60 protein-coding genes and 3 tRNA genes (1 of these 63 cut by a window edge) are annotated in these 54,691 nt (G+C 64.7%); 33 read left to right on the forward strand and 30 right to left on the reverse strand.

Going from position 1 to position 54,691, the window contains the following annotated elements:
* Window positions 1-860: the 3' portion of a methyl-accepting chemotaxis protein gene (locus SG26_RS06650; RefSeq protein ID WP_050037160.1), read on the forward strand. It extends 1,528 nt beyond the left edge of the window; the window shows 860 of its 2,388 coding nt (coding positions 1,529-2,388); the start codon falls outside the window, past its left edge; it ends in the stop codon at window positions 858-860.
* A 26-nt stretch (window positions 861-886) separates the two neighbouring features.
* Here the strand turns inward: SG26_RS06650 and SG26_RS06655 are convergent, their stop codons facing one another.
* The 7 genes from SG26_RS06655 to SG26_RS06685 form a co-directional block, all read right to left on the reverse strand.
* Window positions 887-1,231 carry a hypothetical protein gene (locus tag SG26_RS06655; RefSeq protein WP_008307511.1) on the reverse strand — a complete coding sequence of 115 codons (345 nt, stop codon included), beginning with the start codon at window positions 1,229-1,231 and terminating at the stop codon, window positions 887-889.
* 98 nt (window positions 1,232-1,329) lie between these two features.
* On the reverse strand, window positions 1,330-1,755 hold the full coding sequence (locus SG26_RS06660; RefSeq protein WP_004515442.1) for a NusA-like transcription termination signal-binding factor: 426 nt from the start codon (window positions 1,753-1,755) through the stop codon (window positions 1,330-1,332).
* Window positions 1,755-2,942: a DNA-directed RNA polymerase subunit A'' gene (gene rpoA2, locus SG26_RS06665; protein WP_014041492.1), complete on the reverse strand. Its 1,188-nt coding sequence runs from the start codon at window positions 2,940-2,942 to the stop codon at window positions 1,755-1,757. Before rpoA2 ends, SG26_RS06660 begins: the two co-directional genes overlap by 1 nt.
* 2 nt (window positions 2,943-2,944) lie before the next feature.
* Window positions 2,945-5,854 carry a DNA-directed RNA polymerase subunit A' gene (locus SG26_RS06670; RefSeq protein WP_014041493.1) on the reverse strand — a complete coding sequence of 970 codons (2,910 nt, stop codon included), beginning with the start codon at window positions 5,852-5,854 and terminating at the stop codon, window positions 2,945-2,947.
* A complete protein-coding gene (rpoB, locus tag SG26_RS06675) occupies window positions 5,851-7,677 on the reverse strand; it encodes a DNA-directed RNA polymerase subunit B (protein WP_050037161.1) in 1,827 nt (608 codons plus the stop codon). The genes SG26_RS06670 and rpoB overlap by 4 nt, the downstream gene beginning before the upstream one ends.
* Window position 7,678: 1 nt before the next feature.
* Window positions 7,679-9,244: a DNA-directed RNA polymerase subunit B'' gene (locus SG26_RS06680; RefSeq protein WP_050037162.1), complete on the reverse strand. Its 1,566-nt coding sequence runs from the start codon at window positions 9,242-9,244 to the stop codon at window positions 7,679-7,681.
* Window positions 9,244-9,471 carry a DNA-directed RNA polymerase subunit H gene (locus SG26_RS06685; protein ID WP_004959115.1) on the reverse strand — a complete coding sequence of 76 codons (228 nt, stop codon included), beginning with the start codon at window positions 9,469-9,471 and terminating at the stop codon, window positions 9,244-9,246. Before SG26_RS06685 ends, SG26_RS06680 begins: the two co-directional genes overlap by 1 nt.
* 276 nt (window positions 9,472-9,747) lie before the next feature.
* Between SG26_RS06685 and SG26_RS06690 the strand changes: the two genes are divergently transcribed.
* The 7 genes from SG26_RS06690 to SG26_RS06720 all read left to right on the forward strand — a co-directional run bounded on the left by SG26_RS06690 (window position 9,748) and on the right by SG26_RS06720 (window position 13,976).
* Window positions 9,748-9,820, forward strand: a tRNA-Asp gene (locus SG26_RS06690).
* Between the two features lie 51 nt (window positions 9,821-9,871).
* Window positions 9,872-9,944 (forward strand) — tRNA-Asp (locus tag SG26_RS06695).
* Between the two features lie 557 nt (window positions 9,945-10,501).
* Complete coding sequence (locus tag SG26_RS06700; RefSeq protein WP_005537126.1) at window positions 10,502-11,155, forward strand: hypothetical protein; 654 nt, start codon at window positions 10,502-10,504, stop codon at window positions 11,153-11,155.
* 117 nt (window positions 11,156-11,272) lie between these two features.
* Complete coding sequence (locus SG26_RS06705; RefSeq protein WP_170832126.1) at window positions 11,273-11,569, forward strand: winged helix-turn-helix transcriptional regulator; 297 nt, start codon at window positions 11,273-11,275, stop codon at window positions 11,567-11,569.
* A 74-nt stretch (window positions 11,570-11,643) separates the two neighbouring features.
* Entirely contained in the window at window positions 11,644-12,132 is a 489-nt protein-coding gene (locus tag SG26_RS06710) for a metallophosphoesterase family protein (protein WP_014041495.1), read from the forward strand.
* A 106-nt stretch (window positions 12,133-12,238) separates the two neighbouring features.
* Complete coding sequence (locus tag SG26_RS06715; RefSeq protein ID WP_014041496.1) at window positions 12,239-13,012, forward strand: coenzyme F420-0:L-glutamate ligase; 774 nt, start codon at window positions 12,239-12,241, stop codon at window positions 13,010-13,012.
* Window positions 12,999-13,976 carry a 5,10-methylenetetrahydromethanopterin reductase gene (locus SG26_RS06720; protein WP_050037163.1) on the forward strand — a complete coding sequence of 326 codons (978 nt, stop codon included), beginning with the start codon at window positions 12,999-13,001 and terminating at the stop codon, window positions 13,974-13,976. Before SG26_RS06715 ends, SG26_RS06720 begins: the two co-directional genes overlap by 14 nt.
* Here the strand turns inward: SG26_RS06720 and SG26_RS06725 are convergent.
* Together SG26_RS06725 and SG26_RS06730 are read right to left on the reverse strand one after the other, a co-directional pair.
* A complete protein-coding gene (locus SG26_RS06725; protein ID WP_014041498.1) occupies window positions 13,933-14,151 on the reverse strand; it encodes a hypothetical protein in 219 nt (72 codons plus the stop codon). The two genes, SG26_RS06720 and SG26_RS06725, sit on opposite strands and share 44 nt — an antisense overlap.
* A gap of 98 nt (window positions 14,152-14,249) precedes the next feature.
* Window positions 14,250-15,593 carry a tryptophanase gene (locus tag SG26_RS06730; protein WP_050037164.1) on the reverse strand — a complete coding sequence of 448 codons (1,344 nt, stop codon included), beginning with the start codon at window positions 15,591-15,593 and terminating at the stop codon, window positions 14,250-14,252.
* Between the two features lie 162 nt (window positions 15,594-15,755).
* On the opposite strand from SG26_RS06730, the gene SG26_RS06735 reads away from it, so the two are divergent.
* From SG26_RS06735 to SG26_RS06770, 8 genes are all read left to right on the forward strand, one after another.
* On the forward strand, window positions 15,756-16,439 hold the full coding sequence (locus tag SG26_RS06735) for a class I SAM-dependent methyltransferase (protein WP_014041500.1): 684 nt from the start codon (window positions 15,756-15,758) through the stop codon (window positions 16,437-16,439).
* 73 nt (window positions 16,440-16,512) lie between these two features.
* Complete coding sequence (locus SG26_RS06740) at window positions 16,513-16,782, forward strand: hypothetical protein (protein WP_050037165.1); 270 nt, start codon at window positions 16,513-16,515, stop codon at window positions 16,780-16,782.
* Window positions 16,783-16,975: 193 nt separating this feature from the next.
* Window positions 16,976-17,935 (forward strand): MoxR family ATPase, encoded by a 960-nt coding sequence (locus SG26_RS06745; protein WP_050037166.1) that lies wholly within the window; start codon window positions 16,976-16,978, stop codon window positions 17,933-17,935.
* A complete protein-coding gene (locus SG26_RS06750; RefSeq protein ID WP_050037167.1) occupies window positions 17,932-18,906 on the forward strand; it encodes a DUF58 domain-containing protein in 975 nt (324 codons plus the stop codon). Before SG26_RS06745 ends, SG26_RS06750 begins: the two co-directional genes overlap by 4 nt.
* Window positions 18,903-21,137: a DUF3488 and DUF4129 domain-containing transglutaminase family protein gene (locus tag SG26_RS06755; protein WP_050037168.1), complete on the forward strand. Its 2,235-nt coding sequence runs from the start codon at window positions 18,903-18,905 to the stop codon at window positions 21,135-21,137. The genes SG26_RS06750 and SG26_RS06755 overlap by 4 nt, the downstream gene beginning before the upstream one ends.
* 44 nt (window positions 21,138-21,181) lie before the next feature.
* On the forward strand, window positions 21,182-21,475 hold the full coding sequence (yciH, locus tag SG26_RS06760) for a stress response translation initiation inhibitor YciH (protein WP_004516073.1): 294 nt from the start codon (window positions 21,182-21,184) through the stop codon (window positions 21,473-21,475).
* Window positions 21,476-21,724: 249 nt separating this feature from the next.
* Complete coding sequence (locus tag SG26_RS06765; protein ID WP_050037169.1) at window positions 21,725-24,031, forward strand: CARDB domain-containing protein; 2,307 nt, start codon at window positions 21,725-21,727, stop codon at window positions 24,029-24,031.
* Between the two features lie 40 nt (window positions 24,032-24,071).
* Window positions 24,072-24,953 carry a DMT family transporter gene (locus tag SG26_RS06770; protein WP_044952050.1) on the forward strand — a complete coding sequence of 294 codons (882 nt, stop codon included), beginning with the start codon at window positions 24,072-24,074 and terminating at the stop codon, window positions 24,951-24,953.
* Between the two features lie 5 nt (window positions 24,954-24,958).
* On the opposite strand, the gene SG26_RS21530 is transcribed toward SG26_RS06770, so the two are convergent.
* Window positions 24,959-25,123, reverse strand: a complete 165-nt coding sequence (locus SG26_RS21530; protein WP_004590650.1) for a hypothetical protein — start codon at window positions 25,121-25,123, stop codon at window positions 24,959-24,961.
* Window positions 25,124-25,245: 122 nt separating this feature from the next.
* On the opposite strand from SG26_RS21530, the gene thiD reads away from it, so the two are divergent.
* A complete protein-coding gene (gene thiD / locus SG26_RS06775) occupies window positions 25,246-26,622 on the forward strand; it encodes a bifunctional hydroxymethylpyrimidine kinase/phosphomethylpyrimidine kinase (protein WP_079980809.1) in 1,377 nt (458 codons plus the stop codon).
* A gap of 75 nt (window positions 26,623-26,697) precedes the next feature.
* Window positions 26,698-27,333 (forward strand): DsbA family protein, encoded by a 636-nt coding sequence (locus tag SG26_RS06780; protein WP_050037171.1) that lies wholly within the window; start codon window positions 26,698-26,700, stop codon window positions 27,331-27,333.
* 42 nt (window positions 27,334-27,375) lie between these two features.
* On the opposite strand, the gene ddh is transcribed toward SG26_RS06780, so the two are convergent.
* Both ddh and SG26_RS21095 read right to left on the reverse strand, forming a co-directional pair.
* Entirely contained in the window at window positions 27,376-28,302 is a 927-nt protein-coding gene (gene ddh / locus SG26_RS06785; protein ID WP_050037172.1) for a D-2-hydroxyacid dehydrogenase, read from the reverse strand.
* Window positions 28,303-28,364: 62 nt separating this feature from the next.
* Window positions 28,365-28,541 (reverse strand): hypothetical protein, encoded by a 177-nt coding sequence (locus SG26_RS21095; protein ID WP_014041510.1) that lies wholly within the window; start codon window positions 28,539-28,541, stop codon window positions 28,365-28,367.
* A gap of 165 nt (window positions 28,542-28,706) precedes the next feature.
* Between SG26_RS21095 and SG26_RS06790 the strand changes: the two genes are divergently transcribed.
* Together SG26_RS06790 and SG26_RS06795 are read left to right on the forward strand one after the other, a co-directional pair.
* Window positions 28,707-29,801, forward strand: coding sequence for a sulfite exporter TauE/SafE family protein (locus SG26_RS06790; protein ID WP_014041511.1), 1,095 nt, complete (start codon window positions 28,707-28,709; stop codon window positions 29,799-29,801).
* Window positions 29,802-29,805: 4 nt separating this feature from the next.
* The gene (locus tag SG26_RS06795; RefSeq protein ID WP_050007490.1) at window positions 29,806-30,243 is read left to right on the forward strand and encodes a universal stress protein; all 438 of its coding nucleotides are present in this window, start codon (window positions 29,806-29,808) and stop codon (window positions 30,241-30,243) included.
* A 27-nt stretch (window positions 30,244-30,270) separates the two neighbouring features.
* Here SG26_RS06795 and SG26_RS06800 read toward each other — a convergent pair whose 3' ends face one another.
* The 4 genes from SG26_RS06800 to SG26_RS06815 form a co-directional block, all read right to left on the reverse strand.
* Window positions 30,271-30,789 (reverse strand): HPP family protein, encoded by a 519-nt coding sequence (locus tag SG26_RS06800; protein ID WP_050037173.1) that lies wholly within the window; start codon window positions 30,787-30,789, stop codon window positions 30,271-30,273.
* A 94-nt stretch (window positions 30,790-30,883) separates the two neighbouring features.
* Window positions 30,884-31,651: a glycerophosphoryl diester phosphodiesterase membrane domain-containing protein gene (locus SG26_RS06805; protein WP_050037174.1), complete on the reverse strand. Its 768-nt coding sequence runs from the start codon at window positions 31,649-31,651 to the stop codon at window positions 30,884-30,886.
* A 62-nt stretch (window positions 31,652-31,713) separates the two neighbouring features.
* Window positions 31,714-32,061 (reverse strand): thioredoxin family protein, encoded by a 348-nt coding sequence (locus SG26_RS06810; protein ID WP_044952312.1) that lies wholly within the window; start codon window positions 32,059-32,061, stop codon window positions 31,714-31,716.
* Window positions 32,062-32,158: 97 nt separating this feature from the next.
* Complete coding sequence (locus SG26_RS06815) at window positions 32,159-32,719, reverse strand: sugar O-acetyltransferase (protein ID WP_050037175.1); 561 nt, start codon at window positions 32,717-32,719, stop codon at window positions 32,159-32,161.
* Between the two features lie 243 nt (window positions 32,720-32,962).
* Between SG26_RS06815 and SG26_RS06820 the strand changes: the two genes are divergently transcribed.
* Both SG26_RS06820 and SG26_RS06825 read left to right on the forward strand, forming a co-directional pair.
* Entirely contained in the window at window positions 32,963-34,939 is a 1,977-nt protein-coding gene (locus SG26_RS06820) for a DUF460 domain-containing protein (RefSeq protein WP_050037176.1), read from the forward strand.
* A gap of 115 nt (window positions 34,940-35,054) precedes the next feature.
* Window positions 35,055-36,101 carry a HAMP domain-containing sensor histidine kinase gene (locus SG26_RS06825; protein ID WP_050037177.1) on the forward strand — a complete coding sequence of 349 codons (1,047 nt, stop codon included), beginning with the start codon at window positions 35,055-35,057 and terminating at the stop codon, window positions 36,099-36,101.
* Window positions 36,102-36,112: 11 nt separating this feature from the next.
* Here the strand turns inward: SG26_RS06825 and SG26_RS06830 are convergent, their stop codons facing one another.
* The 7 genes from SG26_RS06830 to SG26_RS06860 form a co-directional block, all read right to left on the reverse strand.
* Window positions 36,113-36,358, reverse strand: a complete 246-nt coding sequence (locus tag SG26_RS06830) for a hypothetical protein (RefSeq protein WP_004590621.1) — start codon at window positions 36,356-36,358, stop codon at window positions 36,113-36,115.
* A 38-nt stretch (window positions 36,359-36,396) separates the two neighbouring features.
* Entirely contained in the window at window positions 36,397-36,807 is a 411-nt protein-coding gene (locus SG26_RS06835) for an SCP2 sterol-binding domain-containing protein (RefSeq protein ID WP_014041519.1), read from the reverse strand.
* A 117-nt stretch (window positions 36,808-36,924) separates the two neighbouring features.
* The gene (locus SG26_RS06840) at window positions 36,925-37,647 is read right to left on the reverse strand and encodes an ABC transporter ATP-binding protein (RefSeq protein WP_011224244.1); all 723 of its coding nucleotides are present in this window, start codon (window positions 37,645-37,647) and stop codon (window positions 36,925-36,927) included.
* A complete protein-coding gene (locus SG26_RS06845; RefSeq protein ID WP_023843442.1) occupies window positions 37,644-38,456 on the reverse strand; it encodes an ABC transporter ATP-binding protein in 813 nt (270 codons plus the stop codon). Before SG26_RS06845 ends, SG26_RS06840 begins: the two co-directional genes overlap by 4 nt.
* Window positions 38,449-39,558: a branched-chain amino acid ABC transporter permease gene (locus SG26_RS06850; protein ID WP_050007487.1), complete on the reverse strand. Its 1,110-nt coding sequence runs from the start codon at window positions 39,556-39,558 to the stop codon at window positions 38,449-38,451. Before SG26_RS06850 ends, SG26_RS06845 begins: the two co-directional genes overlap by 8 nt.
* Window positions 39,555-40,472 (reverse strand): branched-chain amino acid ABC transporter permease, encoded by a 918-nt coding sequence (locus SG26_RS06855; protein WP_014041522.1) that lies wholly within the window; start codon window positions 40,470-40,472, stop codon window positions 39,555-39,557. Before SG26_RS06855 ends, SG26_RS06850 begins: the two co-directional genes overlap by 4 nt.
* A gap of 30 nt (window positions 40,473-40,502) precedes the next feature.
* A complete protein-coding gene (locus SG26_RS06860; RefSeq protein WP_050037178.1) occupies window positions 40,503-41,801 on the reverse strand; it encodes an ABC transporter substrate-binding protein in 1,299 nt (432 codons plus the stop codon).
* A 140-nt stretch (window positions 41,802-41,941) separates the two neighbouring features.
* On the opposite strand from SG26_RS06860, the gene SG26_RS06865 reads away from it, so the two are divergent.
* Both SG26_RS06865 and SG26_RS06870 read left to right on the forward strand, forming a co-directional pair.
* The gene (locus tag SG26_RS06865; RefSeq protein ID WP_050037179.1) at window positions 41,942-42,913 is read left to right on the forward strand and encodes a proline racemase family protein; all 972 of its coding nucleotides are present in this window, start codon (window positions 41,942-41,944) and stop codon (window positions 42,911-42,913) included.
* A gap of 71 nt (window positions 42,914-42,984) precedes the next feature.
* Entirely contained in the window at window positions 42,985-43,821 is an 837-nt protein-coding gene (locus SG26_RS06870; protein ID WP_050037180.1) for a proline dehydrogenase family protein, read from the forward strand.
* Between the two features lies 1 nt (window position 43,822).
* Here SG26_RS06870 and SG26_RS06875 read toward each other — a convergent pair whose 3' ends face one another.
* Complete coding sequence (locus tag SG26_RS06875; RefSeq protein ID WP_014041526.1) at window positions 43,823-44,539, reverse strand: helix-turn-helix domain-containing protein; 717 nt, start codon at window positions 44,537-44,539, stop codon at window positions 43,823-43,825.
* A 189-nt stretch (window positions 44,540-44,728) separates the two neighbouring features.
* Here SG26_RS06875 and SG26_RS06880 point away from each other — a divergent pair, with 189 nt between their 5' ends.
* The 7 genes from SG26_RS06880 (at window position 44,729) to SG26_RS06905 (ending at window position 50,295) form a co-directional block, all read left to right on the forward strand.
* Window positions 44,729-46,252, forward strand: a complete 1,524-nt coding sequence (locus SG26_RS06880) for an aldehyde dehydrogenase family protein (protein WP_050037181.1) — start codon at window positions 44,729-44,731, stop codon at window positions 46,250-46,252.
* On the forward strand, window positions 46,245-46,373 hold the full coding sequence (locus SG26_RS21920) for a hypothetical protein (RefSeq protein WP_023843444.1): 129 nt from the start codon (window positions 46,245-46,247) through the stop codon (window positions 46,371-46,373). The genes SG26_RS06880 and SG26_RS21920 overlap by 8 nt, the downstream gene beginning before the upstream one ends.
* Window positions 46,374-46,493: 120 nt before the next feature.
* Entirely contained in the window at window positions 46,494-46,781 is a 288-nt protein-coding gene (eif1A, locus tag SG26_RS06885) for a translation initiation factor eIF-1A (RefSeq protein ID WP_004516096.1), read from the forward strand.
* A gap of 41 nt (window positions 46,782-46,822) precedes the next feature.
* Window positions 46,823-47,758 carry a serine/threonine-protein kinase Rio1 gene (rio1, locus tag SG26_RS06890; protein ID WP_050037182.1) on the forward strand — a complete coding sequence of 312 codons (936 nt, stop codon included), beginning with the start codon at window positions 46,823-46,825 and terminating at the stop codon, window positions 47,756-47,758.
* Between the two features lie 275 nt (window positions 47,759-48,033).
* Window positions 48,034-49,083, forward strand: a complete 1,050-nt coding sequence (locus SG26_RS06895) for a nitrogen regulation protein NR(II) (protein ID WP_050038254.1) — start codon at window positions 48,034-48,036, stop codon at window positions 49,081-49,083.
* A 95-nt stretch (window positions 49,084-49,178) separates the two neighbouring features.
* Complete coding sequence (locus tag SG26_RS06900; RefSeq protein WP_004590591.1) at window positions 49,179-49,727, forward strand: KH domain-containing protein; 549 nt, start codon at window positions 49,179-49,181, stop codon at window positions 49,725-49,727.
* A gap of 127 nt (window positions 49,728-49,854) precedes the next feature.
* A complete protein-coding gene (locus SG26_RS06905; RefSeq protein ID WP_014041531.1) occupies window positions 49,855-50,295 on the forward strand; it encodes an acyl-CoA thioesterase in 441 nt (146 codons plus the stop codon).
* A 57-nt stretch (window positions 50,296-50,352) separates the two neighbouring features.
* On the opposite strand, the gene SG26_RS06910 is transcribed toward SG26_RS06905, so the two are convergent.
* The 5 genes from SG26_RS06910 to SG26_RS06930 form a co-directional block, all read right to left on the reverse strand.
* On the reverse strand, window positions 50,353-50,628 hold the full coding sequence (locus SG26_RS06910) for a hypothetical protein (RefSeq protein WP_014041532.1): 276 nt from the start codon (window positions 50,626-50,628) through the stop codon (window positions 50,353-50,355).
* On the reverse strand, window positions 50,625-50,864 hold the full coding sequence (locus SG26_RS06915) for a hypothetical protein (protein WP_023843445.1): 240 nt from the start codon (window positions 50,862-50,864) through the stop codon (window positions 50,625-50,627). The genes SG26_RS06910 and SG26_RS06915 overlap by 4 nt, the downstream gene beginning before the upstream one ends.
* 74 nt (window positions 50,865-50,938) lie before the next feature.
* A complete protein-coding gene (locus SG26_RS06920; protein ID WP_225308072.1) occupies window positions 50,939-51,178 on the reverse strand; it encodes a hypothetical protein in 240 nt (79 codons plus the stop codon).
* A 304-nt stretch (window positions 51,179-51,482) separates the two neighbouring features.
* Window positions 51,483-51,554 (reverse strand) — tRNA-Thr (locus tag SG26_RS06925).
* Between the two features lie 67 nt (window positions 51,555-51,621).
* Window positions 51,622-52,278, reverse strand: a complete 657-nt coding sequence (locus tag SG26_RS06930; protein ID WP_014041535.1) for a hypothetical protein — start codon at window positions 52,276-52,278, stop codon at window positions 51,622-51,624.
* A 60-nt stretch (window positions 52,279-52,338) separates the two neighbouring features.
* Between SG26_RS06930 and SG26_RS06935 the strand changes: the two genes are divergently transcribed.
* Together SG26_RS06935 and SG26_RS06940 are read left to right on the forward strand one after the other, a co-directional pair.
* The gene (locus SG26_RS06935) at window positions 52,339-53,013 is read left to right on the forward strand and encodes an enoyl-CoA hydratase/isomerase family protein (protein WP_050037183.1); all 675 of its coding nucleotides are present in this window, start codon (window positions 52,339-52,341) and stop codon (window positions 53,011-53,013) included.
* A 38-nt stretch (window positions 53,014-53,051) separates the two neighbouring features.
* Window positions 53,052-53,822, forward strand: a complete 771-nt coding sequence (locus SG26_RS06940) for a DUF3105 domain-containing protein (RefSeq protein ID WP_050037184.1) — start codon at window positions 53,052-53,054, stop codon at window positions 53,820-53,822.
* A 23-nt stretch (window positions 53,823-53,845) separates the two neighbouring features.
* Here the strand turns inward: SG26_RS06940 and SG26_RS06945 are convergent, their stop codons facing one another.
* Window positions 53,846-54,679: an NAD+ synthase gene (locus tag SG26_RS06945; RefSeq protein ID WP_050037185.1), complete on the reverse strand. Its 834-nt coding sequence runs from the start codon at window positions 54,677-54,679 to the stop codon at window positions 53,846-53,848.
* Window positions 54,680-54,691 lie beyond the last annotated feature (12 nt).

Raw genomic sequence — 54,691 nt, forward strand, 5'->3', positions numbered from 1 at the left:
AGTACGAGAACATCGAGGAGACGGTCGACGAGATGTCCGGCCTCTCCGCGACGGTCGAAGAGGTCGCGGCACAGGCCGACGAAGTCGCGACCACGTCGAACGAGGCCGCAGAGATCGGTGAAACCGGCAGCGAGCGCGCATCGGAGGCTATCGAGGTCATGAACGACATCGAGACGCGAGCCGACGAGACTATCGACCGCGTCGAGTCACTCGACGAGGAGATGGAACAGATCGGCGACATCGTCGACCTCATCGACGACATCGCCGAGCAGACCAACATGCTCGCCCTGAACGCCTCCATCGAGGCCGCACGAGCCGGTGAGGCGGGTGAAGGGTTCGCCGTCGTCGCCGACGAGATCAAAGGCCTCGCACAGGAGACGACCGAAGCCACCGAGGAGGTCTCGACGGTTATCGAGGAAGTGCAGGACACCACCGGTGACGCCGTGACCGACATCAGGCAGATGGGCGACTCCGTCACGGACGGTATCGACACTGTCGACGACGCGATCAAATCCCTCGAACAGATCGTCGACCGCGTCGAAGAGGTCAACGACGGTATCCAGTCCATCAGCGACGCCACCGACGAGCAGGCCGCGACGACGGAGGAAGCAGTGGCGATGACCGACGAGGTCGGGACAATCAGCGAGGAAACCGCTTCCCGCGCCGAGAACGTCGCCGCCGCCGCGGAGGAACAGACCGCGACGATCAACGAAGTCACCGGCGGCATCGAGTCCCTCTCGGATCAGGCCGGCGACCTCAGCGAACTCCTGCAGACGTTCGATGTCGACAGCGGCACCACGCACAGCGATACCGACGTGTACGAACACGGCGCGGACGACCCGGCCACTGGCGACGACTGAGCGTCGCCTCCTGTTTCATCTGCCACTTACAGTTTCGGTTCGGCGCTCGACGTGACCAATTGGTAGAGGCCATAGCTACCGAAAAGAACCCCGGCACAAACGCCGAGCGCGGAGCCGATATCCTGTCGCTGGCTGAACCGGACGAGATAAAAGACCGCGGTTAGTCCGCCACCGACGAGCGGGTACGCCGGTGACGCGAGCAGTCCCTCGACGAGACTCGTGGCACCCACCAACACGAACAGCGCGAGCATAAACGCGCCTTCGAGTCCGGACGGGGGGTTCCCCAGAACGTGTGCGTGATACAGGTAAATGCCGACGATAGTCAGCGGAGCCAGCAGGTCGCCGCCGTCTGGACGCCGGAGTGCAGGCATAGCAGTCGGTTCACGACCAATCAAAAAAGCGGTTTCTGTCAGTCTCCACATCGACTGCCCGAGCAGGCGGGTCCGTGGACCCGCTCGAATCGCCTCGCTCAGGTCAGTTCGATGCCGTCGATTTCGAAGTGTCGCTTCGCCAGTTGCCGGGCGGCGTCGATGTTTCGGCCTTCGCGGCCGATAGCAGCCCCGCGGTCTTCCTGTGCAACTTCCACGTAAGCGACGGTGTCGTCGTTCTCCGAGACGGTGACGTTGTACACCGCGGCCGGCGCGAGCGCGTTGGCCACGAAGTCCTCGGCCGTCTCGGCGGCTTCGACGAGTTTGACCTCGCGGCCGAGGCGCTCCTCGACGCGCTCGACCGTCTGACCGCCCGGGCCGATAGCGTCGGCCATCTCCCCGCGCTTGACCAGATACACCACCTGGTCGTGGTCCTCGTCGACGACGCAATCCCGGACGGTGACGGCTGCCTCGTCCTCGAAGAGGGCGACCAGTCGACGCGCTTCGTCCGAGAGTTCGACCCGCATCAGTCCTGGGTCGTGCCCATCCGGAGGTTGACGTCGCCGGTGCCGAGCTTGATCGGCTTCCCGACGATGACGTTCTCCGTGACGCCGTCGAGTTCGTCGACCTCGCCGTGGATGGCGGCGTCGAGCAAGTGATTGACCGTCACCTCGAACGCTGCACGGGCAAGCACGGAGTCTTTCGACCCCGAGATGCCGTGGCGGCCGATGGACTCGATGGTCCCCTCGTTGGTCATGATGTCGGCCACGAGCATCAGGTGCCGGACGTTCACGTCGTCGAGCCCCTGCTCTTCGAGCGTGTTCATCGTCTCGTTGATGAGCGTCTCGCGGGCCGCTTCGACGCCGAGTTCCCGGTAGATCTCGTGGATGTTGTTACACGTCGTCCGGGAGGCGTCGACGCCCTCGATGTCGAGCACTTCGCCGAAGTCCGACCCCTCGGTGTAGAGGACGAACTCCTCGCCGTTGTCAGTCTCCTCCTTGCGGATGACGACGCGGGTGATCTCCTCGATCCCCTTGAAGACGATCTCCCGCAACTCCTCGACCAGTTGTAGGAGGTCGCGGTAGCTGGGTTCCTCCGGGCCGAACTCGATGACCGTGCCGGCCTGCCGGGTCGAGACGCCGAGATTCGATTCGATGGTCTCGGCGATCTCCTCGGCGATGGCGTCCGTGTCGTTGACCGTCGGCCACCGCTCCAGCAGCGTGTCCTCGTTGAGGTCGATCTCAACGAGCATATCCGCGACGTTCGTCGAGATGTCACCCAGCGCGAGGATGCGCGTCGCCTCGATCTTCCAGACGACCTCGTGTGCGCGTTCGCGGTCATCCGCGTACTCCTCGTCGAGGTGAACCGTCATCATCGGCGTGTCCGGCGTCTTCCGGGCGTCCACCAGCTCGATGAGCCGTGGCAGGCCCTGGGTCACGTCGATCTCGGCGACCCCCGCGTAGTGGAACGTGTTCATCGTCATCTGCGTTCCCGGTTCGCCGATGGACTGGGCCGAGACGGTCCCGACCGGGTCCAGCGGGTCGACACGCGTGTCGAGGTAGCGGGACTCGACGGCCTTGGCGATGCGGTCGGCGTCGTCGACGCCGACGCCCCGTTCATCGATGGTGCTGTACACTTCGTCTTTCAGCCGTCGCGGCAGCTCAGTGTCCTCGACGACGGCTTCGATGTCTGCTGATACGTCGTGTGCTGTCATTGTTAGTCGTCACCCTCGGCCATCCACCAGTCGTCCGCATGCTCCGAGAGGTTGGTCCGCTCGGTCCGCGTGCCGAGGAAGCTCTCTTTCTGTTTCTCGCTCTCGAACTCCTCGTCGAGGACGCTGTCGGCGATCTGCTCGACGTCGACGATGTCACCCTCCTGGTTCGAGGACACGTCGACCGGCGACGTGCCGTCCTCGCCGAACTCGAACTGGACGATGGTGTCCGAGGTGTCCCGGACGGTCCCGTCGTACTGCGTTTCGAGTTCTGACAGGGCGTTGATGAGCCGGCGCTGCAGGTACCCGGACTTCGATGTCCGGACAGCCGTATCGACCAGTCCCTCGCGGCCACCCATCGCGTGGAAGAAGAACTCCTTCGGGCCGAGCCCGGAGCGGTAGGACGCCTCCACGAAGCCGTGGGCGTCCGCCGAGAGGTCGTTCTCCTCAAAGTGGCTAAGCGTGCGGTTCTCGTAGCCGCGGTTGATCCGCTCGCCACGGACTGCCTGCTGGCCGACACAGCCGGCCATCTGGGTCAGGTTCAGCATCGACCCACGCGCGCCGGACTCGGCCATGATGACGGCCGGGTTGTCCTCGCCGAAGTGGTCCTCGGCGATGTCACCGGCGGAGTCACGCGCCTTGCCCAGCGTCTGCATGATCTTCATCTCCAGCGTCTCGTCGACGGTCCGACCGGGCAGCGATTCGAGTTCGCCGCGGTCGTAGGTCTCGATGAGTTCCTCGACGCGGTCGTAGGCGCTGTCGATGGCGTCGTTGATTTGCTCTTCGGCCTCCCGCGGGATGGACTCGTCGTCGATGCTGATGGAGAACCCGAAGTGCATGATCGACCGCATCGCCAGCGCCGAGACCTCGTTGACCAGAATCCGGGCGCGGGTCCGCGAGTAGTCCTTGGCGATGGTGTCGACGATTTCGCCGCCGAATGCGCCGACGGCGTCCTCGTCGATGGTGCCGCCGGTCATCTGGCCGTCCTCGACGACGACCGTGTCGCCGGCGGAGGACGTGAACTCCAGGTTCAGGTCGTCCGGCAGCAGTTCGGAGAACAGGGAGCGGCCGGTCCAGTACTCCTCGCCGTCCTCATCGACGCCGTCGGCTTCGGGCAGTTCGTCGATACGCGTCGCCCGGAGCAGGTCAAGCGCCTGCGTCTCGTTGAACTTCGGATTGGTGTGGGTCAGCAGGTAGGTCCCGCTGATGTGGTCCTGAATCGCGCCGATGATGTTCTCGCCGAAGCGCGGGGAGAGCATCTGTTCCTGCACGCGCATGAGGACGCGGGCTTCGGCCCGGGCCTCCTCGTTTTGCAGGGCGTGCATGTTCATCTCGTCCCCGTCGAAGTCAGCGTTGTACGGCGGACAGACCGTCGTGTTCAGCCGGAACGTCTTGTACGGCATCACGACGACCTCGTGGGCCATGATAGACATCCGGTGCAGCGACGGCTGGCGGTTGAAGATGATGATGTCGCCGTCGACCAGGTGGCGGGACACTTCCCACTCCGCTTCGACCTTCTCCGCGAGTTCCTCGCAGTTTTTCTCGGTCACCTTCAGCCGGCGGCCGTCCGGCCGCTTGACGTAGTTCGCGCCGGGGTGGGCTTCAGGCCCGTTGGAGACGTAGCGCCGCGCTTTCTCCAGGTTTCGCTCGGTGACGTTCATCGTCTGGGTCATCTCCTTGGCGACCCGGTCCGGCACGCCGACCTCGTTCAGCGAGAGCGTCGGGTCCGGCGAGATGACGGTACGAGCGGAGAAGTTGACACGCTTCCCGGACAGCGAGCCACGGAAGCGGCCCTCCTTGCCTTTCAGGCGCTGAGAGAGGGTCTTCAGCGGACGGCCGGAGCGGTGTCGCGCCGGCGGCGTGCCCGAAATCTCGTTGTCCATGAACGTGGTGACGTGGTACTGCAGCAGTTCCCAGAGGTCCTCGATAATCAGCTGTGGCGCACCCGCCTCGCGGTTCTCCATGAACCGCTGGTTGATGCGGATGATGTCCACAAGCTTGTGGGTGAGGTCGTCCTCGGAGCGCTGGCCGTTGTCCAGCGTAATCGAGGGGCGAGCGGTGACCGGCGGCACCGGCAGCACCGTCAGAATCATCCACTCCGGTCGGGAGCGGGCCGGTTTCATCCCCAGCACTTCGATGTCCTCGTCCGGGATGTCCTCGAACCAGTCCCGGATGTCGCTGGGCATCAGCTTGTTCATGTCCTCCTCGGTCAGGTCAACCGACAACGCCTTTTCCAGAGCGCGGCGGTCCTCCTGCCGGGGTCGGAACTCGCCGCTGAGAATCTCCTGCACACGGCTGCTGTCGATGCCGGTTTCTTCGGAGAGGTCGATCGGCGAGATCGGATCCTCGGACTCCTCCATCGCGGCGGCGATCCGCTCGGGGTAGTCTGAGGCCAGCACGTCCTGCACCTCGTAGTACGTGGTCGGCTTCTCGTGTTTGATGTCGTACTGCTTCTCGCCGCAGAACGGACAGCGGTCCTTCTTGCGGGCCTGCCGGATGGCGGCCTTGGTCACGTCGTTGAGGTCGCGACCGAGGTCCTGGGTCCGTGTCAGTCGGTCAGCGAACTCGTCGCGCTCGTGCTCGTCGAGACAGAGCCGGGAGCACTCCCGGCAGGTCCCGCGCAGGAGTCGGCGGATGAGCTTCGCGAACCCGACGTGGATGACGGGCGCAGCGAGTTCGATGTGGCCGAAGTGGCCGTTACAGGAGCCGCTGTGTTTCCCGCAGGTCTTGCACTCCAGTCCGGGGTCGATGACCCCAAGCCGCGGGTCCATCAGCCCCATGTCGATGGGGAAGCCGTCGTCGTCGTACGTGTCGGCCGTGATCACTTTCGTGGCCGACATCTCGCGGTACTCCTCTGGGTCCATCAGCCCGAAGCTGAGCTGACCGATTTCCTGGGGTGTCTGTTGTGAGCTCATACTGCGTCCTCCAGTTCGATCCGCGGGGCGATTCCGAGCGCCTTCATCTCGTCGAGCAGGAGCTTGAACGCGTAGGACATCTCGACCTCGTGGATGTCCGTCTCCTCCTCGCAGTTCGGACAGTAGATGCGCCGTTGCTCGACGTTCTCGACGGCGGTCATCCCGCACTGCCCGCAGACGTTGATCCACTCGCGGTCGGACTCGTCGAGCAGACGCTCCTTGAGCGCCATCGCCGCGCCGTGCCCGATGAGCACGTCCCGCTCCATCTCACCCACGCGCAGGCCACCTTCGCGGGCGCGTCCCTCGGTGGGCTGGCGGGTGAGCACCTGCACCGGCCCGCGCGAGCGGGCGTGCAGCTTGTTCGAGACCATGTGGTACAGCTTCTGGTAGAAAATGTCGCCGACGAAGATCTCCGCATCGATCTTCTCGCCGGTAACGCCGGAGTACATCGTCTCCTTGCCGCTAGAGTCGAAGCCGTGGTCTTCGAGCGAGCCACGGAGCTCCTCCTCGTCCTCGCCGGTGAAGGCGGTGCCGTCGACGCGGCGGCCTTCGAGTGCGCCGACCTTCCCGCCGATCATCTCGAGGATGTGGCCGACGGTCATCCGCGACGGCAGTGCGTGCGGATTGATGATGAGGTCCGGAACGACGCCCTCCTCGGTGAAGGGCATGTCCTCCTGGGGGGCGATGTGGCCGACGACGCCCTTCTGTCCGTGGCGTGACGCGAACTTGTCCCCGAGTTCGGGGATGCGCTCGTCACGCACAGAGACCTTCGAGAGCTTCGAGCCGTCCTCGCCTTCCATCAGCGTGACCGTATCCACGACGCCGGATTCGCCCGAGCGCATCGTCACGCTCGTCTCCCGGCGCTTCTGGGGCGAGAGGCCGCCCATGTCGTCCGGCTCTTCGAGGAACCGGGGCGGGCTCGTCTTGCCGAGCAGGACGGCGTTCTCGCCGACCTTCGTCTCGGGGTTGACGAGGCCATCGTCGTCGAGGTGCGTGTACGCTTCCTCGCCGCGTGCGCCACGAACCTCGTCGTCAGGAATCTCGAAGCGGTCCTCCTGACCACCGGGGTAGCGCCGTTCCTCACCCTCGTACGTGCGGAAGAAGTGCGAGCGGGCGAGCGCGCGGTCGACCGACCCCTGGTTCATCACGAGTGCGTCCTCGATGTTGAAGCCTTCATAACTCATGACGGCGACGACGAAGTTCTGCGCCGCGGGGCGGTCGTCGTAGCCAATCTGCTCGGTGGTCTGGGTCTTGACCATCGAGAGCTGCGGGTAGTGCAGCAAGTGCTGGCGCGTGTCCGGGCGAATGCGGTAGTTCGCCGACGGCAGGCCCAGCGACTGTTTAATCATCCCCGACCCCATCGTAATCCGGGGCGAGGCGTTGTGTTCGGGGTAGGGAATCATCCCGGCACCGATACCGAACATCAGCTGCGGGTCGACTTCCAGGTGCGTGTGCTTCTCCGTGAGTTCGTCCTCGTCGACGCCGACGAGGATGTCCTCTTCCTCCTCAGCGTCGATGAACTCGACGAGGCCACGCTCGACGAGTTCCTCGAATTCGAGCTCGCCGCTTTTGACCTGCTCGACCTCCTCGTCGGTCATCAGCGGCTCGCCGTCCTCGACGACCAGCAGCGGGCGGCGAGCACGGCCGGCGTCGGCGTTGATGATGACTTCGCCGGTCCGGTTCTTCACCGAGACGTTGACCATCTGGGAGACGTCCCCCCGTCGTCGCGCCTGTCGTACCTGTTCTGCGAGCTGTTCCGGGTCGGGGTGTGTCCCGACCAGACTACCGTTTACGTATACTTTGGCTTCGCGTCCCTGACTCATATTAATCGTCCGCGGGCTGCTGTTCTATCGACTCGATACCGGGGATGCCCTGGACCCCCATCTCTGCGAGTTCCTGTTTGAGACCCTGCGGGTCCGACACGTCCTGTGACAGCTCCATCGCCTGGGCGAAGTTCTTCACCAGCCCACAGTTGGGGCCTTCAGGCGTCTCGGAGGGACAGATACGACCCCACTGGGTCGCGTGCAGGTCCCGCGCTTCGAAGTGCGGCTGGGAACGACTGAGCGGCGAGCGCAGTCGCCGGAGGTGTGACAGCACCCCCATGAAGTCGGTCCGGTCGACCAGCTGGCTCACGCCGGAGCGGCCGCCGACCCAGTTCCCCGTCGCAATCGGGTGTTCGAGCCGCTCGGTCAGCACGTCCGAGCGAACGACTGTCGACACCGACAGCTGGCGGTTCCGCATGTTGGCCCGTTCGAGCTGGTACTTCACGTCCCGGGCGAGCTTGTTCAGCGCCGTCCGGAACAGGTCGGTCATCAGGTCGCCGCTGACCTTCAGCCGCTTGTTGGCGTAGTGGTCCTTGTCGTCGGATTCGCGACGGCCCAGTGCCAGTTCGAAACACGCCTCGGCCATCCGGCAGAGGTAGAAGGCCTTGTTGATACGGACTTCCTCTTCCTCGACGCCTTCCTCGTGCAGGTGCGGGAGGAGATAGCGGTCGATGACGTAGTTGGCCCGCTTGAGCTGGTAGTTCTTGCCCTGCCCGGAGGCGACACGCTTGCCCAGCGTCTCGATGGCTTCCTCGGTCGTCTGGACCTCGGCCTCCTCCAAGTTCTCCAGCATGAACTTCACGATTTCCGGGTCCTCGCTGACGCGGTGGACGATCTCCTCGTCCGACTCCAGCCCCAGCGCGCGGACCAGCGTGACGAAGTCGATACTGCCCGAAACGGACGGGAACGAGACTTCCAGCAGCCCGTCCCGGGTCCGTTCACACAGCACCAGCGCGCGGTAGCCACGGCGCTGGGAGAACGTCTTGGCGACCTGCACCTCGTCGCCGTACTTGGTGTCGTACTCGGCCAGAATCTTGTTCGGGGCGAGGTCCTCACTGGTCATCAGCACCCGCTCGGAGCCGTTGACACAGAAGTAGCCACCGGGGTCTGCAGGGTCCTCGCCGATGTCGATGAGCTCCTCGTCGGTGAAGCCCGCGATGTTGCACTTGTTCGACCCGACCATGATGGGCATCCGCCCGATTTTGGTCTCGGTCCGGTCGACGACTTCCTCCGGTTCCTCCTCGCCACCGCGGACGATGGCCATCTCCATGAACACCGGCGCGGAGTAGGTGATGTTGCGGAGGCGGGCCTCCTGCGGGTACAGCAGTTCCTCGCTGCCGTCGGCCTCGCGAACCCGTGGGGTGACGACGCGGACGTCGCCCAGTTCGACCCACACCGGTTCCTGCCCTTCCTTGTCACCGATGTCGGTCTCGATGGTCTCTTTCTCGTCGACGACCTGCTGCATCCCTCGGTCGAGGAAGGCGTTGAACGAGCGGAAGTGGTGTTCGGCGAGTCGTTCCTTGGCGAAATATTCACGCGATATAGCGCGGCGATCTTGTGTGTTCATTATTCTACCACCAGTCGATACACGACGGCTTCATCCGTCGTTCTGGAGTCGCGGACGATCCGAACCACGTCACCGACTTCGGCGTCATCGGGCAGCGCCTTGTCGGTGCGCTTGATCTTCGGAAGGTCCGTCTTCTTGATTTCATACTCCGTGAGTACTGCTTCGAGGTCGTCCTCGTCGACGACACTGTGGTCTGGGACGAGGTCGTGTTGACTTACATCTACCATGTGTGTGCGTGTGCGTTTGGCCTGCTGCTGGAGAAGGTGGCTGTCACGAGATACTACAGGGCCGTACTGTCGGGGTGCATATAACACTTACCAAGTCGCTCTGCCGTGGCTATCGGACCCGCCCACCCTCGCGGACTGCGGGCGTGGTTGCTCCTACCAATCACATGAAGCAGACCGGACATAGAACTTTGGGTCCCGTCATGTGCACTCATCACGGGGCGGATTTCTTTGGAAAGTCTTAATACCGACACCAAGGTACGAAGAAATGCAACGAAGGCCCGGATGGTGTAGTGGCCCATCATACGACCCTGTCACGGTCGTGACGCGGGTTCAAATCCCGCTCCGGGCGTTCCTATTGCGACCTAACTGACGAGCACCGTGCAGTATGTGCTCGTAGGCTGCCCGGATGGTGTAGTGGCCCATCATACGACCCTGTCACGGTCGTGACGCGGGTTCAAATCCCGCTCCGGGCGTTTCTATTTCGAACGATTCCGACGAGCACCGCTTAGCGTGTACTCGCCATCGTGAGCGATGAAACGCACAACAGGGATTTGAACCCTGGAAGTCGCAGCGCCGAACGGAGTGAGGCGACCGTCTTCCGTCGGTTCAAATCCCGCTCCGGGCGTTTCTCTGAATTTGACTCGGTGAGCGACGCGTTTCATCGCGTCGTGATCGCTCACTCCGTTCCGGGCCCCGTTTCAGTGGCTGTCCAGCAAGCAGTAAACACCGCTTACTGGTCGATAAAACGGCATATACTGATATTACACGCCCGGCACAATAGCAGACGTCCGGGGAAGTGCCCCCCTTGGCCTGTCATAGTGTCCGTCCACCGGGGTCGGACGTGCTATCACTTCACGCGGGATGGCATATGTTTTGTGTTGGTTGTAATACTGTCGGCTGTAACTATTTCAAGATATTCGTCACCTCAGGGTGGCGAAATTCTTCACAGACGTACAGCCGACAGTATAAGCCGTGCGGATTAGCGGCTGCCAGCGACAAACTGTTTACGAGGCCCCGCAAAAGAGGGGCCATGGAGGACGTGGATGGCGAGGAAATGCCCGGCGCGATCGTCGAGGCGTTCCTCGAACGCGAGGAGGGCGTCCGGGCGCTGCTTGAGGAACTGGAGAAGCTCACTATCGAGGGCCGTCACGAGGAGGTCCGCGACCGCGTTCGCAATCTGGCCGACAGCGACGAGTCAGTGTTTTACACCGTAGCGTTTAGCCTCACCAACTCCCGGCAGTTCTTTGGCGACGTGGAGGCACAACTGGACGTGACCGCCGCGGACCGGCTTCGGGACCTCGCCGACACGTTTCCCGCGCTGGCCGAGCCGTTCAACATCGTCCGAACGGAGCGGGCGGACGACCGCCTCAATCCGGTGACGGACACGAGCTACGCCGTGAGCTACCACCGCGGGGTCGAGTCGCCGATGGTGACATACAGCCCGCTGTCGGGCGAACAGGAGCTGTACGAGTCCCGCGGAACGCCAAGCGAGGTGTTGCGGGTGGCGTCTGACCTCACGAGCGCGACGACCGACGCGCTGGACGTGGCGATGGATAACGACTACTCGGTCAACACGGAGGAGCTGAGCGCGCTCATCGACCGCCGTGAAGAACTGGAGACGGAGCTGAGCAAGCTCCGGGACCAGCTCGACGAGCTTCGCCGGACGCCGGTCTCGGACGAGTAGCGACTGATGGTTCACATAGGTAGAGAGCGGTACAGAGGGACAACCCGCGTCGCAGTGCCGCAACTGAGGCGTTTATGTGTCACGACCCTAAATGCACAGATACGATTTGCTATGGGAATGGACCGACTGGAAGATCAGGTCGAGAAGGAGGGGCGGGACCTGTCGATCCTCGAAGCCGTCATCGAGAACGGGCCGATCGGTATCGTTCGGCTCGCCGAGGAGACAGGGGTCCCGAAACACAAGGTGCGGTACTCGCTGCGGATGCTGGAAGACGACGAACTCATCGAGCCGACGCCGCAGGGAGCGATTCCGGTGGACAACATCGACGAGCGGGTCGCAACAATCAATGGCGGCATTGATCGACTGGTCGAGCAGTTGGACGGACTGCGGGACGTGTTTTCGTCCACAGAGTAGCGCCGCCACAGCGATCGGTCGGCACCCGTTTCCGTGGCAGAAACCCTTTTTGAACGCCGACGCGATGGATTTGTATGGATGTCGCTCTCATCAGCGATTCGCACATTCCCTCCCGGGAACACGAAATCCCGCCGTCGTTCCGGGAGCGCATCGAAGTCGCGGACCACGTCATCCACGCCGGTGACTTCGACAGCAAGGGGGCGCTCGCTGACATCCGCCACATGGCGACGGGGCTGACCGCCGTCTCGGGCAACATCGACCCACAGATCGGATTGCCGGAGCGGGCGACAGTCGAACTCGGCGGCGTCACGTTCGTCGTGACACACGGCACCGGGTCGCCGCGGGGCTGGGCGGACCGTGTCGCCGCTGCGGTCCGCGACGAGGCCGACAGCAGTGCCGTCGGCGTCGCCGGCCACACCCACGAACTGACGGACACTGTCTACGAGGGTGTGCGGCTCCTGAACCCTGGCAGCGTCACGGGCGCATCGCCGGCCAGCCGACCGACGATGCTGACGGCGACGGTCGAGGACGGCACGCTCGACGTGCACCAATACGAGCTGTAAGGCCTCGGCTGTCGCGGTTCGCTCCCGCGTACCGGCAGCTGTTGCCACTGTTGGCCGGCTTTGCAGCGAACGCGGGTCTTTTTCCCGCAGGGACCGCAGGAACGGTATGGAAGTCTTCGCGGTCGAAGGGTTGCCCGAGGTCCGCCCCGGGGACGACGTGGCAGGGCTGCTCGTCGAGCAGGCCGACCTCCGGGACGACGACGTGATCTGTGTCGCCAGCACTATCGTTTCCAAGGCCAACGGACGCGGCCGGTCGCTATCGTCGTACGAGCCGAGCGCGCGTGCCGAGCGCATCGCGGCGACCATCGAGGACATCGCCGGTGAGGAGAAAGACCCGCGAATGGCACAGGCGATTCTCGATGAGTGTACTGAGGTGCTGGTCGAAGCCCCCTTCATCCTCGGCGTGACGGAGTTCGGGCATATCACCGTCAACGCGGGCATCGACCGCTCGAACGTGCCCGGCGCGGACCTCCTCTTGCTCCCCGAGAATCCGACGGCCGAGGCCGAAGCCATCCGTGCTGGCATCCGCGAACAAGCGGGCGTCGAACCCAGCGTTATCGTCACCGACACGTCGGGGCGGCCGTTCCGACTCGGCCAGCGCGGCGTCGCACTGGGCTGGGCCGGGCTCCCTGCCTCTCGGGACTGGCGGGGCGAACACGACCGCGACGGCCGCGAACTCGAAGCCACCGTCCAGGCCGTTGTCGACGAACTCGCCGCCGCGGCCAACCTCGTCACCGGCGAAGGCGACGGCGGAACGCCCGTCGCAGTCGTCCGCGATTTCGACTTCGGCGACCACGCGGGCAGCGAGCAACTGTTCCGCGACCCGGAGAAGGACGTAGTCAGACAAGCACTCAGAGACTGGTCTCATGTACGCGATTGAACTCACCCCGGAACACCCGGTCGCACAGCTCGCCTCGCTTGCCGAACAGGCCGAATCGAACGCGCTCGACGCCGTGTACGTCAGCCATCACTACAACAACCGCGACCAGTTCATGTCGCTGACCGCGATGGCCGAACGGACCGAAGAGATACTGCTCGGTCCCGGCATCGCCAACCCCTACGAGACGCATCCAGTGACGCTGGCCTCGCGGGTGGCGACGCTGGAGGAACTGAGCGATGGCCGGGCCGTCTTCGGTATCGGGCCGGGAGACAAATCGACGCTCAGCAACCTCGGCTTCGACCACAACGACGCCCTGCGTCGCGTGCTTGAGACGTTCACGACGGCCCGGAAGCTCTGGGACGGCGAGCGGGTCGACCACGACGGGACGTTCGAGGCCGTCGACGCCGGGCTGAACTACGAGGTCGGCGATATTCCGGTGTACGTCGGTGCACAGGGGCCACACATGACCCGGATGGCGGCGAAACACGCCGACGGCGCGCTGTACAACGGCGCGCACCCGAAAGACCTCGCGTGGGCACGCGAGCAAGTAGAAGAGATGGCCGACGAACGGCCCGAGGAGTACGGCGAGTTCGACCTCGCGGCCTACGCCAGCGTCTCGGTCGCCGAGGACGAGGCCGAGGCGCGGGAAGCCGCCCGGCCACCGGTCGCGTTCGTCGCCGCGGGGTCGCCGCCGCCGGTGCTCGACCGCCACGGCATCGACCACGACGCCGCCGCCGACATCGGGGCGGCGATTTCGGCCGGCGAGTTCCCGGCCGCGTTCGAGGGTGTGACGGAGGCGATGCTGGACGCGTTCTGTATCGCCGGAACGCCGGAGACGGTGGCCGAGCGCACGGCAGAATTAGAAGAATATGCCGACAGTATCGTGTTCGCGTCGCCGCTCGGGCCGGACGTCGAGACGGCTATCGATTTGCTTGGGGCGGTCCTCGACCGCCGGAGCCACTGAACAGCGACAGCACGGCCCCCAGCGACAGGTACCCGAAGAAGACGACCGAGACGGTCGTGATGACGGCACCGACGGCGAGCATGAGTGCCGCCAGCGGGTCGTTCAGTGCCACGTCGATGAACCAGCCGGGCATGTCGATGATGCTCTGGAGCAGTTCCGACAGCAGTCCTTGCATTACCTGAACGTTAGCGTGGCCCTACTTTGTGTTTGCGTTCCCGGCCACAACGTGGTTGCTCGTGGGTCGCTGTCGTCCGGGGCCACGGGCGAACGACCCTACGCAACGGGCTCGAGTTCCGCTGAGAAGTGTCTGAGTTCTTCCATCGGTGGCTCCCAGACGATTTTCAGGCCAGTGTACTCGTCGCGACAGTCGCGAACGCGAGCAGCGGTCTCCGCGATGTGTTCGAGGTGTTCTCGCCAGTACGTCCGGCGAGGAAGGGCAAGCCGAACGAGTTCTGGGCGGTCGGTGCCGGGGAAGGCAAACGAACCGAGTTCGACTGTCCGGACGCCGCCTTCGCGGTAGAGTTCGCAGACGAGCCGCTGCCCGGGGAACTGGTCGGCGGGGATGTCCGGGAGCAGGGCGGCCGCATCGATGTAGACGGCGTGGCCGCCGGTCGGCGTGACGATCGGGATATCGCGCTCACGCAGGAGGTCGCCGAGGGTCGCGACTTGTTCGATCCGCTCGGCGACGTACGGCGGTTGGACCGCTTCCCGCAGACCGGTGGCCATCGCTTCGAGGTCACGACCTGCGAGACCGCCGTATGTCGGGAACCCTTCGTAGAGGATCGCGCGCTGTTTGCACTGTTCGAACAGGGAAGTGTCGCGGACGGCCGTGAACCCGCCGATGTTTGCGAGGGCATCCTTTTTCCCGCTCATCGTGATTGCGTCCGCGGGGCGTAACTGCTCGCGAGCGATCTCACTGAGGGGCGTGTCGGCGTATTCGGGGTCCCGTTGCTTGATGAACTGTGCGTTTTCGGCGAACCGACAGGCGTCAATGACGAACGTTGCGTCGATTTCCGTGGCGAAGGCGGCCGTCTCGCGGATGTTCGCCATCGACACTGGCTGGCCGGCGGCGGAGTTGTTCGTGATCGTCAGGACGACAGCCGAGACGGCGTCCTGCCCGTACTCCTCGACAGCGTCCCACCCTCGCTCTGTGGCGAAGTTGCCGGCAAACGTCCCGACGCTATCAGTGGTCAGGTCCGTCTCTGCCGGGCAGTCGACTGCAGTAGCGCCTTGATTCGTTACGTGTGCGCGGGTGGTGTCAAAATGCGTGTTGTTGAGCACGACGTCACCCTCGTCCAGTAGCGCCCCGAACAGGACGTTCTCCGCGCCGCGGCCCTGATGTGTCGGCACCACGCGGTCGAATCCCATCACGTCAGCGACCGCCTCACGGAAGCGTTCGAACGAGCGCGAACCGGCGTAGGCCTCGTCCCCGCGGACCACGTCCGCCCACTGGTCGTCGCTCATCGCGCCAGTCCCCGAATCAGTCAACAGGTCGATAAAGACATCATCCGCAGCGAGGTTGAAGACGTTGTGTCCGGCTTCGCTGAGCGCGGTCTCACGTCGCTCACGGGGCGGAAGCTGTATCGACGTTACCGATTTAGCCTTGTACGAGCGCATGCTGTGTCGCAGTACGCCGATTGACTTATTCCCCATCTGATATTTTGTGTACAGAGGTGGGCTGAGATGTCCATCACCAGACGGGTACGGCTATCGGTGGACACGTCTTTCTGGCAGGCCAAAATAGCGGGCATTTTGAGGCCAGAACTGCTGGAGGGACGTATGAGCGTTCGCGAGGAATTCGACGCGTGGGCGGCCGAAGGCAAAGACAGAGGGATGGAAGACCGGCACTGGCACACCGCCAAGCACGTCCTCGCCCGGATGCCGGTCGAACCGGGCGACACGGTACTCGACCTCGGTACTGGCTCGGGCTACGCGCTCCGTGCACTCCGTGACACCAACGACGCCGGCCCCTGCTACGGGCTCGACGGGTCACCGGAGATGCTCCGGAACGCCCGCGAGTACACGGACGACAACGGTATCGGGTTCCTGCGTGGCGACTTCGACGCGTTGCCGTTTGCGACCGACAGCATCGACCATGTGTTCTCGATGGAGGCGTTCTACTACGCCAGTGATCCGCCACACACCCTCGAAGAAATCGCGCGAGTGCTGCGACCGGGCGGGACCGCCCACATCGCGGTGAACTACTACGAGGAGAACGTCCACTCCCACGAGTGGCAGGAGTTCATCGACATCGAGATGACCCGCTGGAGCGGCCCGGAGTACCGCGAGGCCTTCCGCGAGGCCGGCCTAGCCGTTGCGTCGCAGGACACGATCCCCGACCGCGAGGTGGAGATTCCGCCGGCAGATGCGTTCCCCACGGACGAGTTCGAGACCCGCGAGGCGATGGTCGAGCGCTACCGCGAACTGGGGACGTTGCTGACCGTCGGCGTCGCCACCGAATAACGAGGTAGGCATCAGAGCACGGCGTCGGTACGACCGACAGGGTATTTTGTGACCGCAACCAAAACCAGGGTGTATGGCCGAAGACGCCTCGCTGGAGGACTTTCTCGACGATAGCAGCGAGAGCGAGGACGAGGGGGACGACGGTATTTCTGCGGGAGACGATACTGTAGGGATGGAGAGCGAAGCCCCCGATTCCGGAGCCTCGACTGACGCGGTCGACCCGGCCGTGACGACGTACGCGTGGTCGCCCGAGGGAGCGGCGTGTGACGAGTGTGGCGAGGTCGTCGAGCGCCGGTGGACACAGGACGGGCTCCTCGTCTGTGGGGCCTGTAAGTCCTGGTGAACGGCGCTACTGGCCGTCAAACGGATGTGTGTTTCTCTCACCCATCCACAGAGTTACATGCGCTCACGCCGTAGGCGTGGCTACAACTGACCGGCCCGGAGGATGTGGCACCCACACAAGACACTTACTGGTCGACAGGGCAGACTATCCCACCAGTCCCCGTGCCAAGGCGTCGTCCCACGAGATCGCGACTATGACAGATACTGACACCTCACGCAGTCAACAGTCGGACAGTCCCCTCCGCGACGCCACACGCGTCGCCAATCAGGTGATCGAAAACGTCGAGCAGGTCATCGTCGGGCAACACGACGCAATCGAGCACATCGTGACGGCGGTGCTCGGCCGCGGACACATTCTACTTGAGGACGTCCCCGGCGTCGGCAAGACGATGCTGGCCCGCTCCGTCGCGGCCTCCTTCGACGGCGAGTTCAAGCGCGTCCAGTTCACACCGGACCTGCTGCCGACCGACGTGACCGGCGTCAACGTCTACAACCAGAAGACCCAGGAGTTCGAGTTCCGGCCCGGCCCCATCTTCGCCAACGTCGTCCTCGGTGACGAGATCAACCGCGCCCCGCCGAAGACGCAGTCGGCGCTGCTTGAGGCGATGGAAGAACAGCAGGTGTCCGTCGACGGGACCACACATCCCGTGCCACAGCCGTTTACCGTCATCGCCACGCAGAACACGGTCGAGCAGAACCGGGCCTACGACCTGCCGATGGCCGAGCTCGACCGGTTCATGACGAAGCTGCACCTCGGGTACCCGGACGAGGCGGCGGAGACGGAGATGCTGGGTGACGTGGTGGGCCACCATCCCATCGAGGACCTCACGTCGGTCGCTACCCTCGAAGCGCTGTCTGCCGCCAGGGAGACGGTGGCGGACGTAACCGTCGAGGAACCCATTCGCTCGTACGCGACCCGGCTGGCGCGGTACACGCGGGAGAACGCGCAACTGGGCGTCAGCCCGCGGGGGAGCATCTCCCTCCTGCGGGCGGCACAGGCCCGGGCCGTCCTCGACGGCCGCAGTTACGTCATCCCCGACGACATCCAGACGGAAGCGCCGGTCGTCCTCCCGCATCGCATCCGCACCGAGAGCAGCGAGCAGAACGCCCGGGAACTCGTCGCGGAGGCACTCGATACCGTCTACGTCGAATGAGACCGACGCGCCGCGGTTTCGCCGTCCTCGCCGTCGCCGTTGCCGCCCTCCTCGTCAGTGCCAGATTCGGCCAGCCTGGGCTCACTGCTGTCGCCGGCCCGCTGTTCGTCGGCGTGTTCGCCGCCGCCGTCCAGGTTCGCTGGAGCGGCGCGCCGACCGTCGAACGGAGCCGACTCCGCCGTGGCTTCCCCGGCGAGACGAAACCCGTCGAGTTCCATGTCGACGGCAGCGGCATCGCGACAGTCACCGACCGGCTCTCCGAGGGGTTAGAGGGGGAGACGACAGTCACTAAATCCCTGCCCGCGACGGTGACCTACCGAGTCACCTACACGGCCCGGGGCGAGCAACAGGTCGGCCCCGTCGAAGCGACGGTGACGGACGCACTGGGACTCATCAGAGAGCGCTACACCATCGAGAGCAAGGCCGACGTACTGGTGTATCCGCCCGTCTACCGACTGGGCGGCACGGACGCGTTCGCGCGGACGTTCACACCGGAGAACGAGGACCGGCAGTCGTTTGACCGACTGCGAGAGTACGTCAGCGGCGACTCCTTGCGGAACGTCCACTGGAAGTCAAGCGCCAAGCGCGAGGACCTGTTAGTCAAGGAGTTCACTGACAACCGGAGCGACCGGACCCTGCTCGTTGCCGCGGAAGCCCAGCGGGGCCACGCCGACGAGATGGCCGCCGCGGCGGCGACGATCACGATGGCCGCGCTGGAGAGTGGTCTCGCCGTCGAACTCGCCGTCCCGAACGGCGCGGTCGAACAGGGGTACGGCGACACCCACCGAACGCGACTGCTCGAACTGCTGGCCCGGGCTGACGCGGGCCAGACCGGCCGGACAGACGACGCCGACGTGATTGTCACAGCCAACGGCGACGGGGTCACGGTGTCGGTCGACGGCCGCCGCCAGTCCTTCGCTGCTGTGACCGCCAGTCGGGACAACCCCATCGCAGGCGAGGTGAACGGATGAGCGCCGTCGTCGTGGAACGAATCCGCCGCCGAGTCCCGTGGAGCGGGTCACGAACGTTGGCGCTGCTTGCGGCGGCGCTGGCCATCGGTGCGCCGCTGCGGACGATGTACTATCTCAGCGACGTAGTCGGCGACCCGACTCTGTTTCTGGCGCTCACCGCGCTCTCGCTCGTCGGTGCGACGCTGCTGGCTCGCGTGCTCAGACCGCCCCTCGCGGTCGCTGTCGGCGCAGTGCTGTTCGCCGGCGGTCTCGGTGCGTACATCCTGAACCTCTCGACGAATCCGGCAGTGACGGAGCTGTTGGCCGACACCGCCGCTCTGCTGACCGGACGGTCACTGCTCCAGATTGCCAAGGTCAGGCTGTGGGTGCTGTCGTTCGCGCCGGCACCGGTGTTTCTGACCTGGTACTTCGCCTTGCGGCGCTGGTACGTGACGGCGACGGTGGCGGCCGGCACGGCGCTGGCGTTCTTCGCCCTGACGACCGACGCCGGCGTGGTGACGACGCTGCTGGGCGTGGTCGGCATCGCGGCGACCATCGGCTTCGGGACGCTCGATACGCTGTCGGCGGACGAGCCGGCGGACCTGACGAAGCGACCCGATGCGATGTCCGGCAGCAGCGAGACGGGACAGACGGACGACGACAGCGAGGGCATCGACGCCGGGCGGCGAGCCGTCCTCGAACAACTGGCGGCGATAATCGTCGTCCCGGCGGCGCTCTCGCAGGTCCCGATCACCCGGGATAGTTTGCTGTCGTACGATGATGGGTCGGACGGCCAGACCGTCGAAGGGAGCCTCTTCGACGCCGGGGAGTCCCTCTCGGTGCTCGGGAGCATCTCGTTGACGCCGGAGATACGGTACACGGTCGAAAGCGAGGAACCGCGCTACTGGCGGGTCGCCTCCTACGACCGCTACACCGGCAACGGGTGGGTGCGGACGGGGAACCCCATCCCGTACGACGACCAGCGCCTCGACTCTCCTGAGGGAGAGACCCGGACACTTCGACAGGAGTTCCGGGCGGAGTCGACCATCGGGACCGTCCCGGCCGCCTGGAAGCCCGTCCGTTACTCGGGGGAGCCGTCGGTACTGGTCTCCAGCGAGGGCGGGTTCCAGCCTAACGGTACGCTGTCGACGGGCGACAGCTACGAGGTCAGGAGCGAACTGCTCGTGGCGACGCCCGACGGGCTGCGCGGGGCCGGCACTGACTACGACGACGCGTCCGCGGAGCTGTACACTCAACTCCCCGACAGCACGCCGGATCGGGTCGCCGAACGGACGTCCATCCTCACCGCGAACGCCGAAAACCCCTACGAGACGGCACTGGTCGTCGAGCGGTGGCTCCAGGAGAGCAAGGGCTACTCGCTGGAGGTCGACCGACCCGACTTCAACGTCGCCGACGCCTTCCTCTTCGAGATGGACGAGGGGTACTGTGTCTACTTCGCGACGACGATGGTGACGATGCTCCGGACACAAGGCATTCCAGCGCGCATGACCGTCGGCTACACGTCCGGCCAGCGAATCGACGAGAACCAGTGGGTTGTGCGCGGGCTCAACTCCCACGCCTGGGTCGAGGTGTACTTCCCCGACCAGGGCTGGGTGCAGTTCGACCCGACGCCGTCCGGGCCGCGCGAGGCGGTCAGGCAGCAGCGTATCGAGGAGGCGAGTTCGGACGAATCGTCACCCACTGTCGGCGACGACAACCCGGTCGAACAGTACACGCCATCCGACACGTCGACACCCGCCCCGCTGACCGAGACCGACGAAACCGAGGCCGAGCCGACTGAGACACCAACGGCCACAGAAACCGACACGCCAACCGGCACTGCAAGGGAGCCGGGCACGGGCGACGATGCGGGGCCGAGCCTGCCGGACCTCCCGTCACGCGAGGAGATGACGCTCGGCGTCGTTGCACTGCTCGGTATCGCGGCGGGCGCGCGTCGGTCCGGCCTCAGCGGGCGAGCCTACCGGGCAGTGTGGCTGCGCTACCAGCGCCGCGTGGACCCCGAGACCGACATCGAGCGAGCGTTCCAGCGGGCCATGTACGTCCTTGCGACGGAACACCGGGACCGCGAGAGCGGTGAGACAGTCCGGGCGTATCTCGACGCGATAGAGGCCGACGACCGGGTCCGTCGGCTGGCGGCGCTACGGGAACGACTCCGGTACGGCGGCGAGGTCGATGAAGCGGTTGCCGACGAGGCCGTCGAAATCGCTGATAGAATCGTCTCCGCCCGGTAGTCCCCGACAGTGTTTAATAGGTCGTGTTCGTAGGCGCGATTGTAATGTCGGAAGTCTGCTCGACGTGCGGGCTGCCTGAGGAGCTCTGCGTCTGTGAGGACGTCGCTAAGGAGTCCCAGGAGATTAACATCCGCATCGACGAGCGCCGTTACGGGAAGGAGGTAACGATTATCGAGGGATTCGACCCGAAAGACGTCGACATGGACTCGCTGTCCTCAGACCTCAAATCGAAGTTCGCCTGCGGTGGCACTGTCGAGGACGGGCAGATAGAGCTCCAGGGCAATCACACGGGCCGCGTCGAGGATTTCCTCCGCGACAAAGGTTTCAACGTCGCCTGAACTCCTGACTGCCAACGGTTCTCGTGAGAGCGCCGTGGCAAGCCGCTGCTGTGACCTGCTCGCCAGCTTTTCAGTCTGGTCTGCTCGCGAGTGTTCGCTGCGGCCGGCCACGAGTGGTTCAGGTCTGGCTGTTTTTTTACCGTCGTGGGCGCTTCTGGTAGCGACTGGTCGAGACAGATTTTGTTGCATGATACCAGCACCCATAATCGGCGGTCAACTATTTCAACCACGGGGAGGTAACTGTTTGCAATGTTCGTTGTACCCCGACGGGTGGTGGCCGTCGGACTCGTGGTCCTTCTCCTCGGTGGGGGATTCGCGTCGCTCCCGGTGGCGGCGAGCGCTGACCACGGGGCGGTGACCGGGGCCAGCGTCGACACAGCAGTCGGCGGAGCCAGCGAGAACAGTACGTATCAGGCTGATAGGACGTCAGAGCAAGATAGTGGTGGGACAGGCGAGACAGCGGCCACTGCCGAGGCGAGCGGTTCGCTAGCCCGGGTCGGAAGTGCCGATACACACCGTCGACGGCCGCGGCGACAGGGTGGGAACACTGCCGGAGGGGCCGTCGCGATGGCGGCCAGCATTGAGACAGGGACAGCCACGTCGGGTGCGACACAGACCGACGACGGCGACGTGATTCAGCAGACACAGACCTACGCGCGCATACCGGAGGAGCCGGGCGAAGTCGCGGTGACCCTGACCTACGAGGTTCCGGACCGGGTCGTCGACCTCGAAACACACGTCCCAGCGGAAGCGACGGTGACTGACACCGACGGGTTCGAGCGCGTCAACGAGTCCGTCTACGAGTGGGAAGAAACGACGGATACGGCGACGGTCAGCTACCGCATCAACCCGAACCGGACCATCGAGAAGAGCGGTCCGGAGGGGGCCGAGGGCCGCTATCTCAGCGTCGATACGGGCGACTGGGCGCTGCTCACGCGGTCACGGACGCCGACGCGCTGGCGCTACACTGGCCAGGACCCCGTCAGGTACAACCGGACACTCCGGACGGCAGGCCCGGGTGCGGCGGGCAAGGAGATCGTGTACCTCGGCGAGGTAGCGACCTTCGAGGAGACGGCGCACAACCAGACGTTCACGCTGGCTATACCGGAGCGGGCGACGATGACGGCCTCGCCGATTTCGGTCCTCGACTCGATGGCGAACGCGTCGAACGCCCTCCGGGTCGGTGACCGTGACGAGCAGGTGTTCGTCGTCGCCGCGCCGTCCGAGGCCGTCGAGTGGGGCGTCGAGGGGTATCAGATCGGTGACGCAGATATGTGGGTCCAGTCCCGGCAATCGCTGGATACCGCCAACAACGTCTGGCTCCACGAGTACGTCCACAGCCGGCAGGCCTACGAGACGACGCGGGAGACGCGGTGGACGGTCGAGGGCTGGGCGACGTACTACGCCGCTGTCCTGACGCTGGAACAGGACCGGATCGGGTTCGACGAGTTCCGGGCACAGCTCGCAGCGGGCGGACGCCCCGTCTACAGCGACGTGGCGCTGACGGACCGGTCGAGTTGGACGAACGACGCGAACTACAGGAAGGGCGCGCTGGTAGCCGGGCGGGCAGACGTCCATATCCGCTCGGCTACTGACCGCAACAAGACACTCCAGACTGTGTTCCAGTCGCTAAACGGCTACCGCGACCCGGTCACGCAATCGCAGTTCCTCAGCGAGGTCGAGGCCGCTGGCGGGGCAAGCGTCCGGAACACGACCGCGACGGAGACCGAAACGACAACAACGGTGGCGATGTGGAACGAGACGACGCACCGGCGGTTGTTCGGTGCGATCCCCGCCCGTATCGGCTACAGCCTCCCACCGGTCGACCGCGCGGACGCCTACCGCGCAGACAGTCTCTACCGGTCGGACGCACCGGTCGGCGGGAGCGAGCCGATCCGGCTGGCGACCAACGAGACGCTCGCGGTCGACGCAGTCGTCGAGAACGCCGGTGGCGAGGCAGGGGCGTACAACGTGACGCTCGCGGTCAACGAGACCGTCGTCGCCGCGAAACAGGGCCAGATCGAACCGGGGGAGCGGACCGAGGTCGAAGTGACACACACGTTTGCCGACCCCGGCCGATACGTGATCAGTGTCGACGGCGACACCGTCACTGTCGTGGTGACGGAACCGGCAGCGGCCAGCGTCACTGACGTCACCGCGAGTCCGCAAGAAGTCAGGCAGGGGGACAGTGTGGACGTGACCGCCACTGTCGCCAACGACAACGAGATTCCGGGGACAATCGCGGTCGAGTTCCGCCGCAACGGCACCGTGTTCGCGGAGCAACGGCTGTATCTACCGCCACAGGCGACGACGACAGTCGTGCGGACGGTCACCCTCGGCGAACCCGGAACAGTCTCGCTGTCGGCGGGTGACGGACGGACCGCGACGGCGGTCGAGGTGGTCGTCTCGACCGAAACAGCCGAACCAACGTCGACGCCGACGGAGCGGCTCACAGACACACAGACGACAGCCGGCGAGGGCAACGGCTTCACCGCGCTCGTGGCCGGTCTCGCGGTGTTGCTTGCGGCCCTGATCGCCCGTCAGCGCGGTTCCTGACACGAGGCCGAAGGGAACAGTTATTGCGGTCGGCTAGCCGTTGTCAACCGTGAACGTCGGAATCGCGTACGCCGTTCTGTCGGCGCTGGTGTTCGGGGTGTACCTGTTCGTGATGAAGCGGTGGTTCACCGAGTATCCGTCGCCGGTGTTCCTGTTGCTTACGTACAGCCTGGTCCCCATCGTCTACCTCCCCATCGTCTTCGTCAGCAACGAGCCCTTCCTCCCGGCGGGCAACCGCGTCAACGTCCTCTCGTCGGTTCTCGCCGTGACGGCGGTGACGGCGGTTGGACTGCTCACCCTCTTTCGAGCGATCCGCGTCGGCGAAGTCTCCTACGTGTCGCCGATCAGCAAAATCGTTCCCGTGTTCGTGTTACCGCTGGAAGTCGGACTGCTGGGCCAGCATCTCTCGGCGCTGCAGGTCGGCGGTGTCGTCGTCGCGACCGCCGCCGTCTACGTCGCGAACTGGCAGGGCACAGCGTTGCTGGCCCCGCTCAAGCGGGCCCGGAAGTCCCGGCCCGCACAGCTAGCCTTACTGTCGGCTGCGGCGTTCGCGCTCGTCGATGTAAGCAAGCGGGTGCTGATGCAGGAACTGGCCGTCGAACCGACGACCTACATCCCGGTGATGGCCGTCGGCATCGCCGTCTTGATGACGCCGCTCGCGTTCCGGTATCAGGTCCCGCCGGGATGGCGGGGGGACCTCCCGAAGTTCGTCGTCGCGGCGATGTTCGTCGCCTACGCGAACCACATCGTGTTGCTGTCCTTCCAGTTGCTCCCGGCGAGTATCGTCTCACCCATCGTCAACGGGCAAGCCATCGTCGCCGTTATTCTGGGCGCGATTGTTCTCGACGAAGCGCAGTTCCGAGCACGCCTGGCCGCTGCGGGGCTGGCTATCGTCGGTATCGCGATGATATCGGTCGGATAGAAAGGTCAGGCCGACTTTCGTTCCGACGAGCAGCCGACTTGTACCGCATAGCTGGATTGAAGCCACGCGGTCGGGTTCTCGGTGTCGTAGACGACGACGTCGCCGCCGCCAGTTGTGAAGCTGCCGTACTGCTCATCGGAGTCGGTAGTATCGCGCGACGCTGGTTCCATTGTGGTACAAGGGCACATCCGACACAGTGACACATAAATGTTTCTCAAATGTAGTATGGAGTAATATTAGCATACTAGGATTTGGCCGCGTAGTTTCGTCCGACTGAGAGACCAGCACCGATATGTGGCCGCCGGTGAAGTCATCAGGTATGACACGAGCGGACGCCCCAGTGACACCGCCAGTCGTGCTGACCGTCGCCGGCAGCGACTCCGGTGGCGGGGCCGGTATCCAGGCCGACGTCAAGACCATCGAGGCCTGTGGCGGCTTCGGGACCAGCGCGATCACCAGCATCACGGCACAGAACACCACGGGCGTACAGGGCCAGCATCTGCTCCCGATTGAACAGATCGAGGCCCAGATCGAGGCGGTCACGGGAGATTTCGACGTGGCCGCGGTCAAGACGGGGATGCTCGCGACGAGCGACGTCATCGACCTGGTCGTGGAACACGCTGCCGACCTGCCGAACCTCGTCGTCGACCCGGTGATGGTGGCAGCGTCGGGCGACCGACTACTGGCCGCCGAAGCCGAAGACGCCTACGAGACCCTCATCGCCGAAGCGACGCTTGTCACACCGAACGCCGACGAGGCCGCCGTCCTGACCGGACGCGATGTCGACGACCCCGCGGCCGCGGAACGAGCGGGCCGCGACCTCGTCGAGATGGGGGCCGACAGCGCGCTCGTGAAAGGGGGCCACGTCCCGGGTGACGACGTCGTCGACACCCTCGTGACCGAGGACGGGGTAACGACGTTCCGCCACGACCGCATCGACACCGAAGCCACTCACGGCTCTGGCTGTACGCTCTCCTCGGCTATCGCGACACAGTTGGCCCACGGCGACGACCTGCCGACGGCAGTCGGAGACAGTATCGACCTGCTTGCGAGCGCGGTCCGGTACAACCTCGACGTTGGTGAAGGCCCGGGTGCGGTCCACCACCTCGTCCAGACGCGCAACGACGCCGCACGCCATCCGACGAGCGAGGCCGTCGAGCGGGCTGTGTCGGCGCTCGTCGAGGCGGACGTGTCGACGCTGGTCCCCGAGCGAGGGATGACCGTCGCCGGCGCGACGCCCTACGCGGAGACGCCGGACGCGGTCGCCGCCGTCGAGGGCCGCATCGCCCGCACGATGGACGGCGTCCGGCCGAACCGCGGCGTCCGCTTTGGCGCATCGACGACGGTGGCTCGCGCCCTCCTGGCCGCCCGGGAGCACGACCCGGCGATTCGGTTCGCCGTCGACTGCCGGCTGACCGACGCCGTCGAGGACGCGCTGGCGTCGCTGGACGGCTCAGTCGCTACGTACGACCCCGACGAGCAACCGGACGAGGTTTCCGACGACGCCGCGGCACAGTGGGGCATCGACCGGGCGTTCGGGACCAGCGACGGAACGCCGGTCGCCGTCGTCGGCCGCGAGGGCGTGGGTACCGACGGCCGCGTGATGCTGCTCGCAGCGGACGTCGACGACCTCGTCTCCCGGGTGGAGACCATCGGGGACGGCGCGTAGCGGGCCGGTCGGTCGTGCGCTGTGTCGACACAGACGGTGACCGCGTTTAACCGCGAGCAACGCATACCCGGACGTATGAGTGAGACACAGTCGAGCGAGCGGATCACGGTCTTCTCGGACTACGTCTGCCCGTTCTGTTATCTCGGACGCGAATCGCTCAGGCAGTATCAGTCGACGCGCGAGGAGAAACTGGAGGTCGACTGGCACCCCTTCGACCTCCGGAGCGGGAAGCGCAACCCCGACGGCTCCATCGATCACTCCGTCGACGACGGCAAGGACGAGGACTACTACGAACAGGCCAAGCAGGGCGTCCGTCGGCTCCAGGATAAGTACGGCGTCGAGATGGATCTGGATATCGCCACCGACATCGATTCGCTGCCCGCCCAGATCGCCTCCTACTACGTCAAGGAGCACTACGACTACGAGACGTGGCTGACCTTCGACGTGGCCGTTTTCGAGGCGCTGTGGCAGGACGGGCAGGATATCGGCGACGAGGACCTGCTGGTCGACCTAGCCGAGGACGCGGGCGTCGACGGCGACGAGATCCGGTCGGCGCTCGCGGACGACGGCCTCCGGTCTGCGGTCCGCGAGAAGTTCACGGCGGCCAAGCGCCAGGGCATCACCGGCGTCCCGACGTTCGCGTACGACGGCCACGCCGCCCGCGGCGCGGTCCCGCCCGAGCAGCTAGAACGGCTGGTCGAAGGCACCTGAGCGGCGCAGCCGGTCGCTGTACTCGAATAGCAGGAAGCGAACTTACGCGACGCGGTTCCGCAGTGGTTCGCCGTGTGTGACCCGTTCGATGTTTTCTTCAACGAGTGCTGCGATGTCCTCGTGATACCGACTCGTGGACGCGGCGACGTGTGGCGTCACGATGGCTGACTCGTGGTTCCAGAGCGGATGGTCGCCTGGGAGCGGTTCCGCCCAGTGGGCGTCGAGGGCTGCCCCGGCAATCGTCCCGTCGTCGAGCGCGTTCAGCAACGCGTCCTCGACGACGACAGGCCCACGGGCGACGTTGACGAGGTAGCTGTCGGCCCGCATCTGCGCGAGCAAAGCGGCGTCGACCATGCCTTCGGTTTCTACGGTGAGCGGACAACACAGCACGACGAAGCGTGCGTCGGCGACGGCGGCGTCCAGTTCGTCGGGTGTGTACACGCGCTCGACGTTCTCGGCGGGGTCACCGGAGCGGCGAACGCCGACGACCTCCATCCCCAGTGCGTCGGCCCGGTCAGCGATTCCCTGGCCGATGGTGCCCAGACCGACCACGCATACCTGCTCGCCAGTCAGCGTGAACGGCGCGTCGTACGGTTCCTGCGTCCAGTCGTTGTCGCCCTGTCGGTCCCGGTAGACGTGGAGACGGCGAGCAAACGCCGTCAGATAGCCGACGGCGGTTTCCGGGACGGTGTCGCCGTGGATACCAGTGCTGTTCGTCAGTACCGTCCCGGCCGCCTCGTAGGCGTCCACGTCGAACTCGTCGTAGCCCGCACGGATGCCGTGGACCCAGGCGGCGTCCAGAAACGCCTCCCGCGGAGAGAACGTGACGACGCAGTCACTGGTATCGAAGGTTGCGTCGTCGCCGACAACTTCGACAGGGACGCCGAGCCCCTGTAGCGCGGCGACCATCGCCTCCAGCGGACAGGCCTTCGCAACTGACTCGTGAACAGCGATTCTAGCGATATCCATGTCCGTCCCTGCGGCGGGGACAGTATAGTCCTTTTCCGGAACGCGGCGAAATGTCGAACCGATCAGTCCCAGCGGCTTTCGAGCGCGTCGACACGCATCTCGATGTAGCGGCGGGACCACCGCTTCGAGAACCGTCGCAAGGCTCCAAAGAGTCCGTCTGTGTCCGCGGCGTCGGCAGAAACGTCTTCATCGTAACTCGACCGGCCGCCCGACTCCATCGGTCCCTCTGGAAAACTCATAACGATATGTGTTACCACGGGCTGTGAAATGAATATTAGGGATATTAGGCCACCGGAGACCTCGTGTGTTTTTGCCGTCTTCGCGTATTTATGCCATCATTTTTGAAACAAGTACAGACAACAAGGGATTTAAGCGATAATTAACAATGCTGGCTTCACGCGTCAATGACCACGTCGTCACCGTCCAGTCGACTCCAGAAGGGGTTTCTCAAGTACCAGCACGTCTTCGTGTTTCTGGCACCACTGCTGTTCGTCGTCGGTGTGTACACCGCCGCACCGACGCCCGCCGACGCGGGCACCGGCTACTGGTTCGAGTACTGGTGGCTCTGTATCGCCTTCGTCACTGGTGCAACCATCGTCAACACGGTCGGTATCAGCGGGTCGGCCCTGTTCGTTCCGTTTCTCATCTTCATCTTCCCGCTACTAGCCGGAGAGACGCTGACACCGGAGACACTGGTGAAGGTCGGGCTCATCAGCGAATCGTTCGGCCTCTCCAGTTCCGCACTCGCGTTTATCCAGTACGGGCTCGTCGACCGACGGCTCGCGCTGAGCCTCGTCCTCGGGAGCGTGCCCTTTGTCATCGCCGGCGCGCTACTGTCGTTTGTCATCCCGGAGCCGCTGTTTCACGCGTTGCTCGGCATCGCTCTGCTGGCGGCGTCGTACTTGCTTTTCAAGGCTGACCTCGGCCACGAGGAGCCGGGCGCGGCAGGCGACAGTGACCCGGAGGTATCGGCTGATGGGGGCGACGCGACACTCCCCGACGACGACAACAAGCTCGGCCCGGCCGGCGTCGAAACGGCCGACGACGGAGCAGTGACGCGCGTCGACCGCGACGGCAACGACTACGGCTACACGCGCGGCGGCTATCTCGAACGCTTCGCGAACTACAGCATCGGCGGCGTCTTCCAGGGACTGGCCGGCTTCGGCGTCGGCGAACTGGGCATCATCTCGATGCTTCGGACGGAGGTCCCTGTCCGGGTCGCCATCGGCACGAACCACATCGTCGTCGCGACGACGGCCGTGCTGGCGTCGCTGGTTCACGTCTTCGGCGGCGGCCTCGTTCCGGGCGCGCACTCGATCGACCTCGCGTCGACGCCGTGGAACATGGTCGTCTGGACCGTGCCCGCGACCGTCACCGGCGGCCAGATCGCACCGTACGTCTCGACCGCACTGGATACCGGGACCATCAAGAAGTTCGTCGGCGGGTTGTTCGCAGTCATCGCCGTAGCACTGTTCCTGATGGCGACGGGTGGTGTCTAAGACGATGTACGACACGATCCTCCTCCCGACCGACGGCAGCGACGGTATCGGTGCGGCCGCGAGGCATGCCGGAACGATTGCAGGTCGGTTCGACGCGACAGTCCACGTCCTCTCGGTCGTCGACACCCGCAACCGGTTCGAGAGCCCGTCGAGCGGTCTCTCGACCGACGCATGGATCGAGGCGGAGCGGGAGCGCGCAGGGACGGCCATCGATGCGACCGTCGCCGAGCTACCCGACGACGTTTCGGTCGAGACCACACAGCGAGAGGGCGTCCCGAAGACGGAAATCGTCGACGCCGTCACGGAGATTCCGGCGGACCTCGTCGTGATGGGGACCCACGGCCGGACCGGACTGGACCACTATCTCATCGGCAGCGTTGCAGAGACGGTCGTCCGCGAATCGCCGGTGCCGGTGCTGACCGTCCAGCTGTCGGACGAGTGAGCACGGTACAGGGGCCAGTGTGACGCATCAGCCATCGACCAGGGCTGTCCGGGACGGATCAGTAGCTCGGTGGTACGCTGACAGCACGAGCGCGTGGAACGCGACGAGAACGCCGACACCGACGACGATGACTGCGACCTGCAGCGGCGTCGAGAGCAGCCCTAAGGAGACGATGAGCGTCGTCGCGCAGGCCGGTGCGTGGACCGTATCTGTTGCAATCATCCCCCAGCTCGTCACGACGAGCGAGAGGGTCGCGCTCGCGACGAGGCGGAGCCCGGCCATGGAGAATGCGGTCGGGTCCGCGACGAGTGAGACACCGCCGGCAAGCAGGCTGTACGCGAACAGCCCCGCAACGCCGCCGATGAGATGGCTCGCGACGACGCTTATCAGGTCCGTCCGGTCGCCGTTCCGCTGGAAGGACAGGATGAACGCCGAGGGGCCCAGACTCGGGAAAATGAACGGCTGCCCGCTCGCCCACGCGAGCGTCCCGAGAACAACGAACAGCACACCAGCGTACATGCTTGTCCCGACCCGATGCCGTCGCATTGCTCCCGGTAGGAAACTGGACGGATAAGACAGTCACGGTCCGACAGAGCGCGCTGTAGTCCCGAGTGGGGACAACAGCGGCCAGCGGCTCCAGTCAGAGAGCGGCCATCGACGTATCGTCCTCGCTCGGGGCCGACGGCGGCCTCCCGTCACGCTCACGGAGTTGCTCGAACGCGACCGCGATAATCGCCGTGCCGTACAGCGACGCCAGTGGTTGGATGACGATGGTCGGAAGCTGCGAAGTCGGCCCCGAAAGCGCCAGCGCGCCGACGAATCCGATGACACCGCCGACGAGCGCCGCGGCGGTACCGACAATTAACAGCAGTCCGAACAGCGCCAGCCGGTTGCCCTCGGTGAGCCGATAGCTCTCTTTGAGCGCCGCGACGAAGTTCCGGTCTTCGACGATGACGTACGGCATCATGAAGATGAACGCGACGTAGGCGAAGATGCCAGGGATGAGGAGCAGGACCGACCCAATGAACACCAGTAGACTGTAGACGATTCCGCCGACGAACACGTTCACCATCGCCAGCGGTACGTTCCGAGTGAGCGCTCCCGTGGGGAAACTGTCACGCGCTCCGGCAGCGAACGTCCGGAAAGACACGATGGTGAGATACAGTGAGACCACAGAGCCAATGGCGATACCGGCACCAGCGACATTGAGCGAGATGTCGAGGGTCAGCGGCAGGGCTGCGGCGATCTCGCCGTATCCCATCCTGGTGTAGGTCGTCGCCACGATCGTGTTGAACAGTGCTTGAAAGCTAGCCATCAGGGCGAAAAACGCTACGAGTAGTATCGCGCCGGTACGACTGAACAGCCGATACCCCGCCTCTTCGAGGACGGAGCCGATTTGGAGGGCCATCAAGGGAGCGCTTCGACAAGCGGGGACATAAGTGTTGTCTCAGTGTGAGAAGGCCACTCGGTTCACGCGTCCGATTCCGACCCGCTTTCGACGAACTCGATTAGCTCCTCGGCCGGGACGAACCCGTCGGCACGGCGGTCGATAAGCTCCCCGTCGGCAAACAGCAGGAACGTCGGGACGCTCCGCACGTCGAACGCGTCGACGGCATCGAGGTCGCGTTTGGGATTGAATACGACGACTGTCGCGTCGGTGGCTTTCGCGGCGATGTCGAGTATCGGCTCCATCGACTTGCAGATTGTACAGCCGCTTGTCCGGACCATCGCCAGTACGCGGTCGGCCGTCGCCAGCACGTCGTCGAGTTCGTCCCGCGTTTCGACCGTCCGAACGCCGTGTTCCGTTGTCGTGTCCATATCTTCGGTCGTGGTGTCCATACAGTCAGTACGTGCCACAGCGCGAAGAACCCCGCGACGGGTCACAGCCGCTCAGCCACGCTTGCTGCGCGGGCCGTCAGTCCTCAATTTCTCGTACGACCGACGCGGGGTTCCCCTGAACGACGACGCCGGCGGGAACGTCGTCGGTCACGACAGCGCCGGACCCAACGACGGCGTCGTCGCCGATGGTGACGCCCGGATTGACGACCGCCTGACCGCCGATCCAGACGTTGTGGCCGATAGACACTGGCTTTCCGTACTCGACGCCGCTGCGTCGTTCGTCCGGGTCCAGCGGATGTGTCGCGGTGTAGATGTGGACGCCCGGCCCGAGCAGGCAGTCGTCGCCGATGTCGACCCGGCACACGTCCAGCACGACGCAGTCGAAGTTCGCGTAAAAGCCCTCGCCGACGTGGATGTTGTCGCCGTAGTCACACCGGAAGGGCGGTTCGACGTGACAGTCCGCACCGACGGAGCCGAACAGGTCCTCGATGAGTGCCTGTCTGGTGTCGGTGTCCGATGGATCGGTCCGGTTGTACTCCCGGGTGAGTTCGTTCGCGCGCTCGCGAGCCGCGACGAGTTCTGGGTCGCTCGCGTCGTAGTGCTCGCCCGCGAGCATCTTCTCCCGTTCAGATACCATGCCGACCTACCTCCGAAGTCTCTCTCGCGGCGTAGCGAGGGATGGTCATAGTGGGCCGTCGGAGCGCCCTGATAAGAGGTGTTGGGGTCAACGATCCCGAACAATAACCCCCTCCGCAAGCCAGTTGAACAATCCACGCTGGGTGGGGCTTTCTGGCTGTTCGAAGTCTCACTCACGTACCGAACAGTGCCCATACTGCTAGCCCGGAACGGATTTATAGTCGACCGTCGCCTACCATGGTTCGTGAACCGCACGGCAGCGCTCGACGCAGTCGTCTTCGGTGTCGACATCCAGAGCGGCGACGTGCGCGGCGACGCGCCGTCGTACGCGCTAGTGGTCTTCGACGGGGAATCAGTCGAGCGAGACGTGGTCTCGCGGCGGAAGCTCCGCCGGCGTATCGACGACGAGGAGCCGGCCATCGTCGCGACGGACAACATGTACGAACTCGCCGAGGACAAAAACGCCCTCATCCACTTTCTGGGGTCGCTCCCCGACGAGACGAAGCTGGTGCAGGTGACAGGCGACGAGCGACCGGAACCGCTCTCGCGGGTCGCCAAGCGCCACGGCGTCCCCTACGGCAAGGACCCGATGGAGGAGGCCGAGGCCGCGGCCCGACTGGCTGCCGCCAACGTCGGCCAGGAGGTGTCCGCATTCACCGACACGACGGAGGTGAAGGTCTCGCGGGGCCGCTCGACCGGAAAAGGTGGGTGGTCAGAAGACCGCTACACGCGACGCATCCACGGCGCAGTCCGGAAGCGAGCGCGCGAAATCGAGTCCGAGCTCGACGCGGCCGGCCTGGAGTACGAGCGGGACGTGACCGAGAAGTACGGCGGCTTCTCGAACGCCGTCTTTCTGGTGTCGGCCCGACCGCAGGACATCCCCGTATCGAGAGCGCGTTCGGGCGATACGCGCGTCGAAATCGAGCGCCAGCGGCGGGACGGTATCGAGTTCAAACCGCTGGCGAAGCGGCGCGACCACGTCGTCGTCGGCGTCGACCCCGGGACAACGACGGCTGTCGCCATCGTCTCCCTCGACGGCACTGTACTGGATGTATACTCCTCGCGAACCGACGGCACCGCCGCGACGACGGAGTGGATTATCGAGCGCGGGCGGCCCGTCGTCGTCGCCGCCGACGTGACGCCGATGCCCGAGACCGTCGAGAAACTCCGGCGCTCGTTCAGCGCTGCCGGCTGGGAGCCCGATACGGACCTGCCCGTCGACGAGAAGAAACACCGGACACGCGAGGAAGCCTACGACAACGACCACGAGCGCGACGCGATGGCCGCCGCCCTCTACGCCTTCGATCACCACGCCGACCAGTTCGAGCGCGTCGCGAGCAAGGTGCCGCCACAGCACGACGTGGGGCCGGTCATCGACCGCGTCGTCGCCGGCGAAGAGAGCGTCGAGACGGTGCTGCGTGACCTCGAAGACGACGACGGCGAGGCCGAAGAGGACACGGCTCACGAGCCCCGGGAGCTCACCGACGACGAGAAGGAGATCAAGCGGCTGAACGCCCGCATCGAACGGCTCGAATCACACGTCGACGACCTCAAGGAGACGATCAAGCGCAAGGACGACCAGCTCGCCGAGAAGGACAAACAGCTGGAGAAGGCCCGCAGCGAGGGCCGGCGCGAAGTCAGAAAAGACCGCGAGGTGACGCGGCTACAGCGGCGCAACGAGGCCTTAGAGCGGAAGGTCGAGGAAGAGGAGGAGAAACGCGAGGCGCTGGCCGACAAACTCGACCGGCTGAAGGCGCTGTGGAAGCTCGACCACTCGAACTTCGCCGACGTGTCGGAGAAACAGGAGGGGCTCACCCCGGTCAAGGTGGTCGAGCAGTTCACCAAGGACGCCATCGCCGACGCCGACGAGCGGTTCGGCCTCGTCGAGGACGACATCGTCATGTTCCGGGACGCCTCGGGCGCGGGTCGCTCGACGGCGCAGCAGTTGGCCGACATCGACCCGAAAATCGTCCTCCGGAACGGCAATCTCTCCGATATCGCTGATCAAGTGCTGTTCGACAACGAGGTCCCCGTCGCACCGGCTGAACTGGTCACCGTGCAGGAAGTGGACGAACTGGCCGTCGCCCGCGAGGGCGAAATCGAGGCCGCAATCGAGGACTGGGAGGAACGCGCCGCCGACCGCCGGAAGGAACAGAACGCGGAGATGGTGGACCAGATCATCAGCGAACACCGGGCCGACCGGCCGACAAGCGAGAACTAGGCGCTGTCCGGGCTGTCGGCGGACAGTAGCTGTATGGAACCCCGTTCAGTGTCACTTGCCGAACCGCGGGCCGTCTGTACTGCGTGGTTATATTCATTGGGTGCCTCTCTCTCGCATGGATGACCAGTGTCGTGTTCTGGCGGCCGCACTCGAAACGCTCGACGATGTCTTCTACGTCTACGACACGGACGGCCGGCTTGCCTACTGGAACGCCCGACTGAACGAACTGTTCGGCCTGACGGACAGCGAACTGTCGGGCATGGACCCAACCGAGTTTTTCGTCGCGGACGACCGGGCAGCCGTTGAAGCAGCCATCGAGGAGGTGTTTGAATCAGGTCAAACGAGCGTCGAAGCGCGGGCGGAGACGACAGAAGGGGTAGTGACGTTCGAACTCAGCGGTCGGCTTCTTACGGGGGACGACGGCACAGTGCAGGGGTTCAGCGGTGTCGGTCGCGACATCACGGACCGGCGCGAACGGGAGTGGCACCTCCAGCGGCAGAACGAGCGGCTCACGGAGTTCGCTGACCTGCTAGCACACGACCTCCGGACGCCGCTTGCCGTCACCAGCGGCCACCTCGAACTCGCTGCCGAGGAGCTGTCGCCCGAACGTATCGACGCCGCCAGAGACGGGTTGGGGCGGTTAGAAGCCATCATCGACGATATGCGAACCGCGACCAGAGAGGGAGCGCTGGCGGCCGACAAGCAGACCATCAATATCGCCGACGTGGCGACGACAGCGTGGAACCACGTCGAAACCGGCAGTGCAGTGCTGGAACCGCCGCCGTCGATACTGGTCGAAGCCGACGCAAAGCGATTGCTCCGACTGTTCGAGAACGTCTTCGCCAACGCCGTCACACACGGTCCTGAACGCGACGAACGGGGCTCTGACGAGGAACGCGACGGTGACGCGACCGGCATAACAGTTCGTGTCGTGCCGACGCCCGACGGCTTCGCGGTCGAGGACGACGGCCGGGGAATCGCTCCCGACGAACGGGAGCGGGTGTTCGAACCGGGCGCGTCACGGGCGGCTGATGGGACCGGCTTCGGTCTCTATATCGTCAGGGCAATCGCCGAAGCCCACGGCTGGACAGTACGTGCCACAGCAGGAGAACACGGCGGTGCACGGTTCGAGTTCGATATTGATGCGGACACCGCCTGTTAGTCGTCTCCGCCTCAGGGCATGCCGTCGCCGCCCATACCGCCACCGCCCATGCCGCCGCCACCCATACCGCCCATGCCGCCGCCGAGTCCGAACGCGCCGAGCAGGCTCGTGACGAGGCCGTAGACGACCAGTCCGAGGCCCCCGACAACGAGAGCGATGCCGACGGCGACGATGGGTGCCTTCCACGCGACCAGACCGATGCCGGCGAGCAAAACGACGATGCCGCCGATACCAACCGCACCGAGTTTGTCGAGCATACCCGTGTAGGCCAAGCGGGCGGACAAAAGCCCGTCGGTCAGTGCTCGAACTCGGTGTCGACGTTCTGTGCCGCCGCGACCATCTCGGCGATGGTGTCCTGGCGGCGCAGCAGCCGCATCGTATCGCCCTCGACGTCGAACGTCCCGTCCATCGCCGCGGCGGAGATATCGAGGTCGCCCTGCAGCATCGTGACCCACTGACTGTAGGGACCACGGAACGCGAAGTCGTACTCGGGGTCCGCGACCGTCCCAGCGGCGGTACAGACACCGTCCTTGATTACAACGACGAACTGTATCGGTTCGCCGGTATAGGCGTCGTCAGCACGGATTTCGAAACAGAATACGGCGGTGAAGCCGTCGGCGCTGTCGGCGAACTCGGACCGGTCGTTTATCCGGTCGCGCCACGCGGCGGCCCAGTCGTCGGCCTCGGTCGGCAGCGTCACAGTCATTGGCAGGCGGTATGCAAGGGGGGCTTTTCTGTGTTGCCTTGTCCGTTCGAATGCGACGCCAGCAGGGTCGTCGTCGCGGCTCCGCGGCGAGCGCGAATAAAACAGCGATGTGAGACCTCAGCGGCGGGATTCGCCGCCGAGATACAGCCGGGACACCTCGGGGTCGTCGAGCAGCGAGTCCGCCTCGCCCTCGAACTTGACTGTCCCCTGGTCGAGGACGAACCCGCGGTCGGAGATGCCCAGCCCCTCGCGGGCGTTCTGCTCGACCATGAGGATCGACGTGCCGAGGTCGTTGACCGTCTCCACGTCGTCGAACACCTCTTTCGCAGTGTTCGGTGCCAGCCCGGCGCTCGGCTCGTCGATGAGGAGCACGTCGGGCTCCATCACGAGCGCGCGGGCGAAGGCCAGCACCTGCCGCTGGCCGCCCGAGAGCGTCTTCGCGTTCGCGGTACGCTTGTCGTCGAGGATGGGGAACCGGTCGTACAGCTCGGCCACGACCTCGTCGAGGCCGCCGTCGCGGGCGACCCCGCCCATCCGGAGGTTCTCGTCGATGGTCAGCGAGCCGAACACGTTCTCGGTCTGTGGGACGTAGCCGACGCCGATACGGACGATGTCTTCGGGGGCCATGCCGCCGATCTCGCGGTCGCCCAAACGTACCGAGCCGGTCCATGGCTCCAGCATCCCGAACACCGTCTTGAGGACGGTAGACTTGCCGGCCCCGTTCGGGCCGACGAGGCAGGCGATCTCCCCCTCGCCGAGCGTCAGCGAGAGGTCGTCGAGCACCTGCACCTCGCCGTAGCCGCTGTCGACGCCGTCGACGGTGAGGATGGGGTCGGTCATTCCGACGGCCCTCCCAGGTAGGCGTCAATGACGCGCTCGTCGCTCCGGACCGCCTCGGGCGGCCCCTCGACGAGGACACTCCCCTGATTGAGGACGATAATCGGGTCGGCCAGGCGCATGATGAAGTTCATGTCGTGTTCGATGATGAGGAAGGTGATCCCCTCCTCGTTGAGTTCCTCGATGAACCCGGCCAGCTTGTCGGCCAGCACGGGGTTGACGCCAGCGACGGGCTCGTCGAGCAGGAGCAGGTCGGGTTCGGCCATCATCCCGCGGGCCAGTTCGACCAGTTTCATCTGTCCGCCCGAGAGGTCCGTCGCGGGCTGGGTGGCCAGATCGCCGATCTCGAACCGTTCGAGCATCTGCTGGGCCTGTTCCAGCGAGCGCCGTTCCTCCTGTTCGACGGTGTCAGGCGAGGTGAACAGCGGGATGATCGACTCCCCGGTCTGGTTGTGCGGCCCCACGAGCAGCGCCTCCCGGACGGTCATCCCCTCCGGTTTGCGCGGCGTCTGGAACGTCCGGATCATCCCCTGATCGGCGATCTGGTGGGGCTTCTGGCCAGTCACGTCGACGCCGTTGACTGCGACGGAGCCGGCGTCGGGTTCGTAGAAGCCCGAGACGAGATTGAACAGCGTGGACTTGCCGGCGCCGTTCGGGCCGATGAGGCCCGTTATGGTGCCGCGTTCGACCTCGATTGACGCGTCGTCCGTCGCCACGAGGCCGCCGAAGCGTTTCTCCAGCCCCTCAGCACGGAGGACGGGGTCCTCCTTGCCGAGAACGGGGCCGTCGGAGACGAGCGACTGCTCACTCATCGCGACCACCGCCCAGCGAGTCGGGCCAGATAAGCTCGCGCTCCGGCGGGAGAATCCCCTCCGGGCGGAGCCTGACGATAAAGATGATGAGCAGGCCGACCAGCATGAGTCGGAGCGGTGCCGCGCCGATGGGCAGTGCGCCAGTGTCGGTCAGGAAGCGCGTCCCCTGCTGGATGGCGACGATAGTGAACCCGCCCAGCATCGCACCGCGGTCGCTGCCGGTGCCGCCGAGGATGACAGCGACCCAGACGTAGAACGTCGTGATCGGCTGGAGGTCCGAGGGACTGACGAACAGGACGAGGTGGGAGTAGAACACGCCCGCGAGCGCCATGATGAGGCTCCCGATGACGAAGGCCTGCATCTTGAACGCGAACGTGTTCTTGCCCAGCGTCTCCGCGAGGTCCTCGTCGGTCCGGATGGTTCGCAGGACGCGGCCCCACGGCGACTGGTGGATGCGCCGGAGGAACAGGTAGACGGCCGCGACAATCACCGTGACGAGGACGACGTTCAGCGCGCTGGTGACCACCGACTGACTCATGTTGAACACCGGCGTCCCGCCTACGTAGAAGATGTAGGGGTACGTCAGGTCACCGAGCACGGGCCAGTCGGAGAAGAACAGCGGGATGCCGGTCAGCCCGGCGCTGCCCGCCGTCCACTGGGATTCGTTGAGGATGAAGATACGGACGACCTCTGCGAGCCCTAGCGACGCGATTGCGAGGTAGTCGTCGCGGAGTTTCAGCGTCGGATAGCCGATGATTACCGCGAGCACCGCGGCGAGACCGAGACCGCCGAACAGCGCGACGATGGGGCTGACACCACCGGATATCGGCGAGCCGGATGCCGTCAGCAGGGCGGTCCCGTACGCGCCGAGGCCGAAGAAGGCCGCGACGCTGAAGTTGATCATGCCGCCGTACCCCCACTGGACGTTCAGCCCCATCGAGAGGAGCATGTACATCGCCGACAGCCCGACGAGATACAGCAGGTACGCTGGGGCGAGGAAGCCGGTGATGACCGCGAGGAGCAAGAGCGCGGCGAGCGCGCCCAGCACCCCCGCGACGCCTTTCTCCCGGGGCGAGTACCCACCGACATCGAGCGCGCTCATGTCATATCACCCGCGATGCCGCGGGGCCTGACAAGCAGGACCGCGACCATGATGACGAATGCGACGGCCGGCGCGTAGGCGTTGCTGATGGGGAGCCCGATGTCGCCGAGCAACGGCGTCAGTTCGTGGAGCATCCCGATGAGCAGCCCACCGAGCATCGCCCCGTACACCGAACCGATACCGCCGAGGATGACCGCGGCGAACACGACCAGCAGGATGTTGAAGCCGATGCGCGGGTCGAGCTGGCTGTACAGCGCGAGGAAGACGCCACCGGCGGCGGCCAGGGCGCTGCCGACGACCCACATGACGAGGATAACGCGGTCGGTTCGGATGCCGCTCACGCGTGCGAGGTCGGGGTTGTCAGCCGTCGCACGCATCTTCCGGCCCAGCGTCGTCCGCTGGAGCAAGAGGTGTAGAGCGACGACGAGTACCGCCGCGCTGACGATGATCGCGACGTCTCGCTGTGTCACCGCGACGCCGAGCGTGTCCAGCAACACCTGAATCGGCCCGCTGCGACGGATATCGTACTGCAGGAAGTCCGTCCCGAAGGACGCCTGTAGCACCGCGCGGTAGACGAACGCCACGCCGATGCTCGTGATGAGGAGCCCGATCGAGTCCGTATCGAGGGGCTTGTACACGAGAATGTGAGTCAGGACGGCGACGACGGCCGCTAGCGCCATTCCGACTGCCAGGGCGATGAAGAACCCGATCGGGAGACCGAGAACGGTGCCGCCGAGACCGCCGAACACGCCGAACGCGACGAACGCCCCGTAGGCGCCCAGCGTCATCGTATCGCCGTGTGCGAAGTTCGCGAAGTCGGCGATGCTGTAGACCAGCGAGAGTCCGATGCTCCCGAGGATGATGATACTACTGAAAACGAGCCCGTTTGCCAGGTACTGTAATATCTGCGCCATTGGTGAAATTGGAAAAGGGTCGTGGCCGCCTTAGCCCTCGATGAAGCCGCTGGATTCGTACGCGTGGTCCACGACTTCGAACACCTGCAGCAACCCGACGGGATCACCGTTCTCGTCGAGGTCGATCGGGCCGCTCACGCCGGTGTAGTCCACGTCCGATGGCGAGCCACCGTTGGCCAGAATCTCGTGTGCATCCTCATAGGTGGTCGCCTCCTCGCCTTCGGGACGAGTCACGTCACGGACGACCTCCATGAGCGCCGAGCCGGTGAACTCGTCGGCGGCTTCGATAGCGAGTGCGCTGACGACCACCGCGTCGTAGGCGTACGCCGACCACGACGTTGGTTCCTCGCCGAAGCGCTCCTCGAACTCCGAGACGAACGCCTGGTAGTTCTCGGCGTCCTGTGGGACGCTCGGCACCACGGCCTTCATTCCGTCGAGGCTGCCCTCGGGAGCTGATTCGAGGACTTTCGGGCCTTTGACGCTGTCCCCACCGTACCAGGCGGCCTGATCGGTGACGCCCAGGTCGAACGCCTCCTGGGACATCGTTGCGAACTCCGGCTGGTAGGTGATGAACACCCACGCGTCGGCGTCGGTGTTAGCCATCGAGGAGATGGTGCTACTGTAGGAGGACTGGCCCTGGTCGTGGGGTTCGTTGTAGACGATTTCTCCGTCGTAGGCCTCGATAAAGGCCTCGCCGACGGACTGCCCGTAATCGTTGTTGATCCAGGCCAGGGCAGCGGACTCGTTACCGTCTTCATCGAGGAGCGTTGAGATCGCCTCCGCCTGTGCCTTGCCGGCCGGCGGCATCCGGAGCAGGTCCGGGAAGTTCGTCAGGTTCGGGCTGGTGCTGTTCTGGCTGATCTGGACGACATCAGTGTTCTGGACAACGCTCTCGTGGATGGCCGTGCTGACGCCGCTCCCGACAGTACCGATGAGCAGCGGAACTTCTTCCTGATTGACGAGTGTCTGGGCTGCACTGACTCCACCCTGGCTCGTACTCTGGTCGTCCTGCTGTGAGATCGCCAGTTCGCCGCCACCGACGCCGACCGAGTTGACGTCGTCAAGCGCGATTTCCTTGCCGCGCTGATTCCGCTGTCCGAACGCCGATAGTGAGCCGGAGAGGCTGTCGACCATCCCGATGGTGTAGGTTTCGGAGCCTGAGTCCGTCGAGGTGTCCGTCGATTCACCGTCGCCGCCGTCACCACCGTCGCCACCGTCACCTTCGTCGGGAGCACCACCGGAACAGCCGGCGAGGCCGACGAGTCCGGCACTGGCAGCGGCTTTGATTACGCTTCGCCTGTCGATCGAAGACTTGTCATGGTCGTTCATGGTATACTGATATCCTTTTTCGTAAGTCCCTGTATAACCCTGTCACCGTCCATGGTAGGCACCATGTTCTGGACGGCGTACGGAAAGCCGTCAATTAATACTTCTGGAACGCCTTTCCCGCATAGAGTATCGCTACGGCTATGGAACGAACGGAGTTTATCACGGTAGACACGCATACGGGCGGAGAGCCGACGCGCATCGTACTCGACGGCATCGAGGCCGACACACTCGCCGGAGAGACCGTCCGGGAGAGACGCGACCGGTTCGCAGCCACAGCAGACGGCGTCCGAAAACTCCTCATGCAGGAGCCCCGCGGACACGCGGATATGTTCGGGGCGGTCCCGGTGCCCACCGACCGGGCCGACCTCGGGGTCTTCTTCATGGACACTGACGGCTATCTGGACATGTGTGGCCACGGCCTCATCGGGGTCGTGACCGCACTCGTCGAACGGGGCGAACTCCCCGAAACGCGGGAACTGACCGTCGAAACCCCGGCCGGGCTGGTCGACGTGACGGTCGAAATAGCTGACGGCGTCGTCCACCGCGTCGCGTTCGAGAACGTCGACAGTTACGTCTGTGAGACGATTACCGTCGAACAGGACGGCATCCCGGTCGAGGCTCGTATCGTCTATTCCGGGAACTACTTCGCCGTCGTCGACGCTGAGAGCCTGGGCGTCACGCTCGACGGCGAGGATGCCACGCAGTGTATCGAGCCCGCACTGGCACTCCGCCGAGCAGTCAACGACGTCGCACCCGACGACCCAGTCACCGGTTCGTCAGTGACCGTCTCGGCAGTCGAACTCACCGCCGGCGGCGACAGCGACCGGAGCTGTGTGGTGTTCGCCGACGGATCTATCGACCGCTCTCCCTGTGGGACGGGGACGTGTGCGCGGTTGACGCTTCACCACGTCGACGGTGACCTCGCTGTTGGCGAGCGTGTCGAAGTGACCGGCCCGGTGGGGTCGGCGTTCGAGGGGTATATCAGCGAGACAAACGTCGACGACGGTGTCACCGTGACCAGCCCGGTCGTTTCGGGTACAGCGCATATCACGGGCGATCACACGTTTTACCGGGACGACGACGATACGCTCGGCAGTTTCACACTCACTTAATTTCAGGCCATGGAGGAGGACTTTTTTGGTAGGGGGTGCGTTTAGGCTCATATAGTGGCGTAGTTTCGATAATGATTCCGCCGATAGCGAACAACTTCGTCGCCGGGGAGACAGCCCCGGGGGCGCTCGACCACGTCGCTTCGCTCAACGACGACGGCGTCAAGGGCATCCTAAATCTGTTAGGCGAACACTACGACGAGCGCCAGCCCGCCAACGAGGACGCAGACCAGTACATCGAGTTAGTCAAAGAAATCGACAGGAGCGGCCTCGACTGCGCTATCTCGGTCAAGCCCTCGCAGATCGGCCTCGACGTTGGGGACGACGTGTTCGTCGAGAACCTCGAACGGATCGTTGCGGCGGGCGACGACCACGGCGTCTTCGTCTGGGTCGACATGGAGGATTACACGACGACCGATGTGACCCTCGACGCGTACGAACGACTCGTCACGGACCACGAGGGCGGCGTCGGCGTCTGTACACAGGCAAACCTCAAGCGGACGCCCGAGGACCTCGAACGGCTCGCTCCTCTTCCCGGGAAGGTCCGGCTGGTCAAGGGAGCCTACTCCGAGCCCAAAGAGGTCTCTTACAAGAAAAAAGAGCGCGTCAACGAAGCCTACCGCGACTGTCTCGAACTGATGTTCGAGGAGTTCGATGGCGGTATCGGCGTCGGTAGCCACGATCCGGCGATGATAGACTACGCGAAGGACCTCCACGACGAGTACGGCACTGACTACGAAGTGCAGATGCTAATGGGCGTCCGCGACGACGCCCAGCGCGACCTCGCCGCGGAGGGCGTCCCGATGTGGCAGTACATCCCCTACGGCGACAAGTGGTTCTCCTACTTCTACCGGCGCGTCCGTGAACGCAAAGAGAACGCGCTGTTCGCTGTTCGGGCCGTTCTGAGCTAACTTACTGGTCCGGGTCGAGTAGTTTCGCTTCTGCTTTCCGGAGGTGTTCGAGCAGCGTCGTCTTCGAAACGCCGAGTTTCGACGCGAGTTCGCGCGTCGAGATGCCCCGCGGCCACGCGTAGTAGTCCTCCTGTCTGGCGAGTTCGAACGCCTCGCGCTGGCTGTCCGAGAGTCTGTCCATCCGCCGGAGTTGCTGCGGATTGCCGCCGCCGGCGGACGTGATTCGAGTCACTTCGATATCGGCCGACTGTTCCTCGCGGATCTCGTCGAGGAGCGACTCGGCCTCGTCGCGGGAGTCCGGGAAAAACACCGGCCAGTGCTCGCGGCCGTGGCGGACGCGAACCGGGTCGTTGTGGATGAACCCCCGCGAGAGAAGGCTGTCGCTAATGGTGTTGTCCGGGTCGTACTCGACGAACAGCTCGCGGGTCGTGTTCCCCGGCGACGAGGACGTGCCAGTCGCGCCGTGGCGCTCGCGTAACTCCAGCACGGAGTCGGTCAGCGACGAATCACGGGTCGCGTCGATGAGATCCTCGACGTCGTTAATACTGTCTGCGTACGCCGTGAACAGGCCCTTCACGCTGCCGTTCTGGGTGTTGTACACGCCGTGAGCCAACAGGCCAGCCGCGGTCTGATCGGTGACTTCGAGGGTCCAGCAGTCAGGATGCCAGATGCTCAGGGTGAGCTGGAGTCCCCCGTGTTCTGATTGTGCTTCACTCATACTGGGCGCCCTCCGTATGAAGGGGTGCTAAAGACAGTCACGATATGGACGCAGATAAAGGTGCGGTTCATAAGGGGAACACCGACCATGGGAGATAATGCCGGATTGTAGATGATATATCAGGCTACGACCAGCCCCCTGACCATGGACGGTGGAACATATTGGTGGGGGACGCGTACAGTACCTACCATGAGTACAGACGACTCACGGCGACACTACATCGACGGTGAATGGACGACAGGCACCGGCGAGGAAACGTTCACAAGTCAGAACCCGGCTACCGGCGAGGCGCTCGCCTCGTTCCACCGCGGAACCGAGGCCGACGTCGACCGCGCGCTGGCCGCGGCAGAAGACGCCTACGACGAGTGGCGCTCGCTCTCGCACATCGACCGCGCAGAGTACCTCTGGGACATCTACCACGAGCTGCGTGACCGCCACGAGGAACTCGGCGAAATCGTCACCATGGAGTGTGGCAAGGAAATCAGCGAGGGGCTGGCCGACGTGACCGAGTCCTGGCACATGGTCGAGTGGGCCGCCGGCAACGCCCGCCACCCCCACGGCGACGTGGTACCGTCCGAGATCGCCAGCAAGGACGCCTATATGCGGCGCAAGCCGAAGGGGGTCGTCGGCTGTATCACCCCGTGGAACTTCCCGGTCGCAATCCCGTTCTGGCACCTCGCAGTGACGCTGGTCGAGGGCAACACCGTCGTCTGGAAGCCCGCCGAGCAGACCCCGTGGTGTGCCCACATCATCGCCGAGATGTTCGAGGACTCGGGCATCCCGGACGGCGTGTTCAACCTCGTGCAGGGCTACGGCGACGCCGGCAACGCCATCGTCGAGGACGACCGCGTCGAGACGGTCCTCTTTACGGGCAGCGCCGAAGTCGGCCACAAGATCGCCTCCAAGGTCGGCGGCGAACCCGGCAAGATCGCCGCCTGCGAGATGGGCGGAAAGAACGCCGTCATCGTCACGGAGGAAGCCGATCTCGATATCGCCGTCCACTCGGCCGTGATGTCCAGCTTCAAGACGACCGGCCAGCGCTGTGTCTCCTCGGAGCGGCTCATCGTCCACGAGGACCTCTATGACGAATTCAAGGAGCGGTTCGTCGACATCGCCGCGGACATCGCCGTCGGCGACCCGCTGGAGGAAGACACCTTCATGGGGCCGCTCATCGAGCGAGACCAGGTCGAGAAGTTCAAACGCTACAACGACCTCGCTCGCGAGGAGGGCGCGAACGTGCTCGTCGACCGCGCCGACCTCGGTGCCGAAGAGATTCCCGAGGGTCACGAGGAGGGCCACTGGGTCGGCCCGTTCGTCTACGAGATCGACTACGACGAGGACCTGCGCTGTATCAACGAGGAAGTGTTCGGCCCCCACGTCGCGCTGCTTGAGTACTCGGGTGACTTCGATCAGGCGCTGGAGATGCACAACAGCGTCGACTACGGCCTCGCCGGTGCCATCATCTCCGAGGACTACCGCCAGATCAACCAGTTCCGCGACGAAGCCGAAATCGGCCTCGCCTACGGCAACCTCCCGTGTATCGGCGCGGAGGTCCACCTGCCATTCGGCGGCGTCAAGAAGTCCGGCAACGGCCTCCCGAGCGGCCGCGAGGTCATCGAGGCCGTCACCGAGCGCACCGCCTGGACGCTGAACAACTCCAAGGACATCGAGATGGCACAGGGGCTGTCGGCGGACATCATCACCGATGAGTAAGTCCGTCCAGCCGCCGGAGATCGGCTCCATCTGCCCGCGCTGTCGCGGGGAGACGACGACGGCGAAAGGCATCGAAACCTGTACCGACTGCTCGTGGGTCGGCTGTCTCGGCGCTGACTGACGCGACGACATCGCTTTTCTACGGCCCCAGCGTCTGTCCCACACCGTCACGGGGGCCACGGACCGGGTTCTCGGTCCAACTTTTCCAAACCTTAAACCTCTCCCCGTCGAAGTACCGTCTATGAGCGACAACGACAGCAGAAAGAACCTGCGGATGCCGGAAGAGGACGAGGTGTTCGCCGTCGTCATGGACATGCTTGGCGCGAACCGCGTCAAGGTACGCTGTATGGACGGCGTCGAGCGCACAGCCCGGATTCCGGGCAAGATGCAAAAGCGGATCTGGATACGCGAAGACGACGTAGTCCTCGTCGAACCCTGGGACTGGCAAGACGAGAAAGCCGACATCACATGGCGCTATGAGAAACAGGACGCCGACCAACTGCGCGAGGAGGGGCACATCCAGGAGTAGCCTGACATGTATCTGGCCGCGGGCTCGACGGAGGCAAAAGCGTGACCGAGGGGCAGTTCGGCCTGCTCGATACGGACGACGTTGACTCACCGGGTGACGAATGGGAAGAGGTCGACGTCTCCGACACGGAAGCCGACCGCATCGCCCGCAAGCGGGACCGCGAGTTCAGCGAGTTCCGCGAGCGCATCAAGGACGCCGACCAGTTCAAGGTCGAGGCCAGCGTCTTCGACGACGCCACCTACGGCGCGCTGTACAAGCTCGTGCAGGACGGCCACATCGACGCCTTCGGTGGCCCAATCTCGACCGGAAAAGAGGCCAACGTCTACACCGCACTCTCTGGCGACAAGGAGGTCGCCGTCAAAGTGTACCGCATCAACGCCTCCGATTTCAAGGACATGCGGAGCTATCTCGACGGCGACCCCCGGTTCGAGGGCATCGGCTCGGACAAGAAGAAGGTCGTCACCGCGTGGGTCCGCAAGGAGTCGTCGAATCTCAAGCGCGCCCGACGAGCGGGCGTCCGCACGCCGGAGCCCATCGCCGTTGAGCGAAACGTCCTCGTGATGGAGTACCTCGGAACCGAAGAAGGCCGCAGCAAACGTCTCAGCGAGGTCCACATCGAGAACCCAGAGACGGCCTACGAGGTCGTCAAGGAGTACACCCGCCGGCTGTACGACGCTGGCCTCGTCCACGGCGACCTCTCGGAGTACAACATCGTCTTCCACGAGGGCCAACTGTACATCATCGACCTGGGCCAGGCGGTGACCATCCACCACCCCAACGCCGACGATTTCCTCGAACGGGACTGCCGCAACGTCGCGAACTTCTTCGCCAGACAGGGCGTCGACGCCACGCCCGAGGACCTGCTCGCGTACGTCCGGGAGTACGCGACACCGAAGGACAAGGACGACACCGCCCCGGGGAGCGACGACGACGCCGTCCCGCAGGGGACGCCAGCCGACCGTCGTGACGACGAGTAACCACCAGCGTTCTGTTCGCGTGATGTTTTTTGGGGGGTAGAATCTTATCGCAGCGGCGATATGTGAATTGTAGCCATTATCACCCATGGCACTGAGTTCCGGCAGACAAACCGCAGCACACTGCCGTTGTTACCCGCTTCCTCACAACCCGGTTTGACTGTGAAAACCACGGTACGTAAAATGTTAGAGGGCGTATATATACACATGGATGACCTGTCACAGTGCTACCCATGCTGTGTGAGTCGGCGCTGGCCTGTTCCAAGCAGGTGCGGCTGATGGACACCACCCCATCAGACAGCAGTTCGGATCAGCAGACCGCGAACAGCGACGCCTCGGTGTCTGAGCGCCTCATCGAGGGACTGTCCTCGCATGCGGTGTTCATGCTCGACGCTGATGGCACCATCACGACCTGGCCCGACCCGGCAGCGACGCTGTACGGCTACGACCGGGACGCGGCGGTCGGCCACCACGTCGACATGCTGTTTGCCGACCCCGAGGAGATGGAGACGACCGTCGAATCACTTCTGGCGGAGGCGGTGGACGAGCCCATCGAGACACAGCACTGGCACCGACAGGCTGACGGGTCGGTGTTCTGGGCGACACTCTCGCTCTCACCGCTCGAAGATGGGGAATCCGAAGGGTTCGTCGCAGTCAGCCAGGACACGACCGAGAAACACCAGTACGACAAGATGCTCGAACGCCAGAACGACCGGCTCAAGGAGTTCACGGATATCCTCGCCCACGACCTGCGGAGCCCACTCAGCGTCATCTCCTCACGGGTGCATCTGGCCCGCGAAACCGGTGACGAGGAACACCTCGACGCGCTCGAAGAGACGAGCGACAGGATGGCCCGCCTCGTCGATGACCTGCTCTCTGTCGCCAAGCAGGGCAACGTCGTCACCGATCCGGAAACGACGAACGTCAAGGACGTCGTCGACACCGCCTGGGAGGGGGCCGGCGGAACCACCGAGCGAGCCACGCTCCACTACGACCACGTCGGCTCGGTGAGCGCCGACGCCGACCGCCTCATCGAACTGTTCGAGAACCTCTTTCAGAACAGTATCAGGCACGGCGACGGAGCCGTTATCGTCCGCGTCGGCCCGCTGGACCACGGCTTCTACGTCGAGGACGACGGCCCCGGCATCCCGGCAGACATCAAAGACGACGTGTTCGACCACGGCTTCACGACTGCCGAAGACGGCAGCGGCTACGGCCTCTCGATTGTCCGGACCATCGCGGGCGCACACGGTTGGGATATCCTCGTCACCGACAGCAACACGGGCGGCGCGCGGTTCGAAATTACCGGCGTCGAGTTCCTGGACTGAAATGGCTTCTGCCGGCGGACGGGCGCCCGGCATCTTACAGTCACGCGACTGCCGAAGTTTTAAACAGGCAGACCCTCCTACAGAGAGGTATACTTATGCAACACGTGAAGATTCCGCAGGACCGTATCGGTGTGTTGATCGGCGAGGGAGGTGAGACCATGCGCGAGATCGAGGAGCGCGCAGAGGTCCGGCTGGATATCGATTCCGAGGACGGCACGGTGAAAGTCGAGTCCGTCGGCGACCCCGTGACGGCGCTGAAAGGCCCCGACATCGTGAAGGCCATCGGCCGCGGGTTCGCGCCCGACGACGCGCTGGCGCTGCTTGAGGACGACATGATGATGTTCGAACTCATCGATATCGAGGCCGCCTCCCGCAACAAGAACGACTTCCGCCGCCAGAAGGGCCGCCTCATCGGTGAGGGCGGCCGGACGCGGGAACTCATGCAGGAACTTTCCGGCGCGGCCGTCGTCATCTACGGCTCGACGCTGGGCATCATCGGCGGCCCGGAGCAGGTCGACGCCGTCCGGGAGGCTGCCGAGATGATTCTGGACGGTGCACCGCATGGCTCCGTCTACTCGTTCCTCGAACGCAAGCACAACGAGATGAAACACAAAGGCCTCGAATACCACCAGTTCACCGGATAAGTCCGGCACCGGAGCTGTTTGTCTGGCGGTTGCGAGCCACGGCACCAGTATGAATGCACGCCGTCACTGCTGAATCCCGTCAGCCGCGCACCACACCGTTTTCCCGGGACACGCTCTACGAGACGGTATGCCGACTATCGCCGATACGCACATCGTCAACCGTGAGCGCGTCCAGCCGACCCACGCTAACAACTACAACAGTGCCCACGGGGGCATCGTGATGAAGTGGATGGACGAAATCGGGGCGATGTCGGCCATGCGGGCCGCCAGAGAGTCCTGCGTGACCGCGCAGATGTCTCGCGTCGACTTCGAGCGCCCGATACCCATCGGTGACACCGCACTCATCGAGTCATACGCCTACGCGACGGGCCGAACCAGCGTCCGGGTTCGCATCGAAGTCGCCCGCGAGGACCCCCACACGGGCGAAACGGAGGAGACGACGAGCGCCTACGCCACCTTCGTCGCCGTCGACGACGGCACGCCCACGCCTGTGCCCGAACTGACGGCCGAAAGCGAGGCATGCAAGCGACTACGGGAAACGGCGCTCGCAGAAGAACCGCAGCGGTAGCCGACAGGAACTGCCACTAGAGGGCGGTGTTAGCGGGATGGCTTCCGTGCGCCAGGCTCAATGTGACGGGCTCCGCGGCGTGTCGAAGTAATTGAGCATATCCAGCACCGCGCCCAGTATGAAGCTGATAACGGCGATGACCAGAACGAGCCCCGTAAGCAGTGTCGAAATCGGGGGGGTCAGCATGAACTGGAACGCGGCGATGAAGACGCAGGTGACCATCCCAACGACCAGCAGGAACGAGCCTGCGCTGGGGTCCTCACCGGTGAGAAACTCGAGCCCGGCGAGGAAGCCGGATGTCTGTGGCGAGTCCTCGGTGACATCTTCAGTCATTGCTCGGCCTCGGGCTGTGCCGTTTCCGCGGCCCGTTGAATGATCTGCACGAGGTGTGACACCCAGAGCCCGCCGGTGAATCCGAACAGCGCGGAGACGACGACGGCCTTCGTGAGGGGGCCAAGCGGGGCGGCCGCCGCTAGCAGGCAGAGTCCTCCGAAGAGGAGCATCAGTCCGTACTGGATTCGGGTGTCAAGGTCAAGGCGTGTGATGGTCTGGGCGAGGGTTGAGCGCATGTGTCGATGGTGGTGGCTGGTCGGACGGCTGGTTGTAACTCGATACCACGGCGGAATCCGGCGTCAGTTCCTGTTCAGTCAGCGCCCTCTCGGAGAAGCCGTTTGATTTCGCCGAGTCTGAGATACGCGGCGAGTCCGAGGATGGTCGCAGGCCAGAGACCGATGAACTGACCCCGCTGTTTGTCGCCGCGGACGTAGTAGAAGTACAGCGCCAGGGCAACGGACGCGACGGACGCCAGCGCGGCGGGCCCCATGGCGCGGCCGTTCTCGGCTTGCGATACCGCCTCTGCCGTCTCGTCGTGTGTGGTACCCACATGCAATGTTGGGCCTACAGCGGTATATCCCTTTGCAAGCAGTCAGCAGAACTGAAGGTTTCGGGATTCCACGCTTCGGTACAATTTCGGGCTTGCAACTGCCACTATTGCCTCACCTGATCACGGAGTCCGTCGCTCTGGACAGTTAATTCGTTGTAGAAAGCCTCTGCCGGAATGTGAACCGGAGCAGGACGGTCGCCCTCACGCTGGTCGGCGCTGCGACTGGCAGGGATTCAAATTCCGGATCCGGCGTTTCACGCGCTCCGGACCCATCGCTGGCGCTCTGGGTCAGTCGCTTGGAAAAAGCCTAGGCCGGAATTTGAATCCGGGGTCTCGTCCTTACCAAGGACGCGCTTTACCGCTAAGCTACCCAGGCACGCATCAATGTGTATCCGGCAATTGTCTAAAGTCGTTTCGATTCAGGGCCGGTGTGTCGATTAGTATCAGTGGTCGGCGGCGGCCTCGGTCCCGTCGCCGGATGGCTGTTCGGCCCCCGCGCGGGCCCGGAGCGCGTCGGCAACCTCCTCACCGAGCAATTTGGCGTTCGACGGGAGGCCGTCAACGGCCAGTTCAGTCGCGTACTCGCGGAGCGTCGGTGTGGGTCGGATGCCGGCGGCGGTGACGCCGGCGACCACGGCGAGTTCCAGAATGTCAGTTTCGAGCGCGGCGTCGAGACTGTCGTCGTTGGTCGTCTGACGGACTGTCTGGTCGTGGCCGAACGAACGGACGACGGAGACGGCGGCGTCGGCGGCCTCGGTCCTGGCGAGCAGGTAGAAGCCACGCGAGACGAGGATGTCCGCGATGAGGATATCCAGGTCGGCCGCGTCGCGGTCGCCGTTGACCCAAGGGTCGTCGTGGGCCAGTTGGCGAGTGAGCGAAAGTCCCTCGTAGATGAGTTGAACGCCGGCGGCTCGGTCGGCGACGCCGTCGGCCAGGTCGACCGGTGGGTCGCTGGTTGCGCCCGCGCTGACGAGCGCCAGGACGCCGGGCGCAAGCGACGCGTCGTCCAGGCGAGCGGCGATCCGCTCGTGAAGCCGGTCAGGCTCGACATCGTCGACTGCCGCCAACGCCGCTCGGCGAACTGCCGCCACTTCCTCCATTATGAGGGTCTAGCGACGGGAAGGGCAAAGACCTTTGGAAACCGCAGAGTCACAGCAGGCATGGTACAGACCACGAGCGGCGATGGTATCCGGACCCTGACGCTCGACCGGCCCGACCAGCGCAACGCGCTCACCAGCACGGCGCTACGTGACCTCGAAACAGCAGTCGAGTCAGCGACCGAGCCAGTGCTGTATCTCCACGGCGCTGGCGAGGCGTTCTGCGCCGGCGCGGACCTCGACGAGGTCAAGGCCCTCGATTCGGAGAGCGCCGAGGCGTTCGCGGCGCTGGGCCAGCGAGTCGCCCAGACACTCGAATCCTACGAGGGGGCCGTCGTCGCCGGTATCGACGGCGCGGCGCGGGGCGGCGGCGTCGAACTGGCGCTGGCCTGCGATATCCGGGTGGCGACGCCCGGCGCAACGCTGGCCGAAACCGGGGTCAAACTCGGCCTGTTCGGAGCCTGGGGCGGGACGGCGCGGCTCCCCGACATCGTCGGGACCGGCGACGCGCTGGATATCGCGCTCTCTGGCCGAACGCTTGACGCCGATACGGCCCTGCAGATGGGGCTTGTCTCGCGGGTCACTGCGGAGCCTCGGGCTGTCGCTGAAGAGATAGCAGCCGTCGACGCGGACGCGCTTCGAGTGCTGAAAGCACGGATGCGAGACGATGCAGACAGGGAAACACAGGAGCGCCGCGAGCAGCAGGCCTTCGCCGACCTCAACGCGAAGACTGAGTAGGAAAGGGTACAAGACGACGCCTCGCATACGGACCGCCAATGGTCGACTGTGAGTACTGCGGGGAATCGTTCGACGGCGACGACGCCTACCTTGACCATCTCGCCGACGCCCACGACGGCGAACTGGGCGCGATTGATCGACGGCGCGTCGAAGAGCATACCGGTGGCGAAGAGGGGAACGCCCTCCCGGTCGGGCCGATTGTTATCGGCGTCGTCGTCGTGCTCGCTATCGGACTCACAGTGTACGCGACCCAGCTGAGTGGTGGCGACGGCGGCAGCGACGCGGACCTCGTCGGGACGGCGGGCGCACAGCCGCTGTCGGCAGTCGAGGCCTCCGGGGTCGAAGCGTCGTCACTGGACGACACCGGCGACAGCGACCGACTGGCCGGCGTCAAGCAGTTCCCGGACAGAGGGACCACCCACGTCGAAGAAGGCAGTGCTATCGACTACCAGCGGGTCCCGCCACTCTCCGGGACGCACTACGCTTCGACAGTCGATGCAGGCTTCTACGAGGCGACGCCGCTGCTCGGTTCGCTCGTCCACACGCTCGAACACGGCGCGGTCATCGTCTACTACGACCCCGATGCAATTTCCCCAGAAGCCAGAGAGAGCCTTCGGGAGTTCTCCAGCACCCACACCGGCACCTGGCGGAGCGTCGTCGCCGTCCCGAACCCCAACGATGACCCGCGGGCGACCTACGTCGTGACGGCGTGGCGGCACGAGCTAACGCTGGACAGCTACGACGCCGACACCGTCCACGCGTTCCTCTCGGAGTATCTGGGCCGCGGGCCGGAGAACCCGGTCCGCTGACGGCTAACTCGAAGGAACAGGCCTCAGTACAGCGGGTCCGCACCCGGCGGCATCGCTCGCTTGTGGGCGCTCGATTCGTACATTTCTCGGACAGTCTCGACAACATCCAGCGGGACACCGAGCCGGTCGGCCGTCGCAGCCGCCGGGACGCCGCCGTCGATATGCAGGGCGAGGATAGAGTCGAGCGTGTCGTAGTCCATCCCCATCTCGTCGGCGTCGGTCTGGCCGGCCCACATCTCGGCGCTGGCGGTCTTTTCCGCGAGGTCGTCGGGGACGCCGACGTGTTTCGCCAGCTGTCGGACCTGCTGTTTGTACAGCGCCGCGATGGGATGGCAGTCGACCGCGCCGTCGCCGTACTTCGTGTAGTAGCCGACCAGTGCTTCGCTCCGGTTCCCGGTGCCTAGGACCAGCGCCTGCTCGTGGTTGCCGACGAGATAGTTCAGCACCGCCCGACAGCGAACCCGGAGATTGCCGACGGCGAGCTGGTCGCCCTCGGCGTCGGGATAGGCGTCGAGGAATGCGTCGACCAGCGGGTTGATTTCGATAACGTCGTACTCGATGCCGAGCAGGTCGTTGGCCACGCGCTCGGCGTCACTCATGTTGTCCGCGCGGTTGACCTCGCTGGGCATCACGAGGCCGTGGACAGCGTCGCGGCCAAGCGCCTCGACAGCCAGGTGTGAGACGAGTGTGCTGTCGATGCCGCCAGAGAGCCCCAGCACCACGGTGTCGACACCGGCAGCGTCGACCTGGTCCTCGATGAACGACGTGATATGGTCGCGGTGGGCGTCCAGTTCAGCCTCGGAGAACGTCAGGTCGATCGGGTCGTTGGCCCGTACGACGGAGTCCGCTGTTGCCATATCTACTAGTTG

It is taken from the genome of Haloarcula sp. CBA1115 (genome assembly GCF_000827835.1).
Taxonomy (GTDB): domain Archaea; phylum Halobacteriota; class Halobacteria; order Halobacteriales; family Haloarculaceae; genus Haloarcula; species Haloarcula hispanica.

Excerpts from the sequence above, each read along its gene's own strand:
- SG26_RS06655 (WP_008307511.1), bottom strand. The coding sequence starts at position 1,231 with ATGCCTGCACTCCGGCGTCCAGACGGCGGCGACCTGCTGGCTCCGCTG.
- SG26_RS06660 (WP_004515442.1), bottom strand. The coding sequence starts at position 1,755 with ATGCGGGTCGAACTCTCGGACGAAGCGCGTCGACTGGTCGCCCTCTTC.
- rpoA2 (WP_014041492.1), bottom strand. The coding sequence starts at position 2,942 with ATGACAGCACACGACGTATCAGCAGACATCGAAGCCGTCGTCGAGGAC.
- SG26_RS06670 (WP_014041493.1), bottom strand. The coding sequence starts at position 5,854 with ATGAGCTCACAACAGACACCCCAGGAAATCGGTCAGCTCAGCTTCGGG.
- rpoB (WP_050037161.1), bottom strand. The coding sequence starts at position 7,677 with ATGAGTCAGGGACGCGAAGCCAAAGTATACGTAAACGGTAGTCTGGTC.
- SG26_RS06680 (WP_050037162.1), bottom strand. The coding sequence starts at position 9,244 with ATGAACACACAAGATCGCCGCGCTATATCGCGTGAATATTTCGCCAAG.
- SG26_RS06685 (WP_004959115.1), bottom strand. The coding sequence starts at position 9,471 with ATGGTAGATGTAAGTCAACACGACCTCGTCCCAGACCACAGTGTCGTC.
- SG26_RS06700 (WP_005537126.1), top strand. The coding sequence starts at position 10,502 with ATGGAGGACGTGGATGGCGAGGAAATGCCCGGCGCGATCGTCGAGGCG.
- SG26_RS06705 (WP_170832126.1), top strand. The coding sequence starts at position 11,273 with ATGGACCGACTGGAAGATCAGGTCGAGAAGGAGGGGCGGGACCTGTCG.
- SG26_RS06710 (WP_014041495.1), top strand. The coding sequence starts at position 11,644 with ATGGATGTCGCTCTCATCAGCGATTCGCACATTCCCTCCCGGGAACAC.
- SG26_RS06715 (WP_014041496.1), top strand. The coding sequence starts at position 12,239 with ATGGAAGTCTTCGCGGTCGAAGGGTTGCCCGAGGTCCGCCCCGGGGAC.
- SG26_RS06720 (WP_050037163.1), top strand. The coding sequence starts at position 12,999 with ATGTACGCGATTGAACTCACCCCGGAACACCCGGTCGCACAGCTCGCC.
- SG26_RS06725 (WP_014041498.1), bottom strand. The coding sequence starts at position 14,151 with ATGCAAGGACTGCTGTCGGAACTGCTCCAGAGCATCATCGACATGCCC.
- SG26_RS06730 (WP_050037164.1), bottom strand. The coding sequence starts at position 15,593 with ATGCGCTCGTACAAGGCTAAATCGGTAACGTCGATACAGCTTCCGCCC.
- SG26_RS06735 (WP_014041500.1), top strand. The coding sequence starts at position 15,756 with ATGAGCGTTCGCGAGGAATTCGACGCGTGGGCGGCCGAAGGCAAAGAC.
- SG26_RS06740 (WP_050037165.1), top strand. The coding sequence starts at position 16,513 with ATGGCCGAAGACGCCTCGCTGGAGGACTTTCTCGACGATAGCAGCGAG.
- SG26_RS06745 (WP_050037166.1), top strand. The coding sequence starts at position 16,976 with ATGACAGATACTGACACCTCACGCAGTCAACAGTCGGACAGTCCCCTC.
- SG26_RS06750 (WP_050037167.1), top strand. The coding sequence starts at position 17,932 with ATGAGACCGACGCGCCGCGGTTTCGCCGTCCTCGCCGTCGCCGTTGCC.
- SG26_RS06755 (WP_050037168.1), top strand. The coding sequence starts at position 18,903 with ATGAGCGCCGTCGTCGTGGAACGAATCCGCCGCCGAGTCCCGTGGAGC.
- yciH (WP_004516073.1), top strand. The coding sequence starts at position 21,182 with ATGTCGGAAGTCTGCTCGACGTGCGGGCTGCCTGAGGAGCTCTGCGTC.
- SG26_RS06765 (WP_050037169.1), top strand. The coding sequence starts at position 21,725 with ATGTTCGTTGTACCCCGACGGGTGGTGGCCGTCGGACTCGTGGTCCTT.
- SG26_RS21530 (WP_004590650.1), bottom strand. The coding sequence starts at position 25,123 with ATGGAACCAGCGTCGCGCGATACTACCGACTCCGATGAGCAGTACGGC.
- thiD (WP_079980809.1), top strand. The coding sequence starts at position 25,246 with ATGTGGCCGCCGGTGAAGTCATCAGGTATGACACGAGCGGACGCCCCA.
- SG26_RS06780 (WP_050037171.1), top strand. The coding sequence starts at position 26,698 with ATGAGTGAGACACAGTCGAGCGAGCGGATCACGGTCTTCTCGGACTAC.
- ddh (WP_050037172.1), bottom strand. The coding sequence starts at position 28,302 with ATGGATATCGCTAGAATCGCTGTTCACGAGTCAGTTGCGAAGGCCTGT.
- SG26_RS21095 (WP_014041510.1), bottom strand. The coding sequence starts at position 28,541 with ATGAGTTTTCCAGAGGGACCGATGGAGTCGGGCGGCCGGTCGAGTTAC.
- SG26_RS06790 (WP_014041511.1), top strand. The coding sequence starts at position 28,707 with ATGACCACGTCGTCACCGTCCAGTCGACTCCAGAAGGGGTTTCTCAAG.
- SG26_RS06795 (WP_050007490.1), top strand. The coding sequence starts at position 29,806 with ATGTACGACACGATCCTCCTCCCGACCGACGGCAGCGACGGTATCGGT.
- SG26_RS06800 (WP_050037173.1), bottom strand. The coding sequence starts at position 30,789 with ATGCGACGGCATCGGGTCGGGACAAGCATGTACGCTGGTGTGCTGTTC.
- SG26_RS06805 (WP_050037174.1), bottom strand. The coding sequence starts at position 31,651 with ATGGCCCTCCAAATCGGCTCCGTCCTCGAAGAGGCGGGGTATCGGCTG.
- SG26_RS06810 (WP_044952312.1), bottom strand. The coding sequence starts at position 32,061 with ATGGACACGACAACGGAACACGGCGTTCGGACGGTCGAAACGCGGGAC.
- SG26_RS06815 (WP_050037175.1), bottom strand. The coding sequence starts at position 32,719 with ATGGTATCTGAACGGGAGAAGATGCTCGCGGGCGAGCACTACGACGCG.
- SG26_RS06825 (WP_050037177.1), top strand. The coding sequence starts at position 35,055 with ATGGATGACCAGTGTCGTGTTCTGGCGGCCGCACTCGAAACGCTCGAC.
- SG26_RS06830 (WP_004590621.1), bottom strand. The coding sequence starts at position 36,358 with ATGCTCGACAAACTCGGTGCGGTTGGTATCGGCGGCATCGTCGTTTTG.
- SG26_RS06835 (WP_014041519.1), bottom strand. The coding sequence starts at position 36,807 with ATGACTGTGACGCTGCCGACCGAGGCCGACGACTGGGCCGCCGCGTGG.
- SG26_RS06840 (WP_011224244.1), bottom strand. The coding sequence starts at position 37,647 with ATGACCGACCCCATCCTCACCGTCGACGGCGTCGACAGCGGCTACGGC.
- SG26_RS06845 (WP_023843442.1), bottom strand. The coding sequence starts at position 38,456 with ATGAGTGAGCAGTCGCTCGTCTCCGACGGCCCCGTTCTCGGCAAGGAG.
- SG26_RS06850 (WP_050007487.1), bottom strand. The coding sequence starts at position 39,558 with ATGAGCGCGCTCGATGTCGGTGGGTACTCGCCCCGGGAGAAAGGCGTC.
- SG26_RS06855 (WP_014041522.1), bottom strand. The coding sequence starts at position 40,472 with ATGGCGCAGATATTACAGTACCTGGCAAACGGGCTCGTTTTCAGTAGT.
- SG26_RS06860 (WP_050037178.1), bottom strand. The coding sequence starts at position 41,801 with ATGAACGACCATGACAAGTCTTCGATCGACAGGCGAAGCGTAATCAAA.
- SG26_RS06865 (WP_050037179.1), top strand. The coding sequence starts at position 41,942 with ATGGAACGAACGGAGTTTATCACGGTAGACACGCATACGGGCGGAGAG.
- SG26_RS06870 (WP_050037180.1), top strand. The coding sequence starts at position 42,985 with ATGATTCCGCCGATAGCGAACAACTTCGTCGCCGGGGAGACAGCCCCG.
- SG26_RS06875 (WP_014041526.1), bottom strand. The coding sequence starts at position 44,539 with ATGAGTGAAGCACAATCAGAACACGGGGGACTCCAGCTCACCCTGAGC.
- SG26_RS06880 (WP_050037181.1), top strand. The coding sequence starts at position 44,729 with ATGAGTACAGACGACTCACGGCGACACTACATCGACGGTGAATGGACG.
- SG26_RS21920 (WP_023843444.1), top strand. The coding sequence starts at position 46,245 with ATGAGTAAGTCCGTCCAGCCGCCGGAGATCGGCTCCATCTGCCCGCGC.
- eif1A (WP_004516096.1), top strand. The coding sequence starts at position 46,494 with ATGAGCGACAACGACAGCAGAAAGAACCTGCGGATGCCGGAAGAGGAC.
- SG26_RS06895 (WP_050038254.1), top strand. The coding sequence starts at position 48,034 with ATGGACACCACCCCATCAGACAGCAGTTCGGATCAGCAGACCGCGAAC.
- SG26_RS06900 (WP_004590591.1), top strand. The coding sequence starts at position 49,179 with ATGCAACACGTGAAGATTCCGCAGGACCGTATCGGTGTGTTGATCGGC.
- SG26_RS06905 (WP_014041531.1), top strand. The coding sequence starts at position 49,855 with ATGCCGACTATCGCCGATACGCACATCGTCAACCGTGAGCGCGTCCAG.
- SG26_RS06910 (WP_014041532.1), bottom strand. The coding sequence starts at position 50,628 with ATGACTGAAGATGTCACCGAGGACTCGCCACAGACATCCGGCTTCCTC.
- SG26_RS06915 (WP_023843445.1), bottom strand. The coding sequence starts at position 50,864 with ATGCGCTCAACCCTCGCCCAGACCATCACACGCCTTGACCTTGACACC.
- SG26_RS06930 (WP_014041535.1), bottom strand. The coding sequence starts at position 52,278 with ATGGAGGAAGTGGCGGCAGTTCGCCGAGCGGCGTTGGCGGCAGTCGAC.
- SG26_RS06935 (WP_050037183.1), top strand. The coding sequence starts at position 52,339 with ATGGTACAGACCACGAGCGGCGATGGTATCCGGACCCTGACGCTCGAC.
- SG26_RS06940 (WP_050037184.1), top strand. The coding sequence starts at position 53,052 with ATGGTCGACTGTGAGTACTGCGGGGAATCGTTCGACGGCGACGACGCC.
- SG26_RS06945 (WP_050037185.1), bottom strand. The coding sequence starts at position 54,679 with ATGGCAACAGCGGACTCCGTCGTACGGGCCAACGACCCGATCGACCTG.